Source organism: Legionella maioricensis, assembly GCF_023618015.1.
GTDB classification, from domain to species: domain Bacteria; phylum Pseudomonadota; class Gammaproteobacteria; order Legionellales; family Legionellaceae; genus Legionella; species Legionella maioricensis.
This window is the reverse complement of the sequence record NZ_JAJKBJ010000007.1, coordinates 1-57,671: the sequence shown is the minus strand read 5'-3', so window position 1 is coordinate 57,671 and position 57,671 is coordinate 1. Positions and strand designations below refer to the sequence as shown.

Below are 57,671 nucleotides of genomic sequence, written 5' to 3'. Positions count from 1 at the left end.
CAGGCACTGTCTCATCAATCATTTAAAAATTCAGAGTCATCAGGAATTAAATTATCAGATAATGATAATGAACTACTGAATGATCTCTTTAAATATATCTCTCCTTATGGGAATTTTTATCATCTTCGTCAACTCACATGTAAGCGTAGTGTTCCTTTTCTTCCTCTCATTACAAGAGATATTCTAATGTCTATGGACGAAAGCGGTACGAAATCATATCTGGAGAAAATGCTGTCTTTAGGTAGTATTCAAAAGGAAATACGTACTCACCAAAGACATCTTAATAACCGCCAGGAGGTTTCCGGTGAAGCTGATACCGTCTCTGATTTTATTCCTGCAACTAATAATATTAGCTTGGATGATGTTCGGATGTTTATAAGAGGCAAGGATAGTGAGCCTGTTTTACCTTCTAATGAAACAAAAACTGAATGTATCGCCAGAAAATTGAGTTCTACTGAGCCTAATAGATTAAATAGAAAAAGGTTAAGTACAAGAGACATACCAAGATTTTTTGGGCAGAAAAGGTTTGATGCCAATGGTGAGGGCGCGAATAACAATAATGCAGAATCTGGCCCTATGTATCAATGAGACTATTATGTTAATGGCCCATATGATTTCGATTTAATTTCAAGTTAACATTTATTCAGGCTATTTGACTTGAGGAACAGTTGACAATTGCTCCTTCGACATCTCGAGATTCCTTAATAGAGAAGGGAATAGAGCGATTTCAGCAATGTTTCCCGACAGCTAAAGTTTACTAAATTGGTATTTGATACCCCTTTTCGCGAATAAGCCTGATCATCGCATCCACCACTTCGGCATCGTATATTTTATCTCGTCCGCGTAAAAGCTCATCTATAGCTGCTTCCAGACCTAAGGCGGGTCGATAAGGACGATGAGATGACATTGACTCTAGAACATCGGCAACCGCTATAACGCGAGCTTCAGGAATAATTTGATCGCCTTTTAAGCCTCGGGGATAGCCACTACCGTCCATTCGTTCATGATGTTGCAAAATAGTTTCAGCAACCGGTGAATCAAACTTAATGTCTTTGAGAATTTCATAGCCTGCCTGGGCATGCCCCCTCATCATTTCCTTTTCCGTAGTTGATAATTGAGTTGGTTTAGACAGTATCTCCGCGGGCACTGATATTTTGCCAATATCGTGAACAAGTCCCATCAGCTCAAGCGCATCACAGCGTGCCTGGGGCCAGCCTATTTCCTTAGCAATGGCTTTGGCAATTAATCCTACCCGTCTTTCATGCCCTGCTGTGTAAGGGTCGCGCAGTTCAACCATATGAGATACTGCATTAAATGTTCCCTTAATGGCTTGTTCTAATTTGATAACATAATCATTAATTTGCTCACGGGCGTGTTCGGCCTCGGTGACATCTTGCACGATAGCTAAAACAGCGGGTTTTCCATTCCAGGTTAGTGGTGTGCCGTGCACCCCCAAAATAATCTTTACCCCATCTTTACGTTGAAACGGAAGTAGGTAACTCAGCGAGGTGTGAGATTTTTGAACCAACTGAAAGTTTTTTATAACCATTTGCTTGGAAGCTTCATCATTGACCAGTAAATCGTGCAGATTCTTATCTTTCAATTCCTCGGCCTGATAGCCAATCATTTCGCAAAAACGAGAATTCAGGTAAACAAAATGTTTTTGATCGCGGACATAAATTCCTGTAAATGGTTGCTCAATCACGTTACGAAAATTTTGCTCTTTTTCACGTAACGCTGCTTCGTTATTACGGATGTCCGTTAAATCCATCCAGAATAAAATAACCTGATCGTCTAAAAATAAAGGAATAATACGGGCTATTCGAGGTGCGCCACTTCTGCTATAGACTGTAATATCTTGGTAGGTAAAATTCGTTTCTTCCGTCTTGCTTAAAGGTAAATTTTGCCACCATTGCCCATCACTTAGTGAAGAGTCAGCATGTCCAAAAAATCGCTCATCCCAATGAGTTTCCGATTTAATTTCCGCTAAAGAATATCCTAGCCATTCTTCAAAGGCGGTATTAATGCTAATAATTTTATTATCTTTTTTTGAAATAATCTGGATAGGTAAAGGCGACTTCATAAATATTTCACTAAAGCGGTGCTCTAAAATTGCTGCTTTTTTTTCTGCAACCGTACGTTGTTCATTGGCCATAAATCCAGTCAGGGCAAATGAAGCATCGGATGCAATTTCGTTTAAGAGTGATTCTTGCTCGCTATTTATATGGTTGTAATCTTTCCCGTAAGCCGCAATAAACCCAAATATTTTTTTATCACAGAGCAAGGGGATAATAAAACCATCATTAATTTCCATTGTCTCTAAGAGGTGTGTCCATTCATCTATTACCCAATTTGAACCTTTGGAAACATTAACCACCTTTCCGTTGTTCAATTGATTGATAAAATGGCCAATTGAACCTGCAGGATTAGTAATGGCCTGATTTAAACAGACTAAATCCTCTGTTTTAATGCCATGAAAATGCATGAGGGTGAAACTGTCCAGTTGTTGGTTTTTGACAGCAATCAAGAGCACCTTATAGGTACCACGCTTTAGCATAATATCAAAGAGCCCCATGATTAACTCTTCATAATTAGTACAGCGAAGAGCTGAACGGTTAATGGCGCTTAGCATTTCATGGAGGTAGACTAATTTGTGGTTTTTATTTAAAGTTAATATGCGGTTAATGGCATCGCTTAATTGTTTTGCAACGGCATTTAGGAGGTTTTGTTCTTCTTTTAAAAAAATCTCTTGAGGGGTTGGCGCTTCGTCAAGGTAAAAGACTTCAATTACTCCTATGAGTGTTTTATTGATAACAAGGGCTGTTTCCAGATTATAAAAATATTTTTTAAGTTTCTTATGAGAGCAAAATACTCCCCAATTGCTTCTAATTCGAGCCCCCATTCTATTGGGAAATTGAAATGCAGAAGGCAATACGGTGACGACTTCTTTCAATAGATGCTCTATCGAAGCTTCTTCATTGGTATTTAAAGTCGCAACGGTATAAAGACAATGGAGTTCTTTGATGCGTTTATCAAGTTCAAGTAACAGTTTGTTTTTTTGTATTTCCAGTCGCTTTCGCACCGTAATATCACGAATGACCTGCACCCATGTATTATCATAGTATATTGATATGATTGGCGTCAGGCTGCATTCAATCCAGCCATCGGCTCCCTTATCAATTTCGGTTATAAAACGCTCTCGTTTTTTAGGAAGATGGCTGCATACAAGACATTGTTCCTGGGGAATATGGCTATTATGAAACATAAGATGACTGGATAGGCCAACAAGGTTTTCTGGGGGCAGGCTGGTGAAATGACCTGCCGCTTCGTTTGCCTGATATATCAACCCATCGGTATGTATAATGAGTGTGGGATCAGGAATCGTATCGTAAGTACTTGCTGCACGGGCTAACATGTTAAACGGTTGCCGTAAAGTAGTGATTACTAGAGCAACGTAAATAAACCAACAGGTAAATATTTTTAACAGATGGCCAAACACACCCTGTATACTGTACAAATCAGTATAATTAATAAAACAAAACTCCGATAGAACCATTGCTATCATCGATGCCAGTAAGGCATAAAATAGAACGGTGGTCATCATCAAGCGTTCATGCCAATAGTAAATCATCGCCGCAAATAGCATCAGGATAATGGACAGCTCAGAGATGATTTTAAATGAGGTAACCCCTTGCCCTTCAACAAAGGTCACAGGAAAATGGCCCATAAAAATGGCTGCACTAAAAATGCAGGCAATTCCACCAAAAAAGAGGTGCATTATAAAAAGAGGGACGCGTCGATATAAAAAAAGTGGAGAGACTAAAAAAGCAAATGCTTGCAGGAAGCGAGCAATAATCCAGTATTGGGTACTTGCCGTAACAGGTTGTTCAGGTAATAAATTCATTCCTTTATAAACGAGCAAATGAAAGAAATCTATCCCGGCACACCAGCCTGATGCTATGGCAAGTACAACAACAAATTGATTTTGCGTAAACTGAATGGTGGTTGTCGCCACAGTGACTGCTATTAATCCAACAACAATGGAGAAAAATTCTGTTACAACATGAAAGACTAGGTAGTTGGCGTAATAATATAACAGGATACAAAGTAAAGAAAACAGCAATGGAGGGGCTACGATACGCCACGCTGGAGGGTATGCAAAGACATCGATTTGTTTGCTCGCCTCATAAATAGCCAAATTACCCATCCTTATCGTCAGTTAGACTGAGGCATCTTGATGAAAACGACTAAAGTCCATTACGAAGTCAATATTATCTCTGTATGTTAAAATTAGTTTAATAGGGGAGCTTTGGCAAGTGGGTATCTTGATTATATCGAAGGGAACAGCGGCCAGAGGGATTAAGCTTAAGAAAATTCAATTCTAGGCTTGGGGATGGTCTTTAATCAATACTGAAGAACAATCCCCCTGGCAAATAATCTAATCAGCCATTCCGGTATTATTAATTTTTTCCGCGTATAAATCGTAATCATCACTATCCGTAATAGTGACTTCAACAAAAGAACCTACGGTAATTCCAGGGGTGGGTGGTAGATAGACCAGTCCGTCAATTTCAGGAGCATCACTTTTACTGCGGGCTATGATCTGCTCTTCGGTTATTTCATCAACAAGCACGGTCTGAGTACTGCCAATTTTACGTTCCAATTTATTGCGGCTGATTTCTGCCTGGAGCTGCATAAAACGATGGTAACGTTCTTCTTTTATCTCTTCTGGCACCGGGGACGCCAAGTCATTAGCTTTTGCTCCTTCAACGGGAGAGTATTTGAAACAGCCTACTCGGTCTAATTGTGCTGCTTCCAAAAAGTCTAATAGTTCGGCAAATTCGTCTTCTGTTTCACCAGGAAAGCCAACAATAAAGGTTGAGCGCAAGGTAATATCGGGACAAACTTCTCTCCAGGATGCAATGCGCAGTAAAGTATTCTCACTACTTGCCGGGCGTTTCATCGCTTTTAAGACGCGTGAATTAGCATGCTGTAAAGGAATATCCAGATACGGGAGGATCAGACCATCGCGCATTAAAGGGATAATGTCATCCACATGAGGGTAAGGGTATACATAATGCAGGCGTACCCAAATACCTAATTCGCCCAATTGCTGACATAAATCATAAAAACGAGTACTGATGGTTTTTCCTTGCCACTCAATCTCTTGATAACGTGTATCAACTCCATAGGCACTGGTATCTTGAGAGATAACCAGTATTTCGTTGACGCCAGCAGCTTTTAATTTTTTTGCTTCGCTCAGAACCTGAGCCATAGGATAACTTTGCAATTTGCCACGCATCGTCGGGATAATGCAGAACGTACATTTTTGATTGCAGCCTTCTGATATTTTTAAATAGGCGTAATGACGTGGGGTTAGTTTTACTCCCTGGGGAGGAATGAGTTGAGTAAAGGGATCGGTCGGTGGCGGTAAATGCTGGTGTACTGCATTAACTACTTCCTCATAGGCATGAGCTCCACTAATATGGAGAACCTCCGGACAGGCTTCTTTAATGACATCTGCTTTGGCTCCCAAACAACCGGTTACAATAACGCGACCATTTTCAGCCATTGCTTCTTTAATAGTGTCCAGAGACTCTTTTACGGCACTGTCGATGAAGCCACAGGTATTAATCACAACTACACCTGCATCCTGATAGCTCGACACCAACTCATAACCTTGAGCACGAAGTTGCGTAATGATTCTCTCGGAATCTACCAACGCTTTAGGACAACCTAAACTAACAAACCCGACCTTATGATTCATAAAATTCTATCTGTAAAAAAAGTGAACGAATTATACCGCTTTTTGAGTGGGTTTGTCGACAGAGAGAGTGAAGTTTCAAGGATTATGTTGAAGAAATTAAAGGCGTGTAAAGAAAGCGAAAATAAAGGGCTTTTCCTTTTTGAGGGGAAAAAATTTATATTATATTAGCCAACCGAATTGCCCTGGAGAATAATAAATGAGTTTAAATAAAGGGGAAATTGCTCGCCTGCTTGCCCTGAAAAAATTGCAGGAAATATATCAAACACTAGATAAAACAGCCATGCAGGAAAAGATGAAGCTGGAGATGAAGCACAAACAGTACGTGAACTTAACCAGCATTCAAATGGAGGAGCAATTAAAACAAGTCTCGTTTTAATTTATGCTTAATGCGAATGAATATAGTTTTTGAATCCTGGAGAATAATCCGATAAGAAAATATTCTGGGTTTGAAAGGGGCGAAGCATGAGGGCATTACGCTCCTTTACAAAAAATTTACGCGATAATAATTCGGCAATAATTGTTTAATAATCTATCATTTATATAAGATATATATGATGCTTGAGTTATTTATTGAGTTTTCTGAACAGTATAAATAATTCTTTACCAGCATACAGAATAAACTCACAGAGACGGGGAGAAAGTGTATGGTTCCTAAACCCAGTTTTTGGAAGTACTCAAATTTAACTCTGTTTAAATATAACGACGCCAAACCACGAGATATTCAATCTTTATCGGATTGGAACAGACTCATAACAGCTCCAGATAAATGTGAATATTATATTAATGGTACTAAACTATCTGATTTAAGGCAGGAACCATTTGTGAGTAGAAAAGAACTGAAAGAATTTTTTAAAACAACACTTTTCAGTCAATATAAAGGAGATAAGCTAGATGCATTGTTGGAAAATGCTCTGGATAATTTTCATCAGACAGGCCTACAGCATGCTACTAACTTCAATACCAATCTTGTATCTAGCAATTCAGTAAAGTGCACGGATCCTTTATCCCGAATTGATTTTACTTCTACAGAAGATGGTGTACTTGTTAAAGAGGATAATAAGTACCAGGAAATAGTAGATAAAGGTAAAAAAAGGGACCTCATTACGGATCCTAACAAATATCATGCCAGAACAACGACTCAATATAGTTTTACTGATAAAGGATATGAAATTCAAAGCCTTGAAATTGATTGTCCCAGTCGTGAAGTAGCTGATGTATTCGACAAACGAGATCTTTGGGAAAAAATATCACAATATATCAGTAATCTTATTGCCGACTGGAAGGCTGGGCCTGAAGCAGAAAGCACTGGTATGTCAATGTAGCGATGTGGGCATCCTGAGGAATAAAAGTTTGCCCTAGCGCTGCAATCTATTTATTATTTTACTTGATTTAATACACCTAAAAATTTTTCCGCAGAGCTTTCACCGACCTGTTTTAAATGAACAAGTTCTTTGCCTTGCGAATCAAAAAATATATAAGTAGGGGGAGCCACCACCTTAAAATGATTCATTATGGCCTGATCATTAGCATTATTAGCAGTAACATCAATTCTGATGATTTCAAAACGGCTTAAAGCATTCTTGACCTGTGCGTTTTTAAACGTAGTTGCCTCCATCACTTTACAAGAAGCACACCAATCAGCATAAAAATCAAGCATTACAGGTGTTCCTTTTGCTTCGCTAAGAGCAGTCTTAATACCGCTAAGGGTTTGGATTTGTCTGGGAGCAAGCGCAGAGCTCTCAGCACTTGCTGCCTCTACATTAGACAATGGCTGTAAGGGATTAGTAGAGCCCATGCTGACGCCTATCAGGATTAATAATCCATAACCCAACAAAATAATTCCCACCCCTTGACAGAATTTTTCTCGATTTGTCAGTGAGTGAGTTAAGGCGCCTGCATAAATGCCTGAAAAAATAAACAGGCATGCCCAAAAAAGCATGATGAGTCGAGGCGGTAAAATTCGCGCCATCAGGTAAATGGCTACGGCAAGGAGCAATACTCCAAAGAACGCTTTGACCGCATTCATCCAACTTCCAGATTCAGGCAACCATTTTCCTGCTGAAGTGCCAATAAGAAGCAAGGGCGTTCCCATGCCTAAACTTAAGACAAATAAAGTGAGGCTACCTAAAAGTATGTTCTTGGTTTGAGCGATATAAGTTAAGACACCAATTAAAGGAGCGGTGACGCAAGGAGACAATATCAGGGTGGACAGACATCCCATAATTGCAGCTCCAATATAATGACCACCTCTTTGGGCACGATTTGAGCCTGCTATTTTTGTTTGCCAGGAATCGGGTAATTTGAACTCATAAAATCCAAACATTGATAAAGCAAGAAGAATAAAAATCAAACTAAATAGACTAATAGCCCAAGGTGATTGCATGCTGATTTGCAGATTGGCTCCAAGTAGGGCGACTATTGCCCCAAATAGTGCATAAGTAACGGACATACTCAGCACATAGCTTAAAGAAAGGAAAAATGCTTTGCGGGTAGTCACTGTTTTTCCGTGACCAACGATAATTCCCGAGAGCACGGGAACCATGGGTAAGATACAAGGGGTAAACGAGAGCAGCAAACCAAAACCAAAAAAAATAAGGAGGATCATGGCCCAGCTATGGGTGGCAAAGATTTGAGAAATCTCGTCAGGCTGTTCTATTGGATTGGGGGTTGCTTCTTCATGAGTGGTTTGTTCTAAAGAAACGTCGGATAAAGCTAAATTTTTATCTATGGACAATTTAATTTGTTTTACTTCGGGTGGGTAGCAAAATCCATCATCAGCACAACCTTGGTAATGAAGATCAAGCAGAGCTTCCCCGGGCTTGTTTCCTAAAACACCTACTGGAAGCGATAATTGATCACGATAAACGGTATAGACATGGCCATTTTTATCGGTTTTAGTCTGCGTTTTAGGAAAGCGAAGAGTTCCTAAATTAATGTTGCTGTCGGGCTGAGGAATTAATTTGATCCGGTCGCTGTATAAAAAATAATTGGGCTTTATCTGCCAGTCAATGACAAAAGTATTAGGATCTACTTTTTTCACCTCAACTTGAAAGACTTCTGCAGCAGGTAGCGGGTCAGCATGAATGATAAAAGCTGTAAAATAAAAGAGTAGTAAAAAGAGACATTTTTTCATTCTGAGCCTTGATGCTGTAGATGTTTATTTTTCATTGTAGTGCCAGTAATAAGAAAACCAAAATATTTTTTGTTTTTACCCTTGAAAGTTATCTTCCTGACCCCATATCAGGTGCATCGGTATTGTTTACTCTTGGTAGGCAATACTCATGACTCAGAGTTTAATTAAATCAGGAGATAAAAGTATGAAAATTCGTCCTTTACACGATCGCGTTGTTGTTCGTCGTATGGAAGAAGAGCGTACCACAGCTGGTGGTATTGTTATTCCAGATAGCGCTACTGAAAAACCCATGCGTGGTGAGATCATCGCGATTGGCGCTGGTAAAGTGTTAGATAACGGTGATGTTCGTGCTTTAGCGGTTAAAGTGGGTGATGTAGTACTGTTTGGCAAGTACTCTGGTACCGAAGTGAAAGTTGACGGTAAAGAATTAGTCGTGATGCGTGAAGACGACATCATGGGTGTAATCGAGAAGTAATCTAATCGTTTAAGGAGATAAAGATAATGGCTAAAGAATTACGTTTTGGTGACGACGCTCGCCTACAAATGCTTGCTGGTGTTAATGCATTAGCTGATGCAGTTCAAGTAACTATGGGCCCACGCGGTCGTAATGTTGTATTAGAAAAATCTTACGGCGCTCCTACTGTGACTAAAGACGGTGTGTCTGTTGCTAAAGAAATTGAATTTGAACAACGTTTCATGAACATGGGCGCTCAAATGGTTAAAGAAGTTGCTTCTAAAACTTCTGATACCGCAGGAGATGGTACAACTACTGCTACTGTATTGGCTCGCTCTATTCTTGTTGAAGGTAACAAAGCTGTTGCTGCTGGCATGAACCCAATGGATCTGAAACGCGGTATAGATAAAGCTGTTTTAGCAGTAACTAAAAAATTACAAGCTATGTCTAAACCTTGTAAAGATACTAAAGCAATTGCTCAAGTAGGTACTATTTCTGCTAACTCTGACGAAGCAATCGGCTCTATTATTGCTGAAGCGATGGAAAAAGTAGGTAAAGAAGGCGTTATTACTGTTGAAGACGGTAATGGTCTGGAAAATGAATTATCTGTTGTTGAGGGAATGCAGTTTGACCGTGGTTATATTTCTCCTTACTTCATCAACAATCAACAAAACATGACTTGTGAGCTTGAGCATCCATTTATTTTATTGGTTGACAAGAAAATCTCCAGTATTCGTGACATGTTGTCTGTTCTTGAAGGTGTTGCAAAATCTGGTCGTCCATTATTGATTATTGCAGAAGATGTTGAAGGTGAAGCTTTAGCAACTCTGGTTGTTAACAACATGCGCGGAATAGTTAAAGTATGTGCTGTTAAAGCACCAGGCTTTGGTGATCGTCGTAAAGCAATGTTACAAGATATTGCTATTTTAACTGCTGGCCAAGTTATTTCTGAAGAAATTGGCAAGAGCTTAGAAGCTGCTACTTTAGAAGACTTAGGTACTGCTAAACGTATCGTTGTTACTAAAGAAAACACTACTATCATTGATGGTGAAGGCAAAGCTGCTGAAATCAATTCTCGTATTACTCAAATTCGTGCTCAAATGGAAGAAACTACTTCTGATTACGATCGTGAGAAATTACAAGAACGTGTTGCTAAATTAGCTGGCGGCGTTGCAGTAATTAAAGTAGGTGCTGCTACTGAAGTAGAAATGAAAGAGAAGAAAGCTCGTGTAGAAGACGCTCTTCATGCTACTCGTGCTGCAGTAGAAGAAGGTATCGTTGCAGGTGGTGGTGTTGCCCTGATTCGTGCTCAAAAAGCATTGGATTCACTAAAAGGCGATAACGACGATCAAAACATGGGTATCAATATTCTACGTCGTGCTATTGAATCACCAATGCGTCAAATCGTAACTAACGCTGGTTATGAAGCATCTGTTGTCGTGAATAAAGTATCTGAAAACAAAGATAACTACGGCTTCAATGCTGCAACTGGTGAATATGGTGATATGGTTGATTTAGGTATCCTGGATCCAACTAAAGTTACTCGTATGGCATTACAAAATGCAGCTTCTGTGGCTAGTTTAATGTTAACTACAGAGTGCATGGTTGCTGATTTACCTAAGAAAGATGATGCTGTTGGCGCTGGTGATATGGGCGGCATGGGCGGAATGGGTGGTATGGGCGGAATGATGTAATCTGCACTGCTATCCTGTGAAAACCCGCCTCATGGCGGGTTTTTTATTTTAAATCAGGGAAATATCTTATTTAAATTTGAAAGATCATTCATTGGCAAAATAAGTATTATATAAATTGAGGTACGTATTATCTTGCTCCATTTGTTTTAATAAAACATTGATGCGGTCAATTAATTCTTTATTCTTAGGCGAGGCCATAAAGGCGATACCATCTCCAAGTAAAACAATGGGTCCCAGGGGGGGCAAGTTGCTTCCATCTTGTTGAGTCCAGTAATTAACCACTGAGCGATGAAGGAAGGCTGCTGATATCACTTTAGAATTCAAAGCACTTAATATATCTGATACATTTGCGTATTGTTGAATTTTAAAGAGTCCGTGATAAGTAGTTTGTAAATAATTATAAAAAACACCCCCATTAAGATCGTCTTGTACCACACCGACGGTGCTGCCTTGTAACTTATTTAATGATTGGTAAGGACCATCTGATAAGACCAAAAATTGTCCTTTACTTAGCATGTAAGGCAAACTAAAAATATAATCAGTTTTTTGAGTGGGAGAAATAGAGATTCCACCAATTGCCATATCAATCTCTCCATTGTGCAATGCATTAGAGAGCTGATCGATAGTCATGGGAATAAAATGGCACTGTTCATTCAGACGCTTACAAAGCAATCGAGTTAAGTCCATATCAAATCCGGCACCAAGAGATAGGATAAATGGCGGATTAAAAATAAGGGTACCAATCTTAATATCAGAATAACCAGAAGTAGAGAATAAAAAACAAAAGGCTAATAATAAGATTTTAATGTTCATTATTTTCAAGTCCTTCTTATTGGGACTAACTAATCATCAACTTACTGTTTCTATAAGTTTAGTCTTAACTTCAATTAAAACAAAATAGGACAATGTTCTGGATAAATAAAGATGGGGATTACGCTAAGCTATTGTAACCATTCTGCACTTTCCCTATGATGGATTCAATTAATAATATTCTTAATATTAGAAAGGAGTCGCTCTCGATGTACTTATCAAAAAACTCGAGAAAACGTCACCCAGAACGCAGCAAGGAGTTCCAAATTCAGGCAGTTAAGCCAGTTCTGAGTTCCTCACTACATTCGCAAGGACGTGCCCCAGGCTTATTGAAGAGGGACCTTTAAATTTCAATATCTCATTGATTGATTTAATTATTTTGCTAAGGATTGCTTGTGCTACGATTTTTATTTCCAGTCAGTTTATTCTTAAGTGCAGTACTTTTATTTAGTATTCAGCCTATGGTGGCAAAAACCTTGCTTCCTGTGTATGGAGGCACTCCAGCTGTATGGACTGTTTGTATGCTTTTTTTTCAGTTTGTTTTGCTGGTTTCATACGGTTATGTCTGGCTGCTTAGCTTCTTTAATAAACCTGTTGTATGGCGTTTGGTGCATATGATATTGGTCGTTTTAAGTTTAATCGCACTCCCTCTTTTATTTCACCCCTTGAGTATGGATGCTCAACCTGAATGGGGTATTCTGTATAGTCTATTAACTCAAATAGGATTACCCTTGCTTGTTATTGGGGCATCGGCACCTTTGTTACAATTTGCTTACAGTCAGACTCAAGGGAAAGGAGCTGCGGATCCTTATTTTTTATATATAGCCAGTAATCTGGGTAGTTTATTGGCTCTGATTCTTTACCCTTGGATAATTGAACGGTTTCTGGGTTTAACCATTCAATTTCATCTTTGGAGCATAACTTATTTTGTCTATATCGGCTTATTGACGGTTATATTATTTATTGCTCGTTACCAGCCTTTACCGCCCATCGAAAAGGATAAGGAATCAAGGCATTGGGGGGAGTTGCTGTATTGGGTTTTTTTAAGTTTCATTCCTTGCAGTTTGATGTTAGGCGTTACCTTATATATTACAACAGATGTAGCTGCTACCCCTTTATTTTGGGTTTTACCGCTCGCCCTGTATTTACTTTCTTTTGTAGTCACTTTTACTACAAAACCTTTAATTTCCCAGGCATGGGTTATTCGAAATTACATGTTCTTTCTAATATTTACCATTCTGGGAATTATCATTGGCGTGGAGAATGTAAAGGCTTGGCAACTGGTGCTGTTTAATTTATTAAGCTTTTTTATCTTAGCTGTTCTTTGTCATGGTCAGTTATTTGCGCGAAGGCCTAAACCTCAATCGCTTACCTTATTTTATTTTTGTTTAGCCATTGGCGGGGTACTGGCTGGCATTTTTAACGGAATTTTAGCTCCGCATTTGTTTAATCAAGTTTACGAATATCCTTTGGCAATCTTGTTAAGTTTACTTGTCGTGCCAGTGACAAAATCTACACGAGGAGGTTGGCTACCATTAGTCATTTTAGCATTGGTAGTGACTCACTATTTTATTCCCACAATTCAGGGGATATCCACCCATCAATTGATTGCAATCATCGCTTTAAGTCTAATCGTTTTAGTGCAACAGAATAAATCCAGTCTATTTCTTTCGATGTTTATTTTATTTTTATTAATTTATTTACCTATGTTTAATCAAAACAAGATCTTATTGCAGGAGCGCAATTTCTACGGGGTGAAGCAGGTACTGGATAAAAAGGAAGCTCGTGCATTAGTCAGTCAATCTACCCTGCATGGGTTACAGTTTATTAATGAAAAGAAACCAATTAATGCTTTTAGATCTTATTATGGTGCCACAAAAACCGTAGTTGAAACGATGGAACAGGAGTTCGATTCCATGTCAGTGACTCTAATCGGTTTGGGTATTGGGACTATGTTGTGCCAATTTCGTAATGCAGATCATGTCAATGTGATTGAGATTGACCAGCAAGTAATTGATATTGCAAAAAATCCGCAACTATTTACCTACCTGCGCGACTGTTCTCCTCATATAGAAATCATTAAAAATGACGGTCGCCTGGCTTTAGCAAAAATAGCTGATGGCTCGCAGAAACTATTAATTCTGGATGCTTTTAATTCAGATTCTGTCCCCGTACATCTGATGACTATAGAGGCGTTTACTCTTTATAAGAAAAAAATCGCTCCGGATGGAGTTATATTGGTTAATTTAAGTAACAGACATCTCGATTTATTGCCACTTCTTAATGCGGCAGGACATTTATTAAGTCTAAACGTACTGTCTCTGTTGGATAAGGGAAATGCCAAGTTTGGCCAGTTTCCCTCTGAATGGGCTGTGCTTACTGCTAATCAAAATTTAATTCTTAAATTAAAAGAGAATAAGTGGCGTTCAGCGGATGATAAGAAGCAGTTTTTATGGACGGATGATTATTCGAATATAGTGCCGTTATTGAAGCTGAATTGATATTAATGCCATCTCGAGCGTTAGCGAGGAATCTCCCGGAAGTAGTGCAGTGTCTGGTGCGGAGCTCCCTTGCTAACGCTCGAGATGGCGACAATAAGGCAACTGGTCGCCTCAATTAATTATGTGAGTGCGAGTTTTGAATCACACTTCTGCCAGATTACCCTTGGTTTCTAACCAGAGTTTTCTATCCCCAGCCCGTTTTTTATTAAGCATCATATCCATAATTGCCTCAGTACCCTCTTCATCATCAAGAGTGAGTTGAACCAAACGCCGGGTATTAGGATCCATGGTAGTTTCTCGCAATTGGATAGGATTCATTTCTCCTAAGCCTTTGAAACGCTGAACGTTTACTTTTGCTTTTGCTGTTTTGTTTAGATGATCAACAATACGATTTTTTTCTTCATCATCCAGGGCATAATGGACAATTTTTCCAGCATCAATTCTAAACAAAGGAGGCATGGCGACAAAAACATGCCCGGCTTTAACCAAGGGTTTAAAGTGTCGTAAAAACAGGGCACATATTAGTGTAGCGATATGAGCGCCATCCGAGTCTGCATCAGCGAGAATACATAATTTACCATAACGCAGGCCAGTCAGATCATCTGATCCCGGATCAACCCCTATAGCGACTGAAATATCGTGAATTTCCTGGGAAGCCAGAACCTGAGTAGAATCCACCTCCCAGGAGTTAAGAATTTTACCACGCAAGGGTAAAATAGCTTGAAAATCTTTATTACGTGCCTGTTTCGCGGAACCGCCTGCAGAATCACCTTCTACTAAAAATAACTCAGCCTGACTTAGATCTGTTTGCAAGCAATCGGCCAGTTTACCGGGAAGAGCTGGTCCTTGACTGACTCGTTTTCGAGCCACTTGTTTTGCTTGTTTTAAACGTTTTTGGGCGCGGTCTATTGCCAAAGCCGCTATTGCTTCACCTTGATTGCGATGCTGATTTAACCATAAGGCAAAAGCATCTTTAATCACGTTTCCTACAAAGGCGGCTGTTTGACGAGAGCTTAATCGCTCTTTGGTTTGTCCGGCAAATTGAGGTTCTTTCATTTTAACAGACAAGACATACTGGCAAGGTTCCCATAAATCGTCGGCGGTTAGCTTCACTCCACGGGGCAGGAGGTTTCTTAATTCACAAAATTCAGCCATCGCATCGAATAAACCAGAACGCAATCCATTAACGTGAGTCCCACCTTGTACTGTAGGGATCAGGTTAACATAACTTTCATTTAAGCTGCTGTTCGCTGCTTCTGACCAAACTAAAGCCCAATCCACCGTGGCCTCATCATTTTTGAATTCACCAGCAAAAGGTTCTTCTGGTAAATAATCAGCGGGCAAGGTTTGGCTTAAGTAATCCGTTAAACCGTGTTCATAACACCAATGAGTTTCCTCGTTAGTCATCTTATTGATAAAGGTCATGGACAAACCGGTGCATAATACGGCTTTTGCTCTTAATACATGAGTGAGGTGTTTTAAAGAGATTTTAGTGGTATCAAAATATTTAGCATTAGGCCAGAAACGAATAGTGGTTCCTGTTTCTCGTTTTTTAGCTATACCAGCTTCATTTAATTCACATAATTTATCGCCATTGGCAAATGACATTTGGTAAACAATGCCATTACGTTTAATCGTTACATCAAGGCGTTCGGATAAGGCGTTGACTACAGATACCCCCACACCATGTAATCCGCCAGAAAAGCTGTAATTTTTATCAGAAAATTTACCACCGGCGTGAAGACGAGTCATGATCACTTCAACACCACTTAAACCTAACTGAGGATGTAAATCTACAGGCATACCTCGTCCGTTATCCTCAACTTCGATTGAACCATCTTCATGAAGAGTCACTCGAATATGACTTGCAAATCCAGCAAGTACTTCATCGACACTATTATCGATGACTTCTTGTGCCAAATGGTTAGGGCGGGTGGTGTCGGTATACATACCAGGACGTCGTTGCACAGGCTCAAGGCCATTTAAGACTTCAATCGCTTCGGCATTGTAAGTTTCTGACATGGTATTCACTCAATAATAAACTAGATCCATTTTAACATAATTAAGTGTCGAAGAGGGTAGATTAGATTAAAAATGAAAAAAGGAATTTACCAATCTCCCTGGTTGGTTTGGAGAAAAGGCAATGAAAAATTAGTATACTTAATCAGCCTCTTGGTTTTAAGGATAAAACTATGTCTAACTACGTCAAATCAAAGTAATTGTCCTTATGGGGTTCTTCTCAATAACATAGAACATTTTTCCCTGGCCCTATTTAGTTGCCAGTTAAACCCTTCTCTTGGTAGAGTGGACTAATAATAAATCGGCGATTTAAACCATGCAAAATGTTGCGGAAATCAATCAACTATCAGTTGCTTTCCAGAGTCCTAATAAAATTATTTCTGCTCTAGATAGAGTTAGTTTTAACTTGCATCCTGGTGAAACTCTGGTTTTATTAGGAGAGTCTGGATGTGGGAAGTCTTTGACCTCTCTGGCTTTAATGCGTCTGTTACCGCGAAATGGAGTTTATGGTATTGATAGCCAAATCAATATTAATGGAGAAGATATTTTAAATTTGCCTGAGCAAATGATGAGGCAATTAAGGGGGCGAAGACTGGCAATGATCTTCCAGGAGCCCATGACTGCTTTAAATCCGGTAATGACTATAGGAGAGCAAATCTGCGAAATTCTGGTAAGACATCATGCGTTTACCGGAGCCGAACTTAAAGAGGCACTTTTAGATCTTTTGAATGAAGTGGAAATGCCTCAACCGCAAATAAAAATTCATCAATACCCTCATCAGCTTTCTGGCGGACAAAAGCAACGCGTGGTGATTGCCATGGCTTTAGCATGTAAGCCGGATATTTTGATTGCTGATGAACCGACTACTGCTCTGGATGTTACTATTCAGGCACAAATATTGGCATTATTGAAAAAAATACAACATATTCATCAGATGAGCTTATTACTCATTACTCATGATTTGGGTGTGGTAAAGGTAATGGCTGACAGAGTCTGTGTGATGTATGCAGGACAAGTAGTGGAACAGGCATTAGTTGAAGATTTTTTTTCTCAGATTGGCCATCCTTATGTTCAACAATTGCTGGCTTCCTTACCGTCTTTTGCCAAGCGCGAAGAAAAATTATCGGTGATTACAGGTAGTGTACCTACTTTAGATGCCTTACCATCAGGATGTCGTTTTCATCCACGTTGTATTTATGCATTTGAACGATGCACTAGCGAAGAACCGCAATTGCAGCCGATAAACAATCGTATTTTGCGTTGTCATTTATATCCTGAATTGAAACAATTACCCGAATTGGAAAAAAATAAACTGGTTTGGGATGTTGCTCGGGAACACGCTGAAACTATATTTACAGTGACGGATTTATCAGTACATTTTGAGCAAAAAAAAGGACTATTTAGCCGACACAAGGTCATCTTCAAGGCAGTTGATGGGCTTTCTTTTCGCTTGCAGCAAGGGAAAACTTTAGCTTTGGTGGGAGAGTCCGGCTGTGGAAAGACGAGCGCCAGCCGGGCATTATTACGCCTATTACCTGTAGCAGGAGGACAGGTAATTTATAGAGATCAGGATGTTTTATCTCTTAAGCGGGGGGCTTTGCGACAATATAGAAAAAAAGTTCAAATTATTTTTCAAGATCCTTTTTCTTCGATGAATCCACGCATGACTGTAGGAGAAATAATAGCTGAGGGCATGCAGGCACAAGGAATGAAGCGGGCAATTATCAGGGCGAGGCAGAAACAGCTGATTAATCTGGTTAATTTACCCAGCACCAGCTTAGATCGCTACCCTCATCAATTTTCAGGAGGTCAAAGGCAACGAATTTGTATTGCCAGGGCTTTGGCTACTGAACCTGATATCTTAATTTGTGACGAACCAACCAGTGCTCTGGATGTCTCTGTTCAAGCGCAAATTCTCAATTTATTAAAAGAACTGCAACAAGAAACGGGCCTCTCTTTTTTGTTTATCACCCATAATATGAGTGTTGTTTCCTATATTGCTGATGAAGTATTAGTAATGAAAGACGGTTTGGCAGTGGAGTATGGAACCTGTAAAAAAATTCTTAATCAGCCAGAACACCCCTATACCCAACAATTGTTAAACTCGGTAGTTTTGGTTTAATGAAGTGATTTCATTAAGGTATTGACTCATGTCTCGTAGCTTTTCCTTCCAAATTAGCTCTTAAGTTTTAGTTGACACTATGGGTTGTAAGAATGTTTCAGAGAGTTATTCCTGAACCGTTCGTGCTGAGGAGGAGCGAGAGCGACGTCTCGAAGCATAGACACAAGATTAGCGTTTACGCTTTGCATAATGCACTAAAGCTTGCCAATCCTCATTAATTAATGCCTCTTTTTTCTTTCGACTCCATCCTTTTATTTGCTTTTCAGCAGCAAGTGCTTCCTCGCGTGTATTAAATCCTTGAGAGTACACCAATTGAATTGGCAATCTTGTGCTTGTATAACAGCCAAGGATCATTCTGTTTTTATGTTGAGCAAGTCGTCCCTCTAGGTTATCAGTATGTCCCGTATAATAACTTTTATCATTACATTCAAGAATATAAATCCAAAACATGATCTAACCCCATTGATTTGCTCTTGCGCGAATGCTTCGAGACGTCGCTCTCGCTCCTCCTCAGCACGAACGGTCGGGCGTGAATCCTAAACAGATTTATTATATAGAATTTCAACTAAAACTTAAGACTAATTGGAAGGAAAGCCACCCTTAAGGTTGTGCCATTGGTTATAGATAGGAATATATGCAGCTCAACCCCCAATACCAATTGCAAGCGAATGGGTAGATTTAGTATCAAAATCGTAAACTTCCGTCGTTATTATAATAAGTGTGTATAATATAAATACACACTAAAAATTGTTTTGGGGAACCTATGTTAAAAATTATTCAATTACCTAATCATAGCTCTTACCCATATTTACAATTGGATTCTAACGGAAGTACCTTCAAATCCAAGCTGTATGGAGATTACTTTGGGTATGAATGCAACCATGCTCCAATTCAATATGGAATAGAAAGAAATGCCCTTGGAGAAAAAACATCTTCTTATGTGATTCAATTTAAAAAAACTAAAACTAGTGTGTAGTTAACATTAATAGATTTGAATAGAGTACCTGACGAAACATTCTCTTCTCATTCGCTAATAGATGGATAATTTTCTGCCTATCAATTTTACAAACATTTCATATTTTCTTAAGTATTCATATGGTATGATTTTGCGCAATAAATAGCTAATAAAGACATTTATTATTGGGGAGAAGTGTCTGTATGAAGATCATTTTAAATGAATTAAGCTTTACTCGGATGAAAGATTTTACTGATTACTTAGAAAATACATACGAAAAAGATCCCTTGTTATCAGAAGCAGTACATTTAAAAATCAATTATGATGCTACCGAACCAAAGAGTAATCGAGACCTGATTCATTTTCTTCAAATGCCGAAACGGCGTTGCATTTACAAGATCGATTTAATCCCCGAACCATTAAGTACCGAGCAGGTCAATTTTAATCGATTGCTCCGTAAGGTTTATCTGGAAATGAAAAGCCCCAAAGGCTCTTCTGCTCATGAAGCAATGCCGATTATTAGAAAAGCGAAAAAAAATTGGGTTGAAGAGAAAAAAGCAGGCCCTATAGGTTTGCAAATTCAATGTCGGTCCCAGGAGCAAAGAGGCAAAGAGCCGGTAAATGAGTTATCCGCTGTTGGGTCAGAAAAAATTTTATTAAAAGAGATTTATAAAGCTGTAGGACAGATAGAGCCTGAACTTGATAAGCTTTTATTGCAATCGTTAACAGATAAGACGAAGTTAGTTATTGCAATGAAAAAGAAAGAAGTTCCTTCTCTGATTTATGGATTAACTTTACTGCTCAACCTTTATAGAACAAATGATAAAAATGAATTGATACGCTTTCATAATTTTCTTGGTAAATTAGAAATAACTAATGAGCATACCTTAAAATTATGGATGAAAATTCTTATCTCTTTAGGCGAAAATTCAACATCCGCACATTTAGGATTATTGCTGGATGTTCAGGAGAAACTGGAAACGCATAGTACATTGCTTAATTCAATTGGCGGATTATTTGATAATCTGCCTTATCCCGATTTAAATCAATTTGTGGTTGAATTGGGTAAAAGTAAAAAAGAACTGAAATCTTATATTGAGTCTTTTGATAAAGATCCTAAAGCAGCACGTGCGCCTCAATACAATGAGCATGGGCGTTTAACCAAAACTACCCAACAAATTCTTGATGAACAATTTGATATCTCTCAATTGCATCGAGTTGTAACCAAAATGAAAAATTTGGTTGAAGAAGGTCGTTTAACTCACCAGCTCCAGTACAAACTCACGCAACAAGTCATTTATATCAATGCTATTGGTAAGGACCATCCCTTAACCGTTGACAGTAAACTCTACAGTAATTTAACCACAGTGAGTAGATCAGAACTTCATAAATTATCTGAGGTATTAATTACTCAGGTAAGAAATCCAGTTTTGAGCGACCACGCCAAAATGAAAGCCAAGTTAAATTTACTGGCGGTGATGCGAGAGCAATATTTCCGTACCACAGGTCAATTCCTCGATACGACACAGATTTTATCGATTTTAATGTCCCTGAATTACCAACAGTCCAACCTACTTATGGAAATGGACAGTGAAGAAAGACAAAATGCCACCACGGCAGTCTTGGCAGCAATGCAATGGGTTGTTGCTGACGGCGGAATTGTTGACGTGTGCATGCGCAATAGAGACTTAGTTAAAGAAAATTATCTGGATAACGGAGTAAATCATTTCTTTGCTTCTCTAGGCATTTCCTCGGCAGTAATAGAGGCGGATGATCCAGCAGGTACGTATCAGGTTGGAGGCATTAATTATTCCACTTTTGTCGATTTGGTTTTTTATCGTTCTCGCGCTAAACGGGAAAGTGAAAATTTAATAGCTAAAAAACTGGGGACTCCACTATCAAGTAATTTAATTATTAATGGAAGAGATTGCTCCACTATAGATGAGCGAATAGTATTTGATCTTGTTGAAAATACTGTTGAGAGTGAGCCTAATCCTTATGCCTGGATATATCCTTTAATTAATGAATTTGTTAATCAAAAAGAATTTAGGAATGTGGATGTTTTATCAGGGGATGTGTGGGATGAGGAGCAAGATCTTGCCAATTTGAAACAATTTCTTAATACTCATGCCCCAACAGAATCTCATCGGGGGCAGTTAGACGGTTTATCCGACCTAAAACTCAATACCTGGATTAATCTGGCTTGCAGAGTGCAGCAATTAGTGGGAGGCGAAGACTATACTATTATCTCAACCAATACCCCTACTTACGTTGCCGCTCCCAGATATCAGTCAAGCCTTAGCCTTCAAGAAAATTACACCTTCAGTAAAGAGGCTCAGTATTTTTTACATGCTCATTTACAAAAAAAATATCCTTCCAAACATTTTGTGATTGAATCAGAAAAGAAAGTTATAGATTCAGTGCCGGCTAAAGATTTATTTGATGTTTATAAAGAGCAGGGTCGAATCGTCGGGCTTTTTGGCCGATTAGATCGTGCTTTGGATAAACAACGTAACTTATTGAACATAGATGTTGCCTATCAAGTTCCGTCACATTATAAAAAGCACGAGCGTGATCGATTCGATACGCCACCCAGCGCCAATAATGTAGAGCATTTGAAAAAGATAAAGAAAATTGTGGCGCAAGCTCGAGCTGGCCAGCCTGTTATCCTGCTGGCTACCGATACCAATCATGTGAAAGAGTTATTCCATGAGTTGAGTGAACAATTCGCAAAGGATGGCAGAGACATTCAGATCGGTGCTTTTACCGGCGAGGAATCCGAAGAAATCAGAAAAAATTGGGCGAAGAATAATGCGGGTCAGTTCAACACTATTACTATTACCACTTCGCTATTAATTAAAGATATTACTTTTGATACGGAACATGAAGAGGGGTTTTTAGGTATTCAAACATCTCTTGATACTTCCCGGAAAACAGGAAAGTTCATTGATCGATTAGCAGGCGATGGCAAACCAGGCCAATATGTTGCTATCTATGAAGAAAATGGATTGATATTTTCTAATTCATGGCCTTTTCAACCGGAAACAAATCGAGAGCGGATCCTGGAGGAAGTGGACCGGATTCAGCGTAAAAAGAACCAGGAAATTGCTGTTGAACGCTATTACACCCAAACAGTTTCCTCTATGCAAATGGTGGTATTGAAGCAATTCGATGAATGGCAAGCATTGTTGCATTTGATTTATCCTCAAAATGCATGGAAAAAATTAGACCAAGAGTTATTTGCGCAAAGAGAAGATTTAATTTCCTCATTGGCAGAGCAATGGAATAAATGTTTGGAGAATTCTGATCCGGAGCATGTTTATCCCAATCCGTACATAAGACGCGACAGAAATAAAAAATTGCAAACGTCCGCATTAGATAATGCGTTACAAGAATATGAAAAAGCAATGGAGTTCATTTGGATTACACATCGTAATGTTCTTAAGGAAAAAACTGAAGGTAGAATTAAAGAAGAGTCTATCAATGCATTGCGTTGCAACTACTTGGAAGAAGTGGTACTAAGTGAGCAATTACATTTACAAAAATTAGCTCTTCGTCAACAAAAAATAACTACAGTTCTCGATCGGAAAAAAGCGAGCAGGGTGGTGGATTCTGGATTAGATGTTAATGGTGCCATGCTCGCTTACTCGGATGTTCCAAAGGAGGAATATAGAGCAGGTTTTTCCAAGAATCAGCTTAAATTGTTGGTTAAAGATACTATTCAAGAAATCGAACGTTCTTCTTTAAGCGCTAATGCCAAATCTTTATTTATTCAGAGACTGAACAGAGCTGAGAATTTTTTAGCTCTTGAACAGGTTTTAAAAGATTATTATGCGAAAAATCTCCCAGAAAAATATCGAATGCAACCCATTCTTTGTGAGTTGATCCGGATTTATAATTATTCAGGCATTCCGGAAACTGTAGAGTTGCAAGAACTTAAAAGAACTTATATAGACAATGTTGCTTTTGAAATCGTTGAAAATCTGGAGCAAAGTCTGTCTTGGTCTTTTAAAGAGAATAGGGGTTTGTTCTACTGGCTTGAACGAACTGCTGTTAAAAAAGCAGCACAAGAAATATTAAGTGCGGTTGATGGAGTAAAAAAGGCAACTGATACTCCTTCTCGGCAATTGGCTCTTAAAAATCTGTATAAACTTTTAATTCAGCATCAAGCTCAACTTGAAGGACTCTGGATATTTTCTTTTGGCCATCAAAATACCCGTACTTTAATTAATCAAACTCTAAAAACGTTGGATAATTTAACAGTCATTGGTAGTGGTAGCGATCAATTGAATGCTAGCTTTATTCAAGAATGCCAAGAAGAGGCACATTCTGATGTGATGAAAAAACAATTTGAATCTGCTCTGGAGAAAATAGAAAGGCAAAACAGTTCCTGGCTAAAAAATAATCCGCAATGGATCGCGATTAAAGAGCAACTTCAATCCATTCAAAGTGATAATAACACAGTTTATGTTATGGATGATTTATATTATTTTCTTTCCAAAATGGGTAAGGAGTTAAATTATTCTAATTCGCCTGTCTTTAAACCTGTTATCGAATTGAGAGGAGAGCTTCGTAGCATTTGGAATAAGTTTTCTCAAGATCATAAAGACTTAATCAGTCAAACCAAACATTTTGAATATAAAGCAGTGAAATTGCAGGAGAGCCTGGAAGGATTAAACGGTTATGAGGTCAAGGGTGTCAGGATAAAACCTGCTCATACTGGATTTAATGAGTATTTTGATTTGATCATAGAGGGTACTGGTTCTCATCCCTTACTTGATAGCTTTTTACATTACAAACCCAACATATCGGTTCTTAAGCAGAAACGAATTAGTTTAGTAAGTCTCCAAGAGCAAAAGAATGCCCGAATTAGTGTTTTGCAAGAGCTGCAAAAAGAACAATTTCCGGTGCTTGGTTCAAGAGAAAATAAACCAGTAGATCCAACATTATTTCCTGAAAGTTGTCGCGCACAAGTAAGGGACATACTTCTTTTAAAAGATCTTGCTGTAAGCCAATTGCCAGATGATTTGAACGGTTTTTCTCCGAAAGAACAAAACTTGTTTTTTGATAGAGACTTAGTGAGGGATTGGGAGCCCACTCAATTGACTCTGGAACAAATAGAACGGTTAAAAGACAAACAGTTAAAGTCTGAGTTTATTGACCTATATAATAAAATAAATGGAATAAACCCTGAACCATCACCATCCTTTTTCTCCAGAGTTGTTTCCTTTTTGGTAAGCCCCTTCCTGGGAATGGAGAGTAGTGAAGATTTGCGCTATCAATTTGATGAATTAAAAAGAAGACCGCAAAATCAATTGACTGCTATTCTTCAACGGAAAATAGATGAAAAATTGAAGGCCTTAACTTCTCATTTAACCGCTCTGCAAATGGATGTGGTTGGCTCTGAAACATTAGCCGAGCAAATAGAATTTTTAGAGGAAAAAATTGCTGAAGAAGATCGCAAAAGCAGCGTCATTATAAAGCGATTTAAAAATCTTGATCAGCTTTATGATTTTGAGATGGAGCTGAGAAACTTTAAGGCAGCGCAATCTCCTGTTCCCATGATCCAAAGCAGTACAGAGCAGACCTTGGAGGGGGAAGAAGAAGAGGACATACTGGCAGCAGAAGGGATGCTTAGCTATTGGTAGTAGCTCTTAAGAAACGTCATCCAGAGCGAAGCGAAGGAGATCCCTCGTTGCAAACTTCTCGGGATGACGGAAAGCGCCTCGATCTTATAAACTCCTTTAGTCTAAAGCTAAAAATCAATTTGACAAATTCATTTATTTAGTGAACATTTACAGTGAGTTTAGTTGAATTTCAATGCTTTATTGATAATTCCTAGACATAGCATTTAATGGAAAGGAGAAGGTATGTCACTTTCATCAGTAAGGAAAGTTTATGATGCTTATGCTTGGTTCTACGATTTTGCTTTTGGCCGAGTTTTTAATCAAGGTCGTCATTTAAGCGTTGATATTGTCAATAAAAATGCAGAGAAAAATGCGCATGTTCTAGAACTTGGAGTTGGAACCGGTTTGTCTTTACCTCTATATAGACCTGATTTGAATATTACAGGGGTCGATATTTCCGAAAAAATGCTCAAAAAAGCGCAGGAACGTCTTGTAGCCGATAATGTAAAAACTAAAGTCTCATTGCAAATTATGGATGCGGCCAGCTTAGAGTTTCCTGATAACAGTTTTGATTTTATCGTAGCCATGTACGTCGCTTCAGTTGTTCCAGACATTAATGCTTTTCTCGAAGAAATATCTCGCGTATGCAAACCCTCAGGGGAGATTGTGTTTGTGAATCATTTTTCTTCCGAGAAACCGGCTGTTCGTTTCCTGGAGAAAAAATTTGCTCGCATTCATAATTTAATAGGTTTCAATTCCGATTTTTCTATTACTCACATTCTGGATTACGATAAATTCAATCTATTGGAGTCTCATAAAGTTAATTTATTTAATTATTGGACTGTTCTGCATTGCAAAATGCAACCTGCTTAAGTAGGGGAGTTGAGACGAGCTACTTGCCATCAAGTTATATGGGAACCTGTGAAGGTTCCCATAAAGATCTTATCTAACTAATCCAGAAATAAAATCGATTACTTTATCCAGGCTTATCTGTTGTGATTCGCTAGATACTCTGGACTTATATTCCACGTTTCCTTGCTCCAGATTTCTGTCACTGACCACCAGACGATGAGGAATACCGATTAAATCATTATCTGCAAACAGTATTCCCGCTCTTTCATTACGGTCATCCAGTAAAACATCTATTCCCAAATCACTAAATTGGCGATAAAGCGCATCTGCCTGCTCTTTCACTGCTTGAGATTTATGTCCATTAATTGGAATGATGACCAATTGAAAAGGAGCTATAGCTTGAGGCCAGATAATGCCTTGCTCATCATGATGTTGCTCAATGGCTGCAGCGACGACACGAGTAATGCCTAAGCCATAACATCCCATCATCATGGTTTGCAATTGACCTTGCTCATTAATTACGGCAGCATTCATGGCTTGAGCGTATTTATCACCCAACTGAAAAACGTGGCCTACTTCTATACCACGACAAGAGCGAAGTGTTCCTTTACCATCTGGGCTTGTATCGCCTTCTTTAACGTTACGTAAATCATAGGCTTCATTATAACTGGCATCTCTATCCCAGGCCGCATGAATATAATGCTTGTCAGCTAGATTGGCACCACAGACAAAAGAAGTCATTGCCAAGGCTTGGTGGTCGACGATGACCGGGATATTCAGGTTGATAGGGCCTAACGAGCCTACCGGGGTTTTCAAAGTTTTGAGTATGGTTTCTTCATCTATAAAGACCAGCGGCGTATCAACTAATGGATTTTTAATGGCTTTAACTTCATTGAGTTCATCGTCACCTTTTAATACCAAGGCCACCATAGGATGTTCTTTTCCTTTGACGATTAGAGTTTTGATGGTTTGACTGCACTCTATATTCAAGAACCTGGCAACATCAGCAATAGTTTTTTGGGCAGGGGTATCAACCAGTTGCATGGCTTCAGTAGTTGCTTTGCTTGCCTTGGCGGGTTTTAAACTGGTCGCCTGTTCAATATTCGCGGCATAATCACTGGCGTCACTATAAAAAATCAGATCTTCGCCTGAATCAGCTAATACCTGGAACTCATGAGAAGCTGAGCCGCCAATCGCTCCAGTATCTGCCTCTACAGCACGATATTTAAGGCCCATGCGATCAAAGATTCGACTGTAGGCTTGATACATTGCTTTATAAGTTTCCTGCAAACTTTCCAGGCTTAAATGAAAAGAATAGGCGTCTTTCATTATAAATTCCCGGGCACGCATTACTCCAAAACGTGGTCTGATTTCATCACGGAATTTTGTTTGTATTTGATAAAAATTTACCGGTAATTGTTTGTAGGATTGCAGTTCATGGCGCATTAAATCAGTGATGACTTCTTCATGAGTAGGACCAAAACAATATTCTCTTTCATTGCTATCGCGCATGGTGAGCAATTGGCCACCAAAAGTATCCCATCGGCCTGTTTCCTGCCATAATTCCGCAGGTTGTACCGCGGGCATCAATACCTCCATGGCTTTTGCTCGATTCATTTCTTCGCGGACGATGTTTTCCACTTTGCGCAATACTTTAAGACCCAATGGCATCCAGGTATAAAGGCCCGAACCCAGCTTACGAATCATACCTGCTCTTAGCATTAATTGATGAGAGGTGATTTCAGCATCATTAGGAGTTTCTTTCAGGGTTGCTAAAAACCATTGAGATGCACGCATTTCTACTCCTGGAATAATCTAAGTTGAAAAGGAAGTATTATATACTTATCATGCAATAATTTGCGATAAAATTTAGGGAAGCGATGTGAATACTCTGGGACTCATTCAAACCTTTTGCAAAGTGGCTCAATGCGCCAGTTTTACTGCAGCTGCAAAAGCGTTGCATGTCTCAGGGGCGGCAGTAAGTAAACAGATCAGTTTGCTTGAAGCCGAGCTTGGCGTGCTGTTATTAAATCGAACCACGCGACATGTAACTCTGACTGAAACCGGGGAAAATTATTATCGGGAGGCGCAGTTGGTTTTGCTGGCTTTAGATAAGGCTTACGGTGTTATTGCAGCTGCTAAAGAGGAACCTGCCGGTTTATTGCGTGTCAAAAGTGCTCGGTATTTTGCGGAACATGTCATTATACCTCGCTTGCCAGAATACCAAAAAGCCTATCCCCAGGTTATCCTGGACCTACAGATTGCAGAGCAAATACCTCATCTGTTGGAGGAGGATTTGGATGTAGTATTTGGGATGTCTGCACAAGTGGCTTCTAATTCAATTCAAAAGAAAATTACTTCGACACGGTACGTGTTCTGCGCCTCTCCTGATTATTTGGCTGTAAACGGTGGACCTGAACATCCTTCTGATTTACAAAAATATGATTACATTACCCATACAATGAGAGAACCTAATGATCGTTGGATTTTCCAATCTGGAGAAGTTGTTTATTTGAAACCTTTATTGTATTTAAATGATGCACAAGCGATGTTGGACTGTGCTATAAAAGGATTGGGCATTGTTGCATTACATCATTATCAAGTGGCTCACGCTTTAGCTAAAGGCGAGTTGGTCGAAATTTTGGCGAATTATCGTATGTCTCCGATTCCCGTATTTTTATATTATCATCCAGGTCGTTATATGCAGCCGAAGGTAAAAACCTGGGTAGAGTTTATGAGTCAGAATTTGCCTGAAGAACTCTGATTGAGCAGTAGATACTCTCCAAAAAACCTATTTTGCATTACTAACAATCAATACTATTATAATAAAGAGGGGATGACCAAAGGCTATCAACTAAAATGAGCAGGGTAGCGCGCCAATAAGGTAATTTTATGTCTTTTTTTCGCTTCTTAAATAGACTTAATCAGGTATTTAACCGAGTCTATGAGAGGAATTTTAGTTCAACAACTCCTGCTGACCTGGTATGGCGTCACATGGAAGATTGTCAGAAACAGTTTCAAAAAAATCAGGAAGCGATCTACTATTCCAAAAAAATGCTGGAAGAGCTAAGTAACCAAAGATTGAGAGCATTATTATTTCACGCCAAATCAAAATCTCCCTGGTATAAAAAAACGCTAGCAAAAATCAACATAGACAACTTCACCAAGGAACGATTAAGTGAACTTCCTACTATAAATAAAACCATTTTAATGGAAAATTGGGATGCCATTGTCACCAATCCCAAGCTGTCATTAGCCTTGGTTGAAAAGCATCTGAATAAAAAAAGTGACAAGATCGATACCTTGTATCTATTTTCCCGTTATCATGTAGTGTCCACTGGAGGGAGCAGTGGGAAACGAGGCATATTTGTTTATGATTGGGATGAATGGATTACCTTTCACACAGCATTTATCCGCTATCCATTCTACAATTATGAACGCACCCACATTGTAACTAAAACACTAAATAAAGATCGAAAAATTGTGAGCCTGTTTGTAACCAACACAGCAGTTGCAGCCTATTCTTTAGCAAAAACCTTTTGGCGACATGATGAAAATCTCCATTTCCTGCCTATGGCGGTGACCCCATTAAACATTGTCATTACTCGTCTCAATCAAATTAGGCCTGATATCTTAACTGCCTCTCCTTCCTACCTTCACAAGGTATGTCAATTAGTTCAAAAAGGACAAATAAAAATTGAGCCTAAGATCATTTTTATTGGTGGAGAACCCCTCTTTGGGCAAACTGAGGATTTAATCAAAGAAACTTGGCCCAAAGTGAATCTTTTTAATATATTTGGTTGTACTGAAGGAGTAACCGGATTAAGTTGCCGAGCTAATACAGATGAGATGCATTTAAATGAGGATCTATGTATTGTTGAGCCTTTGGATGAGCAAAGTCGTCCTGTTGATAAAGGGACTATGGCTACCAAAATTTATTTAACTAATTTGTATAATTATACCTTGCCGCTGATTCGTTATGAAAATTCTGATGATATTTTGTTTTTAAATAAAACCTGTGATTGTGGCATTCAGCATCAGCTTATAAAAGCCCCCAGAGGTCGACCTGGATGTGACTTTAATTATCCCGGAAATATTTTTGTCCATCATTCGCTTTTTTTAACGCCGCTTTTGCTGGAAAAAAACATTCAAGAATATCTGGTCGAACAAACAATAAATGGGGTTAATATTAAGATCCTCGCTACTGGCTTTATCGATAAGCGAAAATTGCAAGAGAATATAAGGTTACGATTAAGCAAAGCGGGTCTCCTTGATGCCAAAGTGAACATCATTGAAGTACCTGAAATTGTATATTTATATTCGGGTAAACTAAATCGTTTTATACCATTGAATCCCAATTCGGTTGAATAATAAGTGCTGTCCTTTTAAATCGTAGGGGGGAAACGAGCTAATGTCTCTACTCAAGGCTTTAATTCTCTCACTATGCCCCGTGGACAAGCCACGGAACGTAGGCAAATAGTTTAAAGTAATGCCCTTAGGTCAAATGCCCCAATCTATCTCCTAATAGAATCCATTAGATGTTAGTCTTCCTCATAGCTATGCATTACCAAGTGGGTGTTACTTCCCCCTGCGCCATAGCTGGAAACGCCAGCCAAATAGCGCTGTTTTCTTCTAGGAAAATCTTGAAGTTCAGTCGCAATATAGATTGGTGAGTCCTCCAAGCCAAACTCTGGATTTGGAGTTTCAAAGTTAATTGAAGGAACGACAGCCTTATTTTTGAGCATAAGTACTGTTTTGATGATTGAAGCCATACCGGACACAATACCCGTATGGCCCAGATTACTTATTACTGAGCTTATCGGACAACGATTTGTCATTGTAACGTCTTTGAACGCTTTTTTTAGAGCATATATTTCTGTTGCATCGCCTAGTTTGGTTGAAGCTCCATGTGCAGCAATATAGTCAAGATCACTTGGTCCAATCCCTGCATTTTTCCAGGCCGACTGCAAACAATTATATTGGCCATGAATTCCTGGTGCCATAAATCCTTCTTTTGAAGAATTACCATCATTATTCATAGCGGATCCGATAATGACGGCATGGATTAGATCATTATCTGCAATGGCGTCTTCAAGTCGCTTTAAAATAACTAAACCGGCACCATTGGAGTATAAAGTGCCAGATGCTGAAACGTCAAAAGGGTGGCAATGACCGTCGGATGAAAATAATCCGTTCTCTTCATAAATATAACCAACTTCTTGTGGCAAATCGATTAAGACCGCGCCTGCAATTGCCATATCACATTGATGACTACTTAACTCTCGACAGCTTTGTATTACCGCGGTCAAAGAAGACGAGCACGCTGTATATAAATCAATAGAACTGCCTTGGAATCCGAACTGATAAGAAATATAAGGTGCAATGATTTTTGAATAATATCTTTCTATCGCTTTTTGAGTATCAATCGCTTGGTAATAAGCAGCCCCTAAAAAATGGGCGGCAGGTTGATTATTGGCACCAATATAAACAGCCGTGTTTTTGATGTTATTTGATTCACTCCTCATGCTACACAAAGCGCGATGAGTTAAATGCGACATCACCTTACCTTGAACCCCTAACACTTCAAAGTTTTTGGTAGTATTTTTAAATGGAGGAGTGTCAAATGATTCCAGGTTATCTAATATTCCTCTGTAGGGTTTGTAATAGTCAGCGGCGATTAATTCCTCCGAAATACCAGAGTGCCTTAGTTGATCTGGAGACAATTTACTCACAGCCTCTTTGCCAAACCTCAATAGATCCCAATACTCATCAAGATCATTAGCTCCAGGCAATTTTACGGCCATACCTACAATGGCAATTTTGTTGGAGTTATTATTCATACCCATAATTTAAAGTCTCCATTTTCTCAGCATAAAATATGCCTTGCATCGTTTTTGTGCAGTAAATGTCTTTTACTTAAAATAACTTGGTTCTATTAAATATAGGCTAATTTCTTCAATTTGAATCAAATTGCCATCAAAATCCTGATTTTTTTGCAGATTGCTTAGGCTAAATGAAACTCAATAGTTTCATTTTATCTATTTTTCCATTTTCTTTTATTGGCAATGCACCTAACCATATGTAATGCTCAGGAACCATATAATCCGGAATCCTGGTTTTTAAAAACGCTTTAAGCTCAGCACTACTAAGCTCTGTTTGTTTGTTATGAGCAATTAAGAACGCGACCATTCTCTGATCGAGAGAGTCCACTTTCTCGCAAATAATAACGGCATCTTGTATGTTGGGATGTTCCAATAAATGGTATTGTATTTCTCCTAATTCAATACGTATGCCGTGTAATTTTACTTGATCATCCTTGCGGCCTAAAAATAGTAGCTCATTCTCTTTATTCCAACAGACTATGTCCCCAGTACGATACATTTTTTCTCCCGGAAGATAAGGATTGTCTAAGAAAGATGCCTGAGTAAGTGCTGGATTATTTAAATAACCCTCTGCTAATCCAATCCCGGAGATGAATAATTCTCCTGGTTCGAAACCTGTTAAATTTAACTGTTCATCTAACACAAAAAATTGAATATTCTGGATGGGCTTTCCAATGGGAATGGTGCGATAATGTCTGTTTTTTTCACAAATAAAATAGGAAACATCTATTGTGGTTTCTGTGGGGCCGTATAAATTGACTAATAGGGTTTCTTGATCTTGAAATAACTTATTAAATAGATTCACACTTCCTGCATCCAGCGCCTCCCCACTGGCGAACACGTACTTCAAGGATTTTAAGCGATTCATCGAAAAATCTTCTTTAATGTAACTTAAAAAGATACGTAATACCGAAGGGACAAAATGAATAACGCTTAACTGATATTGCTCAATCATACGAACAAACAACTTAATATCATGCTCTTTTTGGGGGGGCAAAAGGACTACTCCAGCACCGGTAACAGACCACCAACAGATCTCCCAAACAGAGATGTCAAAACAAAGATGTGTTTTATGAAACAATACATCATGATGGTGTAATGGAAATGTGTTTTGCATCCATAGAATTCGATTAATTATGGCTTGATGTGAAATCATGACCCCTTTAGGTTTGCCTGTAGTACCTGAAGTGTACATCACATAGGCCAAATCGTGTTTTCCTCGGGACAAGTTTAAATTATCCCATTTTTCATGGCTCACCTTTTCATGAATATTCAGCACTTGAAGATTATTTTTATCATCTAACTCAGATTCTGTGGTTACTAATGAATGATTACCAATAATTAGAAATTTTATTTGACTCTCTGCAAGAATGGTTTGATTTCTCATTGCGGGAGCTAGGGGATCTAATGGTAAATAGGCTCCTCCAGCCTTTAGTACAGCAAAAATTGCAACAAGCATTTCATAGGAACGCAAGAGTTGAATACCGACAATTCCGTTTAATGGTAATCCTTTTCTCTGCAGATATCTGGCATATTGGTTGGCTTGCTTATTAAAAGCATCATACGATACTTGGCTATCTTCCAGATAAATCGCGGTATTTTCTGGATATTGCGCTACTTGCTCTTCAAATAAGGAGCAAATAGTTGGGTACTGATCAGAAGATTTCATTTATAAAAAGACCCCATATTAAGTGACGCAAAGCTTCGAAATGAGAATTTCGTGCATTTGCGAGGTTCCTTCAATGATCTCCATTACTTTAGCATCCCGATAATAGCGTTCCACGGGGTAGGTTTTATCAAAACCAGCTGCACCATATATTTGCAACGCATGATTAGATACAATAACAGCCATTTTTGAGGCAACGTATTTTGCTACTAAAGTTTCAGCGATATAGGCCGGATTTTTTTGTTGCCTTAGTTCCCCTGCATAAAAACACAACTCTCGTGCTGCTTTAACTTGCACCACCATTTCAGTTATCATTTTTTGAATTAACTGATGTTCATCTAATAGGCGATCGAATTGTTTTCTTTCTTGAGTATAACCACGGACTGCATCCAGGCATGCTTGTCCTAAACCAACACATCCGCAAGCAGTGGTATAACGTCCTTCGTCCAAAGCAGTTTGGGTAATATAGGTTAAACCCATACCAATACTCCCTAACAGGTTTGATTTAGGGATTCGGCAATCATCGAAAAAGATTTCTGCCAACATATTAGAACGTAAACCTAAAAAATCAGACATTGGGGAAATAATGAGACCGGGCGTGTCTTTTTCAATTAAGACTGCCGTGGGTTGTTCTTGGTAATTTGCTAAAACTAAAAACAAATCGGCTATTTGGCCTAAGGTAATGTATTTTTTATTTCCTTTAAGAATAAATTCACCGTCTTTATCCAATAACTGAGTTTCAACATGTGCCAAATCACTACCAATATTAGATTCCGTTAATGCTAATGCAACCAAAGTTTTTCCAGTAGCAATCCGGGGTAGCCAGGTTTGCTTTTGTATTTGCGAGCCGAATTGTATTAGTGGCTTACTCACCATGCCTAGTACCGTTAATATATTCGCTAAGGAGCAAAGCTCTTTAGCAAATGATTCATGCATGATACCAAGGGTCAATTCATCCCATTGTTGTCCTCCAAATTGTTTAGGAATACAAGCGCCTAAAAAACCATTTTGGGCTAAGGTATAAAAAAAAGCGCGTGGAATGTTTTGTTCTTTATCAAAGACTTGCGAATGAGGCTGAAGCGAATTTTTTATGAATTGATTAAAAAATCGCTGCTGTTTTACGTATCGAGGTGGGTAGTTGGGCAAAATTTTTCTCCTTAAGGTCTGTCGGTACGTCTACTTTCTTTGCTCAAATAGCCAAAGGCCAACAGATCTTATTCATATTGATAAAATCCTTTTTTTGTCTTTTGTCCAAGAAGCCCCGCATCGACCATATTTTTTAATAACCAGCAAGGGCGATACTTAGGATCGTTTAGCTCTGAATATAACGTTTCCAAAGAATAGAGAACGGTGTCCAAACCAATTAAATCGGCAGTATGCAGGGGGCCCATTTTATGTCCAAAACATTGTTTAAATAGAATATCAATGTCTTCGATTGATACAATGTTTTCCTGTATCATAAAGATGGCCTCATTAATAAAAATCATCATGGCCCGATTGCTCACAAAACCGACTGAATCCTTAACCACGATCATTTTTCTGTGCACTTGTTCAAGTAACGATTTGATTTTTTCTATTGTTGACTCGTCTGTGTGATACCCCTTAATCACCTCTACCATAGGCATCATTGGCGCTGGATTCATAAAGTGTACGCCTATGACTCGTTGGGGATGCTCAACAAGGGATGCGATTTTAGTAATAGAAATGGATGAAGTATTTACCCCAAAAATACAGGTTGCGTTGCATTCTTTATTTAATATTTGATACAACGCCTTTTTCTGCTCCCAATTTTCAGGGATATTTTCAATAATGTATTCAGATTGCTTTAATTCATCCAGCTTCGTCGTAAACGAAATGGAGGCCAATATGGTTTCAATGGTGCTTGCGGATGGCAAACTCTGGGTTAATGCCAGATAGCGTAAATTTTTAGCTATAGCTTCTTTTGCTTTATCTAATTGAGATTGGCAATTATCAATTAAAGTGACATAAAATCCATATTGCGCGAAAAGTTGTGCAATACCTGAACCCATTGTCCCCGAACCAAGAATAGTCAGTTTTTTTTGTTTCATGGCAGTGCGTCCAATCTGTATGTCCTATACAGCCAAACTTTATCACAATTATTCTAATTTGAATTATAGTTTACTTGAAATAAAGTCAGCGATAGCATCAATACTGGTTAATTGATTTGGATCAAACTCACCCACATCAAGATCAATTTTATATTTTTTTTCTATAAAAACTAATAATTGAATGAAAAATAAAGAGTGCATTGCGCCGGTATCAAAAATATTATCAGAATAACCAATATCCTTAACTCTGAATGAATTGAGTAAAAATAGTTTTATTTCATTTTTAATATGCTTAATTTCCATCAGATCCTCCTTTTTTATAAGAATCATCGTATTCAAAATAATAAGGCTTATGTATATGGATGTATATATTATACTTAAGGGTGTGCAGTAAATCTCGGTGAGTCTTGGTTGCCAATGATTTATAGATTAAAAAGTCTTGTTGCTTGTAATGGTTCGCGACTGAAACTCGGTTGCGTGAAAATTGAACTGGTCGTGTTGTAACAGGTAATTAATATTTAGCTTTTTTGTACTACCACCCTTTGTGGTAGTACAAAAAAAGGATGCGGTTATTTTACTTTCGCTTCTAGTAGAACCTGTTCGAGTTTGTCGGCTAATTCCTTGTTTGCCTTGCCATTAAGCTGAACCAGTTCTTCTGCGTAGTTTTTATATTTTACTTTACCGCTGTTCACATCATACATTGCGCCAATCATGCCAATTTCATCTTTTTTTATCATGGTATTTACAATATCACTTCGCAGATAAATACTTTGCAGAGTATTCGCGATATTTAATTCTGTAACATGATTTACAAATGTGGTATTGAGTCCGGTTCGGTTAGTCTCAGTTTGGGTTTCAGCTTTTACAGCAGGCTTTATTTTTGCAAGCAGTTGAGTAATATGCCCTTTCTCAATTCCATCACAGGCAGACTGGATAGCGCCGCATCGAGTATGCCCTAAAACAACGATAAGCTTGGTACCTATAACATTGCAGGCATATTCGATACTGGCCAGAATATCATCATTAATGACATTACCCGCAATACGCACGCAAAATATATCGCCAAAGGTCATATCAAAAATGGTTTCTACTGGAACTCTTGAATCAATACATGCAAGAACAACCGCTATAGGATGTTGCATTTTTGCAGTATGTTTAATATCAATATGATTCGAACGATGAATACGCGTGTCATGAAGAAAACGCTGATTTCCTTCATGCAGAATATTTAACACCTGGCCGGGAGTAAGATTCGATTGGACGTCATAGGTTGTGACGTTAATAAAATCAATATAGTTATGAATTTTATAACTGTCCTTAAATCCAGTTAAATTTAACGCAATATGTTTACTGGGCGCCTGTTCGTCTTTGAATACATCTAATAACTCCAGTATTTCTTTATCGATGTACTGAGTATAGCGCGCATCGATAATAAGCTGCGCGTATCTGGGTATGGAATCCAGTTCAGCAACTAAAGCTGCTTTATTCAAGAAAGTTATCTGTTGCGGAAGCACCAGGCGACTGGTGACTCCATTGGGATATATTTCTTTAAAGATATTGATACGGGCCTGGCTATTTGATTTTAATATATAGAACAGACTAATAGTCAGACCTATTAAAATTCCAGCAAGGAGATTAAAAGCAATAATGCTCACCATGGTAACTATGAAGGGGATAAAACGATCTCTCCCTTGAGAGTAGATGTTGCGATAAATTGCAGGTTTATTTAATTTGTAACCGGTATAAATTAAAATTGCAGCCAGAGAAGATAAAGGAATTTTATTCAAAGCCCCTGGCAAAAGCATGACGGCAAACAAGATAAAAACACCGTGTAGAATAGTAGACACTCTGGTTTTAGAACCCGCCTGTATATTGATCGAGGTCCTAACAATCACTGAAGTAATGGGGATACCGCCAATTAAACCGGCGGTCAGGTTGCCCACGCCTTGCGCGATTAACTCTTGATTAGACGAACTGTAGCGTCTTTTTTTATCCAAGCGCTCTCCGGCCTTGAGGTTAAGCAAGGTCTCAAGTGAAGCAACAATACCCAGTATGAATGCATAGAGATACACTTGGGGATTAGACCAGGAAGACCAATCAGGAAATTCCATATTACTAAAAAAATCATGTAAACCTGTTGTTTTGGGAATATTAACCAGTTGTGGAGAATCTTGTACTAAGGGTAAATCGGTCCAGATAAAGATTTCATTTAAGAACACCCCCATGATAACCACTATAATAGGAGCAGGAATTTCCTTTAAGAGTTTATTTTTGGTCAGATCAAAGTAAACCAAAATGGCTAAAGAGATGGCGGTAATTAACATAGCCCCTGAATTGATATGATGGGACAGAGCTAATATAGGGCTTATGGTAAGGCCTTCCGTTGTTTCCAGTAAATGAGTTTTAAGTTCATTAAAATCCGCTGAAAGCGTGAATGCTAGAGGTAACTGTTTGATTATTAATAAAATACCTATAGCGCAAAGTAAACCTTGAACGACGTTAGAAGGGACGTAGTCTGCTACAAACCCTGCTTTAAAAGCACCAATCACTATTTGGATCAAGCCCGCTAAAGCCAAAGCTAATAAAAAGGCATTAAAATCACCAAGATGAGCAATGGCGGCCACGACTACTGCAGCCATACCTGCGGCAGGTCCGCTGACACTTACTTGAGAGCCACTTAAACTTCCAACGATAATACCGCCTATGATTCCGCTTAATATTCCGGAAAATAATGGGGCCCCTGAGGCCAAAGCAATACCCAGACATAGAGGGATGGCTACGAGAAAGACAACTATGGCCGCAACAATATCAAATTTTAAATAGCGTTTAGTATATATGCGAAAAATACGGAGATTCATTTTTGGTTTTCTCATCTAAAGTTCTCGTCTCTCAGTTGCAGTATGTTTAGACTAATTATAAACAATGTGTGATTTATATGATATCAAATAGTTTTACGCGAATGATACCTAAATTTTCGACTTTAATACAAATAGAATATTAATATAAATTAAATTGTCCAATTTAAAGCCATTTAAACGTCACATTCTACAATGAAAAGATCAAATTTCGTAATCTATTATGTCTAAATGGCTATTTGTTTAATAATTTTTTAATGTGGATAAATACCAATCAAAGTGATTGGGAACTGGGAAAACGGCATCGCCAAGTTGGTTTTATTGGGATTGGAATCCTAATAGTGGCAACACGGGGGATTTTAAACGAAGATTGTGTAACAATTGATTGTAATAAAGTAAATTATCTGAATATATTTATCATTAACGCGCAGCAGGAATTTGCTCTTAAACAAATAGCATAATCCCGGTTGCTTGCAACCGGGATTATGCCCGGATATTACTCTTTAAGTAAGTGCCATTAACTACTTTACCGGGTTTGGTCTACTCTTCAATAACGTCAAACTCATCTGCTTGGAATACTTCTGCCTCAGCAACAGCATTAGGAGTGATTAATTCTTTTTCCAAATTTTTGAAATTCCACAAGCTTTGATCCATGAGTTGGCTCGGTTTGAGGCTTTGCAGTGCATGCAGAATGTTACTGGGTACTTTGGGATTTTCTGCCCCCAATTGATCGATTAAACGCCCCACTTTCTTACGCATCAAATTTTCCTGTGAACCACATAGATTACATGGAATAATTGGAAAAGCCTGTTCTGTAGCAAAAGTAATAATATCTTTTTCCTGAACGTAGCACATGGGACGAATAACTATATGTTTTTTATTGTCGCTAAGTAACTTGGGAGGCATTGATCGGATATCGCCATTGTAGAAAATAGACATCATCAAGGTCCGAATCAGGTCATCACGATGGTGACCCAGAGCAATTTTATTAAAGCCTTTTTCTTCAGCATAGCGATAGATAATCCCGCGTCGTAAACGGGAGCATAGAGAACAATAAGTTTTGCCTTCAGGAACTTTTTCTTTGACTATGCTGTAAGTATCGCGAGTAAGGATTTCATGGGGAATATTTTTATCTGCGAGCCAGTTGCGCAGCGTAGAATCATCCCAGCCTGGTTGTGCTTGATCCAGGGTAAAAGCAAATATCTCAAATTTATTACCGGAACGGCGTCGCAGATGCTCAAGAATAGTTAACATGGTAAAAGAATCTTTACCACCTGACAGGCAGACCATAACACGGTCCCCACGCTGAATCATATTAAAATCAGCAATTGCTTTACCCGTGTAATGCAATAATTTTTTTTCAACTAAAGATAAATTCGAAGACATATAACAACCTGAATATGTTATTTGGAGGCATCACTTGCTACAGAGTCGAATCCTTTTACTCTTGTAGTAGCTAACCAGGAATTAACCAGCTCTAAATCATTTACATTTAATGTGCCGGCAAGGTATTTTAACGTGAGCATTGAGTTAATCAAATTATATTGATCACTTGCTAATTGCTGTTGGGCTTCAAAAAGCCGTTGTTGTGCATTAACCACATCAACCATGGTACGCGTACCGACCTCAAATTGAGCTTCAGTGCTATCCAGAGAGTTCTTCTGGGATATAATGGTCTGTCTGTCCGCTTTTACTTTACTGATTCCATCCGTAATTGTATTAAACGCGATCCGACTGTTTACTACTACATCCCGGTAAGTTTGCTCCACTTGCTCACTGCTACCCTGGAAATTAAATTGCGCCTGACGTGTTTGTGATTGAACCAAACCGCCTTGAAAAATCGGGAAGTTCATCGCTAAGGCAACGTTTGCCTGGGTTTGCTTGGCAGGAACGAAAAAGGTGTCAGGACCATTGGCCATATTACGGGTTTGCGTTGCATTACTTTGAATCGCAAAAACGGGCCAGTTACCGGCAGATAATGCCTTGACGTTTTCTTTGGCTACCTCAAGATTGTATTTTGCTGCATATAATTTATAGTTTTGTTTGAGTCCTGTATCAATCCACTGATTTACATCATTAGGTTCGGGTTTAACCAAGGGAATGGTGCTATCACGCAAGCGTGCCAGGGATTCATAAACGTGATTGGTTAACTTTCTTAAGTTTTCACTTTGATTGATTTGATTGTTACGGGCAGAAATAACTGTGGCAATAGATTGATCGTAGGCAGCTTTCGCTTCATAAACGGAGGTAATAGCATCCAATCCTACATTAAAACGCTGGGTTGCTTGATCAAATTGACGTTTGTTTGCCCGCTTCTTGGCTTCAGCAAATTCCAGGGTATCTTTAGCGAGTAATACATCAAAATAAGCTTTTGCTGTTCTTAAAATTAAATTTTGAGCTGCATCATTAAAGGTAGCTTGTGATGCTTTTACTGACGCTTTGGCTTGTTGCACCTTGGCCCATGCCTGATAATTAAAAACAGCCTGAGAAGCGGTTACTTGCCATTGAGTATTACCATAATAAACATTAGCACTAAAGCTACCATCTGATATGAGCTGAACGTTTCGTCCTGCCTGGCTGTTAATACCAACTTGGGGGAAAAGGGCTGCTCTAGCTTGAGGAATAGCTTCTGTGCTGGACATATAAGTATCATATGCATTTTTAAACACAGTATCATTTTCAAGAGCTTGTTTGTAGATGTCCATAAGGTCTATTGCAAAAGCAGGTGCTGATAGACTCAGAGTGACTATACAAAGGAACAGCGATTTTTTCATTCAAACTTCCTAGAATACAAATTCTTTTGGTTTTAATTGATCCAAAAGAGGAGGAATATCAGTTTCAAAAAGCATGGTTTTTTGCCAGACGTCATTATGATCCAAGCTATATAAAAACGCTTGCATTGCTGGGGATTTACCCTCTATGGCGAATAATTTCCCACCTGGCAGTATTTGAAGCTTGTGTGTTTTGGTGAGTTTTTCTATTGCACCAGTATACACCACTATGTCGTAGGGCGCTTTTTCCAGCCAGCCATGACAGGCATCACCGGTAAGTAATTCTACATTATCACAATGATGGGCTTCTAATTTACGCGCAGCACTTGACGTAAATTCAGGATAATAATCAATGCTGATTACTTTTTTACATAATTTGCTTAGCATGGCGGTGAAAAATCCACTACCTGTACCCACTTCCAATACGGTCTCAGTTCCAAGGAGTTCAAGTCCTTGTAATATTTTTCCCTCTTCAAGGGGCGTTAACATTCGCTGGCCGTGAGCTAAGGGAATTTGCATGTCTGAATAAGCAAAATGGGCTAGATGTTCGGGGACAAATTCATGACGAGGAATTATGTCATATAAATTGAGGATGGACTCGTTTAAAACATCGCCTGTTCTTAGCTGTTGTTTGACCATATTAATGCGTGCACTGTGATTGCTCATTTGTTCTACCGAGTTAATTTTGGTTGATAGGTTAAAACTTTGGCTCGATTTTAGCAAGAATTTAGCGCTCGTGCTAAGAATAATATTGGAAAATAAAAAGTTCTGATTTTTCTTAATAGCATTTCATGGTGACAATGTCTAAAATTTGGTATTATTTTCAATTTTATTTATCCCAAGGAGAGTACAGTGCTTGAGCGATTCATTAATTTTTTGCAAACTGAACTGGAAACACTCAAGGAAGAAGGCTTATTTAAATCAGAGCGCGTCATTTCCAGCAAGCAACAAGCAGATGTAATGGTAAATGATAAAGAGGTGATTAATCTTTGTGCTAATAACTATTTGGGTTTGGCCAATGACCCTCAATTAATTGCTGAAGGAAAGAAAGCTCTGGATCTATATGGTTATGGTATGGCCTCCGTTCGTTTTATTTGCGGGACTCAAACACCTCATAAACAACTAGAAAAAAAAATCAGTCAGTTTTTAGGTAAAGAAGATACTATACTTTATTCTTCTTGTTTTGATGCCAATACAGGTCTTTTTGAAACCTTGTTAGGTGAAGAAGATGCTATTATCAGTGATGCATTAAATCATGCCAGCATTATTGATGGGGTCAGGTTATGTAAGGCTGCTCGATACCGATATGCTAATAACGATATGAAAGCATTGGAAGAGCAATTAATCGCCGCTAAAAATGCACGTTTTCGTTTGATTGCTACAGATGGCGTTTTTTCTATGGATGGCATTTTGGCAAATCTGCCTGCTATTTGTGAATTGGCTGATAAGTATGATGCTATGGTCATGGTTGATGACTCGCATGCTGTTGGTTTTATGGGAAAAACAGGTAGGGGAACTCCAGAGCATTTTGGGGTGAGCGACCGAATTGATATTGTTACAGGAACTCTGGGTAAGGCTTTAGGTGGGGCTTCCGGTGGTTATACTGCAGCGAATAGTGTCATTATTGAATGGCTGCGCCAACGTTCCAGGCCTTATTTATTTTCTAATACCTTGGCTCCAGTGATTGCCCATACATCCTGCGCGGTTTTAGATAATTTGAGTACTAGTAATAGTTTGGCTGAAAAATTAAAAAGTAATAGCCGTTATTTTCGCGAAGGGATGACTCAACTAGGCTTCAAGCTCATTCCGGGGGAGCATCCGATCATCCCGGTGATGTTGGGGGATGCCAGTTTAGCTGGGCGCCTCTCTAATCGTTTATTAGAATTAGGTATCTATGTGGTTGGTTTTTCTTATCCTGTTGTACCTAAAGGATTAGCCCGTATTCGTACTCAGATGTCTGCTGCACTGGAAGTACATCATTTAGATAAAGCACTACAGGCATTTGAAACAGCGGGTAAAGAATTTTCAGTTATATAACTGCATCTAAAATCTATTATTTTGGGGAACTACATGAAATCATTAGTCAAAGCAAAAAGAGAACCTGGGATTTGGATGCATGATGTTCCTGTTCCGGAGTGTGGCGTAAACGATGTATTAATTAAAATTAAAAAAACAGCAATTTGCGGCACGGATATCCACATCTATTCCTGGGATGAGTGGGCTCAAGCTACCATTCCCGTTCCTATGACTGTGGGACATGAGTTTTATGGGGAAATTGTAGAAGTTGGCCAGGAAGTCCAAGGATTAAAAGTTGGGCAAAGAGTTTCTGGCGAAGGGCATATAACCTGCGGATTTTGTCGTAATTGCCGTGCCGGAAAACGTCATTTATGCCGTAATACTCTGGGTGTTGGCGTGAATAGACCAGGATGTTTTGCCGAATATTTGGTTCTTCCTGCATCGAATGTTATTGTCCTTCCAGATAATATTACCGGAGATCAGGCTTCCATTTTTGATCCATTAGGAAATGCGACTCATTGTGCCCTTGCTTTTGATGTCGTCGGAGAGGACGTGTTAATTACTGGCGCAGGTCCCATTGGAATTATGGCTGCTGCTATTGTCAGACATATAGGGGCTCGATACGTAGTCATTACCGATGTCAACGAGACTCGTCTGGAATTAGCCAGAAAAATGGGAGTCACTAAAGCGGTCAATGTCAGACATGAAAAATTAAGTGATGTTGCTGCTGAATTAGGTATGCTAGAGGGCTTTGATATTGGTTTGGAAATGTCAGGAAATCCAACTGCTTTGAATGACCTAATGAAAGCCATGAATCATGGGGGCCATGTGGCCATGCTGGGTATTCCACCTAAGGAAACAGCAATAGATTGGAATCAGGTCATTTTTAAAGGTTTAGTCATTAAAGGGATTTATGGTCGTGAAATGTATGAAACCTGGTATAAAATGATCGCCATGATCCAAAGTGGTTTGAATATTGAACCGGTGATGACGCATCATTTTCCGGTAGATGATTATCAAGAAGCGTTTGAAATTATGGCGTCTGGTCAATCTGGCAAAGTCATTCTTGATTGGTAGCAGTTTTTAAAGAGGTAGAATATTTTATGGCACAATACATTTTCACCATGAATCGTGTGAGCAAAATTGTTGAAAATCAGCGGTTTATTTTAAAAGATATTTCATTAAGTTTTTATCCAGGGGCCAAAATTGGTGTTTTAGGTTTAAATGGATCAGGAAAGTCAACGTTGTTACGTATTATGGCTGGCGTTGATACTCATTTTGAAGGAGAAGCAAGGCCTCAGCCAGGAATTAAAATTGGTTATCTTGCCCAGGAACCCGAAGTGGATCTGGAAAAAACTGTTCGCGAGGTGGTGGAAGAAGGCGTCGCGGAAATGAAAGAAAAATTAGCTCGTTTTGATGCAATAAGCATGCGCTTTGCAGAACCAATGAGTGATGATGAAATGAATACCTTGCTTGCGGAGCAAGGTGAGTTGCAAAATGAAATAGAAGCTGGCGGCGGCTGGGATTTGGATAGAAAATTGGAAATTGCTGCAGACGCTTTAAGACTGCCTGATTGGGACGCTGTTATAGGTAAATTATCAGGGGGCGAACGTCGACGTGTCGCTTTGTGCCGTTTGTTACTGTCTAATCCTGATATGCTGTTACTTGACGAACCGACTAACCATTTGGATGCAGAAAGCGTTGCCTGGTTAGAGCATTACCTGGAAGGATTTCCAGGAACAGTGGTCGCCATTACGCATGATAGGTACTTCCTTGATAATGCTGCTGAATGGATTCTGGAATTAGACCGCGGAGAAGGGTTCCCGTATAAAGGCAATTACACTGCCTGGCTAGAGCAAAAAGAAGAGCGCTTGAGCATGGAGAAAAAACAGGAAGACTCTCATCAGCGTTCTATTAAAGCAGAATTGGAGTGGGTTCGTACTTCACCGAAAGGACGGCATGCTAAAAATAAAGCACGATTAGCCCGTTTTGAAGAAATGAATTCCAAAGAATTCCAAAAACGTAACGAAACCAATGAGATTTATATTCCGCCAGGTGAGCGTTTGGGTGATCTGGTGCTTGAAGGCGAAAAAATCTGTAAATCCTTCGGTGATCGAATCTTAATTGATAACCTGGATTTCAAATTGCCAAAGGGCGGTGTGCTTGGGATTATTGGACCGAATGGCGCGGGTAAGTCTACTTTCTTGAAAATGATTACTGGTCAAGAAGAGCCGGATAGCGGTACTATTCGTATCGGAGATACGGTGAAATTGGCTTATGTAGATCAGATGCGTGATAATCTGGATGCAAACAATTCAGTCTGGCAAGAAATTTCGGACGGTCACGACATCATGCAAGTAGGTAGTTTTCAAATGCCTTCTCGAGCTTATGTTGGGCGATTTAATTTTAAAGGCACCGATCAACAAAAGAAAATGTCACAACTGTCTGGGGGAGAGCGAAACCGAGTCCATTTAGCGAAACTGCTAAAAAGCGGCGGCAACGTATTATTACTTGACGAACCCAGTAATGATTTGGATGTAGAAACTTTACGTGCTTTGGAAGATGCTGTTCTTAATTTCCCTGGCTGTGCGATTGTGATTTCGCATGATAGGTGGTTTTTAGATCGTATTTGCACTCACTTGATGGCTTTTGAAGGCGATTCACAAATCACCTTTTTTGAAGGAAATTACAGTGATTATGAAGAGGACAGAAAGCGTCGTTTAGGTGATGAAGCGAACAAACCATCGCGAATCAAGTATCGACGATTAAAGGATTAGCTAATTATTGAAAATCAGTAACTTCTCAACAATCTGAGGAAACTACGTCATCCCGAACGTAGTGAGGGATCTCCCGATTTAAGGCACAGAGCCATTTTTCAGGAGATCCCTCATTGCGTTCGGGATGACGTTTCCCGGGGTTACTGAGAAATTACGTAAATCACGCTCTTCAGAACCCTGACCGGATTTGAGGAACACTATTTTTTGTGGAGATAAAATTTAAATGAACAAGTTGTTTTGGGTGGCTTTATTGCTGTGTCTTGGTTTGACTGCGTGTGTTGAATACGATGAATCTACTTTAATTACCGATGATGCTGGTTATGTACATAGAACGACTCACTATCTAAGAGATAAAAGAGGCCGAGATTATTTCCCTATGCAAATTAAAGCTTCTGGTGAGCGACAATTCATTTTTGATCCTAAAGCTTCTGCATGGGCTGCCTATGATGAAGAAGGCAAAAGGGTGATGACCGGAAGTGGTTCTGCCGGGGTTGATTTTTGTGAAGAAAATTCAGCTCAATCATGCCGGACTATAACTGGTACTTTCCGCATTTATAATAAGCGGGGAGCTGAATGTCGTTCTGGGGAATATCCTGTCGATACTAAAGGCGGGGCGAAAATGCCTTATTGCATGTATTTCTATCAAGGATTTACCATTCATGCTGCTTATGAGGTCCCTGAGCATCCATCAAGTCATGGTTGCGTGCGCATCCTTCCAAGTGCTGCTAAATGGCTTAATGAAGAGTTTATGCGTGTAGGTACTAAAGTAACTATATTAGCTTATCCTGATCAGAATGGTGTAAGTAAGCCAGCTGTGGCTCAGCGTTAACTATTGATATTCCAGGTTAAAGGCTGAGCGCCTTTAACCTGGATATGTCCCATCTTCTTATTCATTGCAGTGTCTTCTTGTTCAATCCATGCCGCGCGAACAACAATTAGTCAGGTATTAAAAACACCTTTCGGTTGTATATATTATGGCTACTGTGTAGAATTAATAGCAATGCGGTTTAATTTTGTCCATAATAATCGAGAGGTAAACAATGCCTAATGTCTCATTGGATCAGCTAGGTTTAAATATACCAACTATTACATTTCAACATGGTAATAAATTGGTAACAAGGCCAATCACTGATCATCCTCCCATTATTCAGAATACTGTTGCTGGCGCAATAGCATCAATCAATATCTTAAATCCAGGTTCATCACTTGCCCCCCCTGCAGTAATTGATGGTGTAAAAATGTTGCCTGCTGATGGTCACGTGCAAATGGAGGCTATGGCTGAATATATTTTTAAAATGTTCCAGCAGGGCATTGGTTTGCTGGCTCTCCAGGAAGTACCAAAAAAAGGTACAGCGAATTTCATTTCTTTAACTAATAAGTTGCGAAGTCTTGTTGGCACTTCAAACCTTATTAATGTAGACGATTTGGCTAACCAATGGTTACAAACGGGTAGTCATTCTTTTGGAACGTCTATTTTATGTAATCCCAGGATGTTTACTGTAGTCAAAGGCTGCTCGCCTGATTTGAATAATCGTGTAGGGTGCTATGATGTGCTTGCGGCAAATGGAGATATTATCCCTGTTGCCAATATTCATGGTGATTTCAACCAGCAAGCCCACACAGCACACTATATAGCGAGCTTTGATGGTTTTTGCTTAGGTGATGCAAATATAGCTTATCATACATACAGTCCTGTCTTCGATCCCAGTTCGCTACAATCTGTTGTACAACCAGAAATAGAAATAGAGGGCATAAGTCGAAAAGTGAATACTCTTGATTTTATCCAGGATACTTACAGTAAAAAACGAGCACCTGCCTTTACTCCCGATGTAAACGGTATTACTCCTGCATGGAAACTACAAGTTCCTACTGGGAACGACATTACTTCAGTACCTTCCGTATTCCAACCGGTAATTATACAGGTTGCTGCCGGCGAAGCGGCTTCTTTGCTGAGGGATTTCGCAAGCTATTTAATTAATAATAATAAGCATCATTTGTTCACTTCTGAGAGACATATTTCTGGTATTGATTTAAAAACACAGGCTCCCTACGTAACGGCTAATATAACCATCGGTAATAAAGAGGTTTATCAAGAATACCAGCAATTTCAATTTTTAGAGGCTCAGCAAAAAGCAGCGCTGAACTCGCAGGTTGGGCCAGCGCAGCTCGAAATCCCCGTAAGCTTAGGGGGCGATCAAGCGCAAAGATTTGAGCAAGATAAACAGCAAGTTCAACGGCAGTTTTTAGAGAGTTTAGCGACCCTTAACGAAAAATTGGAAACTCATGCTCAAGAAGGTTCTGCTGCTGATATAAAGGGCAGACAACTGTATCAGACTTTATTTACGGCACAAAATGTATTTTTCTCTCAGTTGACTCCAGAATTAGATGAGACCAGTATTAATATTCATATCGCTAATTTTCGCAGGGTTTGTGAGAACAATGTTAAGGATGCCGATAAAATAATGGGACATGGCTGGCTGTATCGCATTGCCGAAATTGCAATTAAAGCTGTAGGTGGGTTATTTACTGCAATAGGCATGGTCTTAGGTTCCATAGGAGGACAAGGTCTTCTTAAAGCGGAGCACCGCCAACTATACAAAGATACCTTTTTCACCTTGAACCAAACGGATTTGACTAAAGGCTTGCAAACATTTAAGCAAGAAGTACTGGGCAATGATGAAAATGATCCAGGACTACTCGATATAAATAATATAACCCCCGCAAAATAATCTGGTTACACAAGGAGTTGCTTGCCAGCTAGCAACTCCTTGTTGAGACAATGACGACTGTATCGGAATAATTTAACTAAAAAACTATAAAAGCTTAGAGAAGGTAGTAAAGAGGATATGGGAGGATGTCCTTTTCAAATAGTAATGTGCTTTCAGTTCAGACACGGCAGTTTTCCTTCCTCGAGTTCATGATTCTCTAACCCTCGATTTTTAATTTCAAATCTATAACGTCGACATTAATATTCACTTTACCGGTAGTAAACGGAATAGACGTATTATTGATTACCAATCGATTCTGAATGCTTGGATTGGAAATCAGATGTCCATACAACAGTTCAATAGATGTATTTTCATTAAAATGATAATCTCCAGAAAGCCCCAGAAAATATTGTGCATAGGAGGGAAAGGTAATCGTTCTAAGATTGTCTTTTTCTGGACCGCCATCTCTCATACCGATTAAAGTTAACCCCAGTTTTTTGGCCACTTGATTACGTACTGCGCCAATAAAGGCATAGGAGTTACCAAAATGCATGTCAAAAACAAAATTACTCATTGGCGGAGGAGCAGCCGTATTAAAAAGACGCACGTACTGATTGACACTCCAGTCTGAACGAAATCCTGTTACACTGATTAGCCACTTAGGATTGAAGATATGAACGTAATTTGCAACCATTGTGGTGGGCATGTAGAAGCTTAGCGCCAGATTTGGGTTCACCAACGGACCAAGAGTACTCGTTCCTTTTGTATTTTGCTTGATTCTCGAATAATAGGTAAAACCAAGGAAATTGGTTTCATTTATAATATAGGTAACGCCGGCATTAAACCCTGTGCCAAAACTGGAAGTTGGGTTAACAAGGTTTGCTGAAGTGAATTGACCTGTTGGAACTGCAAAATTCACTTCGTTATTTACTAAAAAATTAAAGTTTAAGCCGCCGCCAATTTGCCATTTTCGGCCCAGAGCGTATGAAAATTTGGGACTAACATCAACATCAGTCAGAAAATTTTGCGTATTGGCATAGCGAGTGAATGCATAAGTACCCCAATTCAAATGAGAATTGAACGGTTGAGTCACATCGAGGCCAAATACCGTTTTTTCATTAAAACGTTTCGCTAATCTACCATAGGGCATTGCTGTATAGGTTTGTGAATGATTTATTCCTGAGGCATATTGCAAGGTATTAAAATTCAAAACGCTGCCATTAAAGCCTAAATCCGCATAGGAGCCGCTAGAACCTATAAGAAATAACCCTTTTTTTACTTTAAACAATTCTGAGGGGTTGTTATAACTTATCCCAGCAAAATACTGGATCACGTTTGCATGTGCATTTAAGGCTAACATGCATAATACACCAACGGGTAATATGCGCATGATTTTCCTATAATTGAGCAGCATCCTTTAATACAGGATGCTGCATGTCCTTGTTAAATTAGTGAGTTGCGGGGGTATTCGCAGGTTGGTTTGTTGCAGGAGTCTCTGTTGGGGAGCCCGCAGTGTTAGATGGAGTTGGCGTTGCGCTGGTAGGGGCAGTTGTATTACCTGTTGCTTCATTAGGTGTAGTCGTACTGTTGGATTGCTGTAATGCATTGGAAGTAGAAGTGCGTGGAGTGGCGATCATTTGCGCAATACCCAGGTCTCCATTTACTTTACGACCAACAGTTAAATTAACGCTAAGCAATTGGGTCACTTTTTCTTTATCATTTTGATAAACAACTTGTAACGGCAAGGTGATTTTCCACTGATTATCTTTCGCTTCAGTCACTTGAGCTTGTCCGTCGAGCTGACTGCTCACGGTCAATTTTTGAGTTTTAATTGCGTCTAAATTACCTGATTTTTCCAACGCTGAACTAAAACCTGTCCATCCCTGATCTGTAAAACAAGCTTTTAGCTTTTGCATTTGAGTATCCAAACTGGTTGGATCAAAATCAAAGGCCTGAGTTGCTGCTTTTTCTGCCCAGGTTAAAACTAAAGACTGCTCTACAGTTTTAGTGCTTGCTGGAATTTTAAAGTCACAATTGATGACCGGAGCGGTCTGAGCTTGAGGTTGTACCGTGGTTTGCGTTTGTACTGCTGGTATTTGTTGTACTGGTTGGGTTTGCTGAGGATTTTGTATGTTTTGACCGGGTTGAACTACTTTAGGTTGACCCTGTTGGGTACCCTGAAGCGGCTGGGTATTAGAATTATTTTGAATAACAACCGGTTCTTGATTGCTTGGATTATTAGTCACAGGTGCGGTGGTTGAACCTGGAGTTTGTGATTGAGTAGGTTGTGGAGTGACCTCAGCTTGTACCTGCGTACAGATTAAAGTCAATAAAGCGCCCCACAGCATGGTTTTCCTCATGAAATACACTCCTTAATTAGTATCTAGCAATTCTGCGATAATAAGAGCCGCTAGTCTAGCAGTTTTTTGTTCCTGGTCTAGAGGCGGTGAAAGTTCAGCGATATCTATACTGACTACTTTGCCACTTTGTATGATGTATTTCAACAGGGGAAGGATTTGCCATGGAGTAAGACCCATAGTCTGAGGTGCGCTAACTCCTGGAGCGAAACACTCGGCTAAAACGTCTAGACAAATAGTTAAGTAAATATGGTCCAGATTTAACATAAAATCATCAAGAAATGCGATTTGCCAGGCCTGGCTTTTTTCATAGAGATCTTCTGCAAATAAATAGTTTACGTTCAGTTCACTGGCCCTTTGAAACAGGGTGGGGGTATTGCCAAACTTTTGAATACCTATACAACAATAGTCAAAGGGTAAATGATGTTCTTCACAAAAGGCAGCAATTTGAGAAAAAGGAGTACCTGAGGTACCTGGATCACCTTTTTGATAAGGGCGCAAATCAAAATGAGCATCAAAATTGATAATACCTAATTTGGAATAATGAGGTGCTAATCCTTGATAGTGAGCCCAGGCTATTTCGTGGCCGCCTCCCAACGCAATAGTTTTATGGCCGTGTTGATGACAAAACTGAATTAACTCAGCGAATTGATATTGTGCCAATTCCAGAGCGTCTCCTTCACAAATAATAGAACCCAGATCAAGATAGGAAGCATCCATTGGACAGGGCAACTTGGCCAGTTGATTTTTTATTTGATCTGGACCTAGTTTTGCCCCCGGTCTTCCCTGATTGCGAATGACCCCGGCATCGCTGGCAAAACCCAGAAAAATAGTTTTTTTATCTCCTGTAATCAGTTCATTTTGATGTTTAATAAAAGTGATTTTTTGAAAAAATCGCTCTGCATTTAAGGTGTCTTTTCGACCTTGCCAAAGCGAGGGATTGGCTGGTTGATAATTGGAAAGGTTTTCAAACATCAGATTCTCCTGTATTTAACATTTGATGTATCTATAATACAAACTATTTTTGTAACATCTTCATAACCTTGGAAAACGTCATCTCCAACAAAAGCACGTCATCTCGAGCATTAGCGAGAGATCTCCTGGGGCAGCGCGGTGCCAGCAAATGGAGATCCTTCACTGCGTTCAGGATGACGTTTCTCTGCGTTAATCCCCCATCTGCAACAAAAGCACGTCATCTCGAGCATTAGCGAGAGATCTCCTGGGGCAGCACGGTGCCAGCAAATGGAGATCCTTCACTGCCTTTAGGACGGCGTTTCTCTGCGTTAATCCCCCATCTGCAACAAAAGCACGTCATCTCGAGCATTAGCGAGAGATCTCCTGGGGGCAGCACGGTGCCAGCAAATGGAGATCCTTCACTGCCTTTAGGACGGCGTTTCTCTGCGTTAATCCCCCATCTGCAACAAAAGCACGTCATCTCGAGCATTAGCGAGAGATCTCCTGGGGCAGCACGGTGCCCCAGCAAATGGAGATCCTTCACTGCGTTCAGGATGAAGTTTCTCTGCGTTAATCCCCCATCTGCAACAAAAGCACGTCATCTCGAGCATTAGCGAGAGATCTCCTGAGGCAGCACGGTGCCAGCAAATGGAGATCCTTCACTGCGTTCAGGATGACGTTTCTCTGCGTTAATCACCCATCTGCAACAAAAGCACGTCATCTCGAGCATTAGCGAGAGATCTCCTGAGGCAGCACGGTGCCAGCAAATGGAGATCCTTCACTGCCTTTAGGACGGCGTTTCCCATAATTTATAAGTAGTGACCTATTTTCGCCACAACCGGCTTTCAATTGGGATAAAAATATCCCAAGTTCGTCTAATGTCTGTTATTATCTGCACCTATTAATTGATAGCATATGAGAATAGCATGTTTATTATTACCGGCGGGGGCAGCGGAATAGGAAAAGCCTTGGCTTTAGCCTTAGCAAAACGCGGTAAATCAGTATTAATTGTTGGGCGCCGCGAGCAATTATTAGAAGAAACAGCTTCTTTCTCTTCCTTAATTAAGTATTTTTGTGCTGATGTATCCACAAGTGAAGGCCTCCATTCAATTAAAACATTTATAGACAATATACCGCAAATTGAAGGATTGGTTAATAATGCAGGAACTATCGCTCCTCTTGCTGCTATCAAAGACATCCAGCTGGAAGAATGGCATCGCGCATTGAATACTAATCTGGATGCGCCTCTTTTTTTACCGCAAATTCTCTATGATAAATTGACTAATGGTCGGGTTTTAAATATTGGTTCTGCAGCTGCTTATTTTGCAGTTAAGGGATGGACTGCGTATTGCGTTTCTAAAGCAGCTTTAGCCATGCTGACTCAATGCTGGCAACTGGAATCCAAATCAGTTTTCTTTGCTAGTGTGAAACCTGGAATAATAGATACCGAAATGCAGGCTATTATCAGACAGGGTAGCAATATGGCTCCTGAAGATGTTGATTTTTATAAACGCCTAAAGCAAAACAATAGGCTAATAACGCCAGAAACCGCAGCTGAATTTTTGACTTGGTTATTATTGGATATTGATCGGGACACCTATATATCTCAGGAATGGGATATTTATGATACTGCTCATCACGTTGATTGGTTAAGATCACCACATCAAGTATTGCACTGGGAATTCTAATGTTTACCTGCGATAAACTATTATTTAATGCCACTACTATCGACCCTCAAGGTTTGCAATTACATAACCAGTCTATAGCTATTAAGAATGGCAGGATAGAATGGTGTGGATTAATGACCGAATTACCTTTGCACTTTCTTGAAGGGGCACAAGTCAAAGAAGATTGTCGAGGACAATTAGTCACCCCAGGTTTAATCGATTGCCACACTCATTTAGTTTATGCAGGAAATAGAGCCGCCGAATTCAAATTAAAATTGGAAGGCGTAAGTTACGCTGAAATTTCCAAAGCCGGGGGGGGAATATTATCTACAGTTCATCAGACGCGTACTGCATCAGAAGAGGAATTAATTGAGCAATCCTTACCAAGAGTTCTTGCCCTGAGAAATGAAGGAATAACTACTGTTGAAATTAAGTCTGGCTATGGTTTGGACCTGCCCAACGAACTTAAAATGCTTCGCGTGGCCAGACGTTTGGGAGAGTTAGCTGGATTAAGAGTCAAAACAACTTTTCTGGGTGCCCATGCCATAGCCCCTGAATATAAAGGAAACAGCCAGGCTTATGTTGATTATCTGTGCCGTGACATGTTGCCGGCGGTAAAAGAAGCGGCTTTAGCAGACGCCGTGGACGTTTTTTGTGAATCCATTGCTTTTTCCCTAAAACAGACAGAACAAATTTTTCTTGCTGCTCAGGCCTTAAATTTGCCTATAAAATGTCATGCAGAACAATTATCTAATCTGGGCGCGAGCGTGCTGGCAGCACAATTTGGGGCCTTATCTTGCGATCATTTGGAGTTTCTGGATGACAAAGGAGCTTTTGCCATGGCGAAAACCAATACCGTTGCGGTGTTGCTTCCCGGTGCTTATTATTTTCTGCGCGAAAAAAATAAACCCCCGGTAGAATTATTACGTCAGGCAGAAGTCGGTATCGCTATTGCGACGGACAGTAATCCTGGTTCCTCTCCAACGACCTCTTTATTATTAATGATGAGTATGGCCTGCCAATTGTTTTCCTTGTCAGTACCTGAAGTATTGGCTGCGGTGACTTTTCAGGCAGCCAGAGCTTTAGGATTAGATAAAGAAGTAGGCAGTATTGCCCGAGGTCAGGTTGCTGATTTAGTTTTATGGTCTATCAATGATAGCGCGGCTCTATGCTATTATTTTGCATATCCACTTCCGCATCGAACAATGATTGCGGGGGAATGGGTATCAATTTAAAAATACTTATTAGGAGTAAAATGATGAAATACCCATCTAAGTGTTCATTAAAAATATGTTTTTCTTTAGGGCTCTTGTTGAATGTGGCAGTAGTTCAGGCAATTACTCCGGTAACGATTAAAAAAGAAACTCCTGATTACATCCTTGATATTAAATATCCTCAAGGATTTCAATCGGCCGATGTGAATTCGGTGATTAAAAACTTTATAGAAAAAACGCAAAAACAGTTCATGGAGGAATTGGCCGAGGATGCAAATACCCCTGCCGATGCACCTGGAAAAACGGGTTTAAATATTACTTATTCATTGCCCTATAAGTCTAAAAATGCACTGAGTGTTCGTTTTAATGTGTCCATCTACCATCGAGGTGCCGCCCACCCATCGAATACTGTGGTAGTAGAAAATTTTGTGGCAGGTCACCCGGTTAAATTGGCTGATTTATTCATTTCTGGAGCTAATTATTTAAAACCAATAGCTGCATTTTGTAACAAAGCTATCACCGCGAAAAAAATATCCGATGAGAAATGGATTAACGAAGGGACTAAGCCCGTTGAGAAAAACTACCAGGTCTGGTCTTTCAACGATAAAGGAATCGACATTATATTTAATAATTATCAAGTTGCTGCCTATGTCTATGGAGAACAAACGGTTGCTATCCCTTTAGCTACCCTTTCTTCCATGATTAAGCCTAAACTTTCTGAAACCGTGTGGAGTCATTAATGACCGATACACCCTTTATAGCGGCAAATAAAAATGTGGCAGAGTTAACCTTTCGAGTGATCCTTCTCGCCATTATACTCACCGTATTACTGGCTATGTCTAATGCCTATCTGGCACTTAAATTAGGAATTTTAACTTCTGCCTCAATTCCTGCCGCTATTATTTCAATGGGTATTTTGCGTTTCTTCCGCAACTCTACCATCCTTGAAAATAATGCGGTGCAAACGGCAGCATCTGCTGGAGAGGCTGTGGCTGGAGGTATTGTTTATACCATTCCAGCACTTATTATCATTGGGTTCTGGGATCATTTTGATTATCTGACTAATTTTTTTATCGCTGCTTGCGGCGGTATTTTAGGCGTTTTATTTTCCATTCCTCTACGCCGTATTTTAGTTCATGAGCAAGCATTAAAATTTCCTGAAGGGCGTGCTATTGCTGAGGTATTGAAATCATCGGCTGATAAAGTAGGAATAAAAGATATCTTTATTGGTGGTGCAATAGGCGGTTTTATTGAGTTATTACAAATTGGGTTTAAGTTAATTGCCAGTAGTTGGAGTTATTGGTTTGTAGTGAAACGTTCCTTATTCGGTTTAGGAGCCGGCTTTTCTGCAACCATGATAGGTGCTGGTTATCTCGTCGGTCATGATATGGCCATTAGCATCTTTTTAGGAGCAGTGATTTCCTGGTTGATTGCTTTACCCATAGTCAGTCAATTTTATCCGGAATTTTTAAATCAATACCCACCTGAGCAAGCCTCTTCATTATTATGGAGTAGTGAAATGCGCTATTTGGGAATTGGCGCTATGCTGTTTGCCGGGACGTGGACATTCTTTAAATTGATAAAACCTTTATCTAAAAGCATCAGCATTTCTTTTCGGGCCTTTATTTCCAAAGGAAAGGCAGACACAGACTTACCACGTACTGATAAAGACATCCCTATGCCCTTTATTCTAATGGGTGTTGGATTAATGGCTGCGGTATTGTTTTTATTTTTCCAATTTATATTTCCCCTGGAACAAGTCGGTTTAGATAATGATTATTCGCCGACCGTAATATTTTGCGGGGTGCTGTATGTGTTATTTATTGGTTTTTTATTTTCAGTCATTACTGCTTATTTTTCAGGAATGGTAGGCGTTACTGCAAGTCCTGGCAGCTCAGTAGTTATTTCCGGGATGTTATTCGCCGCCTGGTTATTACTGACGGTGATTGATCATCTGTTGCCCCTTCCACTAAATGCCCATCAAATCCAGGCGGCCGAAGCGATTACCATTATAATAGGATCGGTGGTTACTGGTATTGCCGCTATTGCTAATGACAACACTCAAGATTTAAAAGTGGGGCAACTAGTCGGTGCCACTCCCTGGAAACAACAAGTCATGCTGTTATTAGGGGTGGTGGTCTCTTCATTAGTCATTCCACCTGTAATGCAGTTATTGTTTAATGTATATGGGATTGCGGGGGTAATGCCTCATCCTGGCATGGATATAAGCCAGTCTTTGCCTGCTCCAACAGCGGCATTAATGGCTGCGATTACCGAAGCAGTATTTCGAAACTCACTCCCCTGGACCATGATGCTAATTGGTTCCTGTGTTATTTTATTAGCTCTCTTTTTAAATTACATTCTTAAATTAAAACGCTTTATTAATTTATCTATTTTAGGGATAGCGATAGGGATGTATTTGCCGCTGGCTTCTTCTTTTCCCTTGTTTATCGGCGGTATGATTGCTTTGTTTGTCCAGAAACGTCTGGAACGAACAAAAATGACTGAGGAAGAATCGGTTACACGAAAACAAAAGGGGACGCTCATAGCCTGTGGACTGGTTGCCGGTTCTGCCATTATGGACGTACTATTAGCCATTCCATTTTCTATTTTGCATAGCCCTGATGCCTTACAGTTAGCCGGCCCCGGTTGGAAAGAAACAGGCGCCGCGTATCTGGGGGTATTATCCACCTTACTCCTGGCCTGGTGGATAAATCGAAGAGTGTGCATCAATAAAATTTGAAACCCCAAAAAGGGTGGCCTGGATTAGGCGAAGCCGAAATCCGGGTTTCAACTTCAGT

40 protein-coding genes (1 of these 40 running past the window's edge) are annotated in these 57,671 nt (G+C 39.4%); 21 read left to right on the top strand and 19 right to left on the bottom strand.

Annotated features, from left to right (window positions below):
• Positions 1-588: the 3' end of a RasGEF domain-containing protein gene (locus tag LOX96_RS07585; protein WP_250422828.1), read on the top strand. Its footprint begins 2,007 nt before the window's first position; only the last 588 of its 2,595 coding nucleotides appear in the window; its start codon lies beyond the left edge, outside the window; the stop codon is at positions 586-588.
• A 169-nt stretch (positions 589-757) separates the two neighbouring features.
• Here the strand turns inward: LOX96_RS07585 and LOX96_RS07580 are convergent, their stop codons facing one another.
• Together LOX96_RS07580 and rimO are read right to left on the bottom strand one after the other, a co-directional pair.
• Complete coding sequence (locus LOX96_RS07580) at positions 758-4,198, bottom strand: MASE3 domain-containing protein (RefSeq protein WP_250422830.1); 3,441 nt, start codon at positions 4,196-4,198, stop codon at positions 758-760.
• A gap of 240 nt (positions 4,199-4,438) precedes the next feature.
• Positions 4,439-5,767, bottom strand: a complete 1,329-nt coding sequence (rimO, locus tag LOX96_RS07575) for a 30S ribosomal protein S12 methylthiotransferase RimO (protein ID WP_250422832.1) — start codon at positions 5,765-5,767, stop codon at positions 4,439-4,441.
• 196 nt (positions 5,768-5,963) lie between these two features.
• Here rimO and LOX96_RS07570 point away from each other — a divergent pair, with 196 nt between their 5' ends.
• Together LOX96_RS07570 and LOX96_RS07565 are read left to right on the top strand one after the other, a co-directional pair.
• Entirely contained in the window at positions 5,964-6,143 is a 180-nt protein-coding gene (locus LOX96_RS07570; protein WP_250422833.1) for a hypothetical protein, read from the top strand.
• 268 nt (positions 6,144-6,411) lie between these two features.
• Entirely contained in the window at positions 6,412-7,089 is a 678-nt protein-coding gene (locus tag LOX96_RS07565; RefSeq protein WP_250422835.1) for a hypothetical protein, read from the top strand.
• Positions 7,090-7,142: 53 nt separating this feature from the next.
• Here LOX96_RS07565 and dsbD read toward each other — a convergent pair whose 3' ends face one another.
• Entirely contained in the window at positions 7,143-8,900 is a 1,758-nt protein-coding gene (dsbD, locus tag LOX96_RS07560) for a protein-disulfide reductase DsbD (RefSeq protein WP_250422838.1), read from the bottom strand.
• A gap of 184 nt (positions 8,901-9,084) precedes the next feature.
• Between dsbD and groES the strand changes: the two genes are divergently transcribed.
• Both groES and groL read left to right on the top strand, forming a co-directional pair.
• Complete coding sequence (groES, locus tag LOX96_RS07555) at positions 9,085-9,375, top strand: co-chaperone GroES (protein ID WP_250422897.1); 291 nt, start codon at positions 9,085-9,087, stop codon at positions 9,373-9,375.
• Between the two features lie 23 nt (positions 9,376-9,398).
• Positions 9,399-11,048, top strand: a complete 1,650-nt coding sequence (gene groL / locus LOX96_RS07550; protein WP_250422900.1) for a chaperonin GroEL — start codon at positions 9,399-9,401, stop codon at positions 11,046-11,048.
• A gap of 84 nt (positions 11,049-11,132) precedes the next feature.
• On the opposite strand, the gene LOX96_RS07545 is transcribed toward groL, so the two are convergent.
• On the bottom strand, positions 11,133-11,861 hold the full coding sequence (locus LOX96_RS07545) for a transporter substrate-binding domain-containing protein (protein WP_250422841.1): 729 nt from the start codon (positions 11,859-11,861) through the stop codon (positions 11,133-11,135).
• Positions 11,862-12,253: 392 nt separating this feature from the next.
• On the opposite strand from LOX96_RS07545, the gene LOX96_RS07540 reads away from it, so the two are divergent.
• The gene (locus tag LOX96_RS07540) at positions 12,254-14,359 is read left to right on the top strand and encodes a spermidine synthase (protein ID WP_250422844.1); all 2,106 of its coding nucleotides are present in this window, start codon (positions 12,254-12,256) and stop codon (positions 14,357-14,359) included.
• Between the two features lie 141 nt (positions 14,360-14,500).
• On the opposite strand, the gene parE is transcribed toward LOX96_RS07540, so the two are convergent.
• Positions 14,501-16,381, bottom strand: a complete 1,881-nt coding sequence (parE, locus tag LOX96_RS07535; RefSeq protein ID WP_250422846.1) for a DNA topoisomerase IV subunit B — start codon at positions 16,379-16,381, stop codon at positions 14,501-14,503.
• 313 nt (positions 16,382-16,694) lie between these two features.
• On the opposite strand from parE, the gene LOX96_RS07530 reads away from it, so the two are divergent.
• Positions 16,695-18,500, top strand: coding sequence for an ABC transporter ATP-binding protein (locus LOX96_RS07530; protein ID WP_250422848.1), 1,806 nt, complete (start codon positions 16,695-16,697; stop codon positions 18,498-18,500).
• A 168-nt stretch (positions 18,501-18,668) separates the two neighbouring features.
• Here LOX96_RS07530 and LOX96_RS07525 read toward each other — a convergent pair whose 3' ends face one another.
• Complete coding sequence (locus LOX96_RS07525; RefSeq protein ID WP_250422850.1) at positions 18,669-18,950, bottom strand: GIY-YIG nuclease family protein; 282 nt, start codon at positions 18,948-18,950, stop codon at positions 18,669-18,671.
• 313 nt (positions 18,951-19,263) lie between these two features.
• Between LOX96_RS07525 and LOX96_RS07520 the strand changes: the two genes are divergently transcribed.
• From LOX96_RS07520 to pmtA, 3 genes are all read left to right on the top strand, one after another.
• On the top strand, positions 19,264-19,476 hold the full coding sequence (locus LOX96_RS07520; protein WP_250422852.1) for a hypothetical protein: 213 nt from the start codon (positions 19,264-19,266) through the stop codon (positions 19,474-19,476).
• A 182-nt stretch (positions 19,477-19,658) separates the two neighbouring features.
• Positions 19,659-25,103: a hypothetical protein gene (locus LOX96_RS07515; protein ID WP_250422854.1), complete on the top strand. Its 5,445-nt coding sequence runs from the start codon at positions 19,659-19,661 to the stop codon at positions 25,101-25,103.
• Positions 25,104-25,325: 222 nt separating this feature from the next.
• The gene (pmtA, locus tag LOX96_RS07510) at positions 25,326-25,955 is read left to right on the top strand and encodes a phospholipid N-methyltransferase PmtA (protein WP_250422856.1); all 630 of its coding nucleotides are present in this window, start codon (positions 25,326-25,328) and stop codon (positions 25,953-25,955) included.
• 69 nt (positions 25,956-26,024) lie between these two features.
• Here the strand turns inward: pmtA and LOX96_RS07505 are convergent, their stop codons facing one another.
• Positions 26,025-27,731: a proline--tRNA ligase gene (locus LOX96_RS07505; RefSeq protein WP_250422858.1), complete on the bottom strand. Its 1,707-nt coding sequence runs from the start codon at positions 27,729-27,731 to the stop codon at positions 26,025-26,027.
• 85 nt (positions 27,732-27,816) lie between these two features.
• On the opposite strand from LOX96_RS07505, the gene LOX96_RS07500 reads away from it, so the two are divergent.
• Both LOX96_RS07500 and LOX96_RS07495 read left to right on the top strand, forming a co-directional pair.
• Positions 27,817-28,698 carry a LysR family transcriptional regulator gene (locus LOX96_RS07500; protein ID WP_250422860.1) on the top strand — a complete coding sequence of 294 codons (882 nt, stop codon included), beginning with the start codon at positions 27,817-27,819 and terminating at the stop codon, positions 28,696-28,698.
• Positions 28,699-28,826: 128 nt separating this feature from the next.
• Positions 28,827-30,305 (top strand): phenylacetate--CoA ligase family protein, encoded by a 1,479-nt coding sequence (locus LOX96_RS07495; protein WP_250422861.1) that lies wholly within the window; start codon positions 28,827-28,829, stop codon positions 30,303-30,305.
• A gap of 170 nt (positions 30,306-30,475) precedes the next feature.
• On the opposite strand, the gene LOX96_RS07490 is transcribed toward LOX96_RS07495, so the two are convergent.
• From LOX96_RS07490 to LOX96_RS07450, 9 genes are all read right to left on the bottom strand, one after another.
• A complete protein-coding gene (locus LOX96_RS07490; RefSeq protein WP_250422863.1) occupies positions 30,476-31,780 on the bottom strand; it encodes a beta-ketoacyl [acyl carrier protein] synthase domain-containing protein in 1,305 nt (434 codons plus the stop codon).
• Positions 31,781-31,943: 163 nt separating this feature from the next.
• Positions 31,944-33,485 (bottom strand): amino acid adenylation domain-containing protein, encoded by a 1,542-nt coding sequence (locus LOX96_RS07485; protein ID WP_250422865.1) that lies wholly within the window; start codon positions 33,483-33,485, stop codon positions 31,944-31,946.
• A gap of 18 nt (positions 33,486-33,503) precedes the next feature.
• Positions 33,504-34,628: an acyl-CoA dehydrogenase family protein gene (locus LOX96_RS07480; protein ID WP_250422868.1), complete on the bottom strand. Its 1,125-nt coding sequence runs from the start codon at positions 34,626-34,628 to the stop codon at positions 33,504-33,506.
• A 68-nt stretch (positions 34,629-34,696) separates the two neighbouring features.
• Positions 34,697-35,551: a 3-hydroxyacyl-CoA dehydrogenase family protein gene (locus tag LOX96_RS07475; protein ID WP_250422870.1), complete on the bottom strand. Its 855-nt coding sequence runs from the start codon at positions 35,549-35,551 to the stop codon at positions 34,697-34,699.
• 63 nt (positions 35,552-35,614) lie between these two features.
• Positions 35,615-35,854 (bottom strand): acyl carrier protein, encoded by a 240-nt coding sequence (locus tag LOX96_RS07470; protein WP_250422872.1) that lies wholly within the window; start codon positions 35,852-35,854, stop codon positions 35,615-35,617.
• 266 nt (positions 35,855-36,120) lie between these two features.
• The gene (locus LOX96_RS07465) at positions 36,121-38,424 is read right to left on the bottom strand and encodes a bifunctional SulP family inorganic anion transporter/carbonic anhydrase (RefSeq protein WP_250422874.1); all 2,304 of its coding nucleotides are present in this window, start codon (positions 38,422-38,424) and stop codon (positions 36,121-36,123) included.
• Between the two features lie 522 nt (positions 38,425-38,946).
• Positions 38,947-39,792 carry a tRNA 2-thiocytidine(32) synthetase TtcA gene (gene ttcA / locus LOX96_RS07460; protein ID WP_250422875.1) on the bottom strand — a complete coding sequence of 282 codons (846 nt, stop codon included), beginning with the start codon at positions 39,790-39,792 and terminating at the stop codon, positions 38,947-38,949.
• Positions 39,793-39,809: 17 nt separating this feature from the next.
• Positions 39,810-41,180, bottom strand: a complete 1,371-nt coding sequence (locus tag LOX96_RS07455) for a TolC family outer membrane protein (protein ID WP_250422877.1) — start codon at positions 41,178-41,180, stop codon at positions 39,810-39,812.
• 9 nt (positions 41,181-41,189) lie between these two features.
• Positions 41,190-41,843: a protein-L-isoaspartate O-methyltransferase family protein gene (locus tag LOX96_RS07450; RefSeq protein ID WP_250422879.1), complete on the bottom strand. Its 654-nt coding sequence runs from the start codon at positions 41,841-41,843 to the stop codon at positions 41,190-41,192.
• Positions 41,844-42,029: 186 nt separating this feature from the next.
• On the opposite strand from LOX96_RS07450, the gene LOX96_RS07445 reads away from it, so the two are divergent.
• The 5 genes from LOX96_RS07445 to LOX96_RS07425 all read left to right on the top strand — a co-directional run bounded on the left by LOX96_RS07445 (position 42,030) and on the right by LOX96_RS07425 (position 48,699).
• Positions 42,030-43,214: a glycine C-acetyltransferase gene (locus LOX96_RS07445; protein WP_250422882.1), complete on the top strand. Its 1,185-nt coding sequence runs from the start codon at positions 42,030-42,032 to the stop codon at positions 43,212-43,214.
• Positions 43,215-43,247: 33 nt separating this feature from the next.
• Positions 43,248-44,270 carry an L-threonine 3-dehydrogenase gene (gene tdh / locus LOX96_RS07440; protein ID WP_250422885.1) on the top strand — a complete coding sequence of 341 codons (1,023 nt, stop codon included), beginning with the start codon at positions 43,248-43,250 and terminating at the stop codon, positions 44,268-44,270.
• A gap of 26 nt (positions 44,271-44,296) precedes the next feature.
• On the top strand, positions 44,297-45,970 hold the full coding sequence (gene ettA, locus LOX96_RS07435) for an energy-dependent translational throttle protein EttA (protein WP_250422886.1): 1,674 nt from the start codon (positions 44,297-44,299) through the stop codon (positions 45,968-45,970).
• Positions 45,971-46,193: 223 nt separating this feature from the next.
• Complete coding sequence (locus LOX96_RS07430; RefSeq protein WP_250422887.1) at positions 46,194-46,799, top strand: L,D-transpeptidase; 606 nt, start codon at positions 46,194-46,196, stop codon at positions 46,797-46,799.
• Positions 46,800-47,010: 211 nt separating this feature from the next.
• Positions 47,011-48,699: a hypothetical protein gene (locus LOX96_RS07425; protein ID WP_250422889.1), complete on the top strand. Its 1,689-nt coding sequence runs from the start codon at positions 47,011-47,013 to the stop codon at positions 48,697-48,699.
• 196 nt (positions 48,700-48,895) lie between these two features.
• Here the strand turns inward: LOX96_RS07425 and LOX96_RS07420 are convergent, their stop codons facing one another.
• Genes LOX96_RS07420 through hutG form a run of 3 tightly spaced genes read right to left on the bottom strand, consistent with a single transcriptional unit; the run spans position 48,896 to position 52,010 of the window.
• Positions 48,896-50,068: an OmpP1/FadL family transporter gene (locus tag LOX96_RS07420; RefSeq protein WP_250422890.1), complete on the bottom strand. Its 1,173-nt coding sequence runs from the start codon at positions 50,066-50,068 to the stop codon at positions 48,896-48,898.
• 58 nt (positions 50,069-50,126) lie between these two features.
• Positions 50,127-51,038: a DotI/IcmL family type IV secretion protein gene (locus tag LOX96_RS07415; protein ID WP_250422892.1), complete on the bottom strand. Its 912-nt coding sequence runs from the start codon at positions 51,036-51,038 to the stop codon at positions 50,127-50,129.
• A 12-nt stretch (positions 51,039-51,050) separates the two neighbouring features.
• Positions 51,051-52,010: a formimidoylglutamase gene (gene hutG, locus LOX96_RS07410; RefSeq protein ID WP_250422895.1), complete on the bottom strand. Its 960-nt coding sequence runs from the start codon at positions 52,008-52,010 to the stop codon at positions 51,051-51,053.
• A gap of 905 nt (positions 52,011-52,915) precedes the next feature.
• Between hutG and LOX96_RS07405 the strand changes: the two genes are divergently transcribed.
• The 4 genes from LOX96_RS07405 to LOX96_RS07390 are packed head-to-tail and all read left to right on the top strand — an operon-like array spanning position 52,916 to position 57,613.
• Positions 52,916-53,677, top strand: a complete 762-nt coding sequence (locus tag LOX96_RS07405) for an SDR family NAD(P)-dependent oxidoreductase (RefSeq protein ID WP_250424783.1) — start codon at positions 52,916-52,918, stop codon at positions 53,675-53,677.
• Positions 53,677-54,891 carry an imidazolonepropionase gene (gene hutI / locus LOX96_RS07400; protein ID WP_250424786.1) on the top strand — a complete coding sequence of 405 codons (1,215 nt, stop codon included), beginning with the start codon at positions 53,677-53,679 and terminating at the stop codon, positions 54,889-54,891. Before LOX96_RS07405 ends, hutI begins: the two co-directional genes overlap by 1 nt.
• A gap of 23 nt (positions 54,892-54,914) precedes the next feature.
• Positions 54,915-55,610 carry a DUF3298 and DUF4163 domain-containing protein gene (locus tag LOX96_RS07395; RefSeq protein WP_431606659.1) on the top strand — a complete coding sequence of 232 codons (696 nt, stop codon included), beginning with the start codon at positions 54,915-54,917 and terminating at the stop codon, positions 55,608-55,610.
• A complete protein-coding gene (locus LOX96_RS07390; protein ID WP_250424788.1) occupies positions 55,610-57,613 on the top strand; it encodes an OPT family oligopeptide transporter in 2,004 nt (667 codons plus the stop codon). The genes LOX96_RS07395 and LOX96_RS07390 overlap by 1 nt, the downstream gene beginning before the upstream one ends.
• The last annotated feature ends 58 nt before the right edge of the window (positions 57,614-57,671 follow it).

Coding starts and splice junctions, on each gene's coding strand:
- LOX96_RS07455 (WP_250422877.1), bottom strand. CDS start 41,180: ATGAAAAAATCGCTGTTCCTTTGTATAGTCACTCTGAGTCTATCAGCA.
- pmtA (WP_250422856.1), top strand. CDS start 25,326: ATGTCACTTTCATCAGTAAGGAAAGTTTATGATGCTTATGCTTGGTTC.
- LOX96_RS07545 (WP_250422841.1), bottom strand. CDS start 11,861: ATGAACATTAAAATCTTATTATTAGCCTTTTGTTTTTTATTCTCTACT.
- hutG (WP_250422895.1), bottom strand. CDS start 52,010: ATGTTTGAAAACCTTTCCAATTATCAACCAGCCAATCCCTCGCTTTGG.
- rimO (WP_250422832.1), bottom strand. CDS start 5,767: ATGAATCATAAGGTCGGGTTTGTTAGTTTAGGTTGTCCTAAAGCGTTG.
- LOX96_RS07515 (WP_250422854.1), top strand. CDS start 19,659: ATGAAGATCATTTTAAATGAATTAAGCTTTACTCGGATGAAAGATTTT.
- tdh (WP_250422885.1), top strand. CDS start 43,248: ATGAAATCATTAGTCAAAGCAAAAAGAGAACCTGGGATTTGGATGCAT.
- groES (WP_250422897.1), top strand. CDS start 9,085: ATGAAAATTCGTCCTTTACACGATCGCGTTGTTGTTCGTCGTATGGAA.
- ettA (WP_250422886.1), top strand. CDS start 44,297: ATGGCACAATACATTTTCACCATGAATCGTGTGAGCAAAATTGTTGAA.
- dsbD (WP_250422838.1), bottom strand. CDS start 8,900: ATGAAAAAATGTCTCTTTTTACTACTCTTTTATTTTACAGCTTTTATC.
- parE (WP_250422846.1), bottom strand. CDS start 16,381: ATGTCAGAAACTTACAATGCCGAAGCGATTGAAGTCTTAAATGGCCTT.
- LOX96_RS07475 (WP_250422870.1), bottom strand. CDS start 35,551: ATGAAACAAAAAAAACTGACTATTCTTGGTTCGGGGACAATGGGTTCA.
- LOX96_RS07485 (WP_250422865.1), bottom strand. CDS start 33,485: ATGAAATCTTCTGATCAGTACCCAACTATTTGCTCCTTATTTGAAGAG.
- LOX96_RS07495 (WP_250422861.1), top strand. CDS start 28,827: ATGTCTTTTTTTCGCTTCTTAAATAGACTTAATCAGGTATTTAACCGA.
- LOX96_RS07505 (WP_250422858.1), bottom strand. CDS start 27,731: ATGCGTGCATCTCAATGGTTTTTAGCAACCCTGAAAGAAACTCCTAAT.
- LOX96_RS07420 (WP_250422890.1), bottom strand. CDS start 50,068: ATGCGCATATTACCCGTTGGTGTATTATGCATGTTAGCCTTAAATGCA.
- LOX96_RS07430 (WP_250422887.1), top strand. CDS start 46,194: ATGAACAAGTTGTTTTGGGTGGCTTTATTGCTGTGTCTTGGTTTGACT.
- LOX96_RS07405 (WP_250424783.1), top strand. CDS start 52,916: ATGTTTATTATTACCGGCGGGGGCAGCGGAATAGGAAAAGCCTTGGCT.
- ttcA (WP_250422875.1), bottom strand. CDS start 39,792: ATGTCTTCGAATTTATCTTTAGTTGAAAAAAAATTATTGCATTACACG.
- LOX96_RS07570 (WP_250422833.1), top strand. CDS start 5,964: ATGAGTTTAAATAAAGGGGAAATTGCTCGCCTGCTTGCCCTGAAAAAA.
- LOX96_RS07490 (WP_250422863.1), bottom strand. CDS start 31,780: ATGGGTATGAATAATAACTCCAACAAAATTGCCATTGTAGGTATGGCC.
- LOX96_RS07425 (WP_250422889.1), top strand. CDS start 47,011: ATGCCTAATGTCTCATTGGATCAGCTAGGTTTAAATATACCAACTATT.
- LOX96_RS07415 (WP_250422892.1), bottom strand. CDS start 51,038: ATGAGGAAAACCATGCTGTGGGGCGCTTTATTGACTTTAATCTGTACG.
- LOX96_RS07395 (WP_431606659.1), top strand. CDS start 54,915: ATGAAATACCCATCTAAGTGTTCATTAAAAATATGTTTTTCTTTAGGG.
- LOX96_RS07565 (WP_250422835.1), top strand. CDS start 6,412: ATGGTTCCTAAACCCAGTTTTTGGAAGTACTCAAATTTAACTCTGTTT.
- LOX96_RS07530 (WP_250422848.1), top strand. CDS start 16,695: ATGCAAAATGTTGCGGAAATCAATCAACTATCAGTTGCTTTCCAGAGT.
- LOX96_RS07450 (WP_250422879.1), bottom strand. CDS start 41,843: ATGAGCAATCACAGTGCACGCATTAATATGGTCAAACAACAGCTAAGA.
- LOX96_RS07390 (WP_250424788.1), top strand. CDS start 55,610: ATGACCGATACACCCTTTATAGCGGCAAATAAAAATGTGGCAGAGTTA.
- LOX96_RS07470 (WP_250422872.1), bottom strand. CDS start 35,854: ATGGAAATTAAGCATATTAAAAATGAAATAAAACTATTTTTACTCAAT.
- LOX96_RS07525 (WP_250422850.1), bottom strand. CDS start 18,950: ATGTTTTGGATTTATATTCTTGAATGTAATGATAAAAGTTATTATACG.
- LOX96_RS07520 (WP_250422852.1), top strand. CDS start 19,264: ATGTTAAAAATTATTCAATTACCTAATCATAGCTCTTACCCATATTTA.
- hutI (WP_250424786.1), top strand. CDS start 53,677: ATGTTTACCTGCGATAAACTATTATTTAATGCCACTACTATCGACCCT.
- LOX96_RS07465 (WP_250422874.1), bottom strand. CDS start 38,424: ATGAGAAAACCAAAAATGAATCTCCGTATTTTTCGCATATATACTAAA.